We start from the raw sequence: 40924 nt of genomic DNA, 5'->3' as shown, positions 1-40924 counted from the left end.
CCGCCCCCACCGCCCACCACCGCCACCCCCACCCCCCCCCCCCCCCCCCCCCCCCCCCCCCCCCCCCCCCCCCCCCCCCCCCCCCCCCCCCCCCCCCCCCCCACGACCAGCGCGCTGACGCTCTGGTGCAGCAGCGCGCCGGTGCGCCGCAGGCTGCCGGCGACGTCGTCGAGCAGCTGCTCGGGGACGCCGGTGTGCCGGGCCTCGATGTGCAGCGTCGAGCGCATCGTGAACGCGGTGACCGCGCTGTCCTCGGGGGCCAGGCCGCAGTCGACGGACAGCGGCGCCCAGGGCGACTGCTCCTCGTTCTCCCCGATGCAGCAGGTGTACTTGGCCGGCGTCCCCTGGGTGGCCTGGTCGAGCTCGTGCGGCCGCAGGCCCAGGGCGTTGATCGCGGCCAGCCGGACCGCCCGGCCGATGGTCGCGTTGGCCCGGAAGCCCGGGCCGAACAGGTTCCCGGCGCTGTTGACGCCGAGCTCCTGCCGGATCGGGCCGTTGACCAGCAGCAGGGTGCCCGTGCCGGTGGTGCTCTGCCAGATGCCCTTGCGCGGGTAGCCCTCCTCGCGCAGCGAGTCCCAGGCGGCGACGACCACCGGGAAGTACTCGGGCAGGCAGCCGGCCATCACCGCGTTGATGGCGGCCAGCCGCACGGTGACCGCGCGGTTGAGCTGCGGCATCTCGAGCAGCACCTCGCCCGGGTCGCGGTCGACCCGGGCGAGGAGCGCGTCGAGCGCCTCGGCGTCGCAGGGGACGACCGGGAGCCCGTCGGTCCAGCCCTGCACGTAGACGTGCTCGACGGCCTGCTGGGTCGCGTTCACGCGCCGCCCCCGGTCACTCCTCGACCCCGAGGATCTCCAGGACGCGGGGCAGCATCTCCGCCACGCGGCGGCGGATGCCCTCGGCGTCCAGGCTGGCCACCGGGTGCGGGATGGAGACGTAGTCGAAGCCCGGGAACCCGTAGGTGCGGGCCATCGCCTGCGCGGTGATCGCGAAGGGGTCGGTGCAGATGGAGACGGCCGGCACGCCCTGCCGCTCCAGGAGGATCCCGTCGGCCAAACTGGCCGCGCTGCAGGAGCCCTAGTCGCCGATCGCGGTGATCGCGAAGTCGCACTCCTCGAAGATCCGCTGCGTCTGCGTCGGCTCCACCGGCGTCCCGAAGTACGGCTTGCTGTACATCAGGACCTCCTTCACGCCGTACCGCGCCGTGAGCACCGACCCGAGCTCGGAGAGCAGGGCGGCGCCGTTGGGCTTGGTGTTGTCCAGCAGGCCCAGCGTCCGGCCGCGCAGCGTGGTCAGCCGCGGGGCCAGCGAGGTGTCAGCGGTGGTGTCGGACGCGCCGGTGGGGTCGAGTATCGACTCCAGCTCCATGGGGCTCCTCGTCGTCGATTGTGCGGGATCCGCACACTGGTTCCCTTGCCGCACGGCGACCCTAGCCAGCCCGGGGGAGGGGGTCAACGTCGGACCGGCGGCGCGCCCGGCCCCCGAGCCGAGGGGTGCCTACCGTCCGGGGACGTTCCGGGCGCCCCGGGCCCCTGTGACGCCGCGAGGAGTGCCCGTGTCCCCCACCGCCGTCCCGGACGCCGCCGAGGAGGCGCCGGCCTGGTTCACCCGCGCGGTCGCCGTCGCGCCCGAGCACCGGGACGTGACGGTCGACGGCGCGCGTGTGCACTACCGGGCCTGGGGCGAGCCGGGCCGCCCGGGGCTGGTGCTGGTCCACGGCGGGGCGGCGCACTCGGGCTGGTGGGACCACGTCGCGCCGCTGCTCGACACCCACCGGGTGGTCGCCCCCGACCTGAGCGGGCACGGGGACAGCGACCGCCGCGACGCCTACGGCATGGCGCGGTGGGCGCGTGAGGTGCTCGCCGTCGCGGCCGCCGAGCAGCTGACCCGCCCGGTCGTGCTCGGGCACAGCATGGGCGGCTGGGTGGCGCTGACCACCGGCGTCGAGCACGGGGACGCCGTCGCCGGGGTCGCGGTCATCGACTCGCCGCTGGACCGCCAGCCGCCGGAGGAGCAGACGCTGCGCGAGCAGCCCCGGCGGCACAGGGTCCACCCCGACCTCGCCGCCGCCGTCGCCCGCTTCCGCACGCTGCCGCCCCAGGAGGCCTGCCTGCCGTCGGTCCGGGAGCACGTGGCCCGCGGCTCGCTGCGGCCGGTCGAGGGCGGGTGGACGTGGAAGTTCGACCCCGCGTTCTTCGGCACCCGGCCCCTCGTGCGCCAGCTCCTCCCGCGGCTGGCCGCGCCCGCGGCGCTGTTCCGCTGCCAGTACGGCCTGGTGTCGCCGGAGATGGCCGCCGAGATGGTCGCGCTGGTGCCCGGCGGCCTGCCGGTGGTCGACCTGCCCGAGGCCGGGCACCACCCGATGCTCGACCAGCCGCTGGCGCTGGTGACCGCCGTCCGCACCCTGCTCGCCGTCTGGCCGCCGGTTCGGGCTGCGTGACCGCGGGAGCCGCGTAGCCTCGGGCTCATGGCGCAGTCGGGCCGCATCCGGCACGCGGGCCTGGCCCGCAAGGTCGTCCCGGCGGAGGTCGCCGCCACCCACGTCCGGCACGGTGACACCGTCGGGATGAGCGGCTTCACCGGAGCCGGCTACCCGAAGGCCGTCCCCCAGGCGCTGGCGCGGGAGATCCACGACGCGCACGCCGCGGGCGACCCCTTCCGGGTCAACGTCTGGACCGGCGCCTCCACCGCCCCGGAACTCGACGGTGCGCTGGCCGCCGCCGACGGCATCGAGCTGCGGCTGCCCTACCAGTCCGACCCGGTCAGCCGCGAGAAGATCAACGCCGGGCTCATGGAGTACATCGACGTGCACCTGTCGCACGTCGCGCAGATGGCGTGGGAGGGCTTCCTCGGCCCGCTCGACGTCGCCGTCGTCGAGGTCAGCGGCATCACCGCCGACGGCGACCTGGTGCCCTCGTCGTCGGTGGGCAACAACAAGACCTGGCTGGACCGGGCCGACCGCGTCGTCCTCGAGGTCAACTCCTGGCAGAGCGCGGCGCTCGACGGGATGCACGACGTCTACTACGGCACCGCGCTCCCGCCGGCCCGCCGGCCCATCCAGCTGGTGCGCCCGGACGACCGGATCGGCGTCCCGTACCTGCGCTGCCCGGAGGACAAGGTCGTCGCCGTCGTCGAGACCGACGCCCCCGACCGCAACAGCCCCTTCTCCCCGCCGGACGCCGCCTCGCGGGCCATCGCCGGGCACATCGTCGATTTCCTCGAGCACGAGGTGGCCCGCGGCCGGGTCCCGCGCGAGCTGCTGCCGCTGCAGTCGGGCGTGGGCAACGTCGCCAACGCGGTGATGGCGGGCCTCGGGACATCGTCGTTCGAGGGCCTGTCCGCCTACACCGAGGTGATCCAGGACGGCATGCTCGAGCTGCTGTGCTCGGGCCGCATGGTGTCGGCGTCGGCCACGGCGTTCTCGCTGAGCCCGGAGGGGACGGCGCGGTTCGACGCCGAGGCGGCGACGCTGCGCGAGCGGATCGTGCTGCGGCCGCAGGAGATCAGCAACCACCCGGAGATCGTCCGGCGGCTCGGCGTCCTGGCCATGAACGGGCTGATCGAGGCCGACATCTACGGCAACGTCAACTCCACCCACGTGATGGGCAGCCGCATCCAGAACGGCATCGGGGGCTCGGGCGACTTCGCCCGCAACGCCTACATCTCGTTCTTCATGACCCCCTCGACGGCCAAGGCCGGCGCGATCTCGGCGATCGTGCCGATGGTCAGCCACATCGACCACACCGAGCACGACGTGCACGTGATCGTCACCGAGCAGGGGCTGGCCGACCTGCGCGGCCTGGCCCCGCGGCGGCGCGCCGAGCTGGTCATCGAGCGGTGCGCCCACCCGGACTACCGGCCGCTGCTGCGCGACTACTTCGAGCGCGCGGTGCGCGACGCCCCGGGCCGGCACACCCCGCACCTGCTCGCCGAGGCGCTGAGCTGGCACACCCGGTTCCTCACCGAGGGCACGATGGCGCCGCCCCGCTGAGGCAGCTCCATCGCCCGAGTTCCACCCGACTGTGTGCGCAGACGGGCAGGTCGGCCCGGAGTACCTGCCGGTCAGCGCACACGGTCGGCCGAGGACTCAGCCGGCGCAGGGCGTCAGGCGCTGCGGACGGCGGAGACGTCGAACTCGATCTGGATGCGGTCGCTGACCAGCACGCCCCCGGTGTCGAGCGGGGTGTTCCAGGTCAGGCCCCAGTCGCTGCGCTTGATGGCCAGCGCGCCCTCGAAGCCGACGCGGGTGTTGCCGAACGGGTCCTTGGCCGAGCCGGTCAGCGTGAAGTCGACCGTCACCGGGCGGGTCACGTCGCGGATGGTGAGGTCGCCGGTGACCGAGTAGGTCTCCTCGTCGACCTGCTCGACGTCGGTGGAGACGAACACGATCTCGGGGAACCGCTCGACGTCGAGGAAGTCCGCCGACCGCAGGTGGCCGTCGCGGTCGGCCTGGCCGGTGTCGACGCTGGCGGTCCGGATGCGCAGCGTCACCGAACTGGCCGGCGGGTTGGCCACGTCCAGGTGCGCGGTCCCCGAGAAGTCGGTGAACGAGCCGCGCACCGTCGTCACCATGGCGTGGCGGGCGCGGATGCCGATGCGCGTGTGTGCCGCGTCGACCTGGTAGTCGCCGCTGACGTCGACGAGGGCGCTGGTCGCCGCGTCGAAGTCGGTGGGGTCCGCGTCAGGTGCCCGGTGCTTGCCCACGGCCGACCTCTCCTTCCCCCGAGTGCATCCGCTCCATCCTGACTGATGCTCGGAGCGGGGACACGCCAGGGGTCGCTCCCGGTCAGTAGCGGGTCTCCCGATCCACCTCGGACTGCTCACGATCGGCCTCGGCCGCGGCCCGGTCGCGCGCGGCGGCCTCGCGGTCGTTGCGGGCGGCGTCGCGGTCGAGACGGGCGGCGTCGCGGTCCCAGGCCGCCCGGAGCCGCTCCCGCTGGGCGCTGCCGGGGCCGGCGTCGTCGCCCGTGCGATCGTCCGCTCTCCGCCGTGCCGCGGCCTCGGCGCGCTCCGCGGCCCGGTGGTCGCGCTCCACCGCGGCCTCGTCCCGCCGCCGGGCGGCCTCGTCGCGGCGGAGGGCGGCCTCGTCGCGGCGGAAGGCGGCCTCCTCCCGTCGCCGGGTCGCCTCGTCCAGGGCGCGGCGCACCGCGCGGGCGCGCTGCTCGGCACGGACCTGATCGGGCTCGCCGAAGGGCTGAGCGGGCGGCCCCTGCTGGGCGCGCCTGCGCTGCAGTTCGGCACCTGACAGGGCCTTGTCGGCCTCGGTCTCCAGCCGCCGCGCGTCCTCGAGGCGGCCCTTCCCGCGCGCCTGTTCGGCCATCCTCCGGAACGTGGCAGCGACGTGGCTCTCCGTCGCGGCCACCTCTCCGGCGATCTCGCGCAACCGCTCCTGGTGGTGCCGCACGTCCTCCCGGAGTCGTCGGGTGAGGCGCGTCGGCTCGGCCCGCGCGCGCTCGGGCCCGGCGCCCTGCACGTCCTCGTGGGCGGTCGGCCCATCGGACTCCATGCGTCGAGGGTCCCGCGGCGCGGTACCGCCGACAAGCGTCGCCGCGCCTCCGCCGGCGCCCGCCGCACGGCGCTCCGGTGGCGCACCGCCCTGCCGGGTGGGCGTGCGCGCGCCTACCCTCCAGGGGTGGCCAGCCCGGACGACGCCGACGAGGTGACGCTCCGGGCGCGGGAGACGCGGGCGCGGGTGCGACGCGAGGTCGCCGACAGCCATCGCCGCGTCGCGGAGGCGGAACACCGCACCGAGGAGCTCCTGCTCCACGTCGCCGACCGGCACCCCTCCGCGGCGCAGGTCCGCGAACACGCGCAGCGGATCTCGGAGAAGGCCGACCGGCACCTCGACCGAGCAGAGCAGGAGCACCCGGCGGACGACGGCGACTGAGCTGCTCCCGTCGGCGCCTCCCGGGGCTGCGAGCGGTTCAGGAGCCCGAGAGGCGGGGATCCGGCCGGCGGGAGCCGGTCGGCAGCCGTTCGGCGGCCCGGTTGCTCAGCTCCTGCAGCTCCTCGTTGAGCGCTCGCAGCTCACGCATGGTGGCGGCCAGCTCACGCTCGCTCTCGGCGAGGGCGCCCTGGAGCGACCGGACCTCCTGGGTGCGGATCTCCAGTTGCTCGAGCGCCCAGGCCAGGTCGTCCTCCAGCCCCGCCAGCGACCGGTCGGGGTCGGTCGGTCCGCTGTCGACCGCCCCGGACCCCGGCCGGGGCGGTGTCCTGGTGGCCAGCAGCTCCCGCAGCTGCTGGACCCTCTGGTCGGACAGCGCGATCTGCTGCCGAGCGGCCGCCAGCCGGGCGGAGGTGACCGCCTCACGCTCGTGCGGAGGGCGACGCCGCTCGACGTCGACCCGGAGGGGGTGAGGATCGACCACGACGCGATGGTAGGCGGCTCAGGCCGGGACGAGCCCCGAGTAGACGCCCAGCGCGTTGCCGCCCAGCACCAGCGGGACGACCTCCTCGGGCAGCCCCAGCGAGGCCACGGCGCGGGCGTTCGCCGCCGGGCCGGGGACGCCGGGCCAGTCGGTGCCGTAGATCCACCTCCTCGCCAGTCGGGCCAGGTCGAAGCGGGCGTAGTACTCCGGCAGCCGCTTGGGCGGCAGCCCCGACAGCTCGATCCAGACGTTGGGCCGGGACACCGCCAGGAACGCCGCGGCGTCGTACCACCAGCCCCGGCCGCCGTGGGCGAGCACGACCTGCAGGTCGGGGAAGTCGCGCAGGACGGCGTCGAGCAGCTGCGGGTCGGCGTAGGCGTTCGTCGAGCCCGGGAAGCTGCTGGTGCCGCAGTGCACGACCAGCGGGACCCCGCGCTCCACCAGGACCGCGTAGGCCGGGTACATCGCCGCGTCGTCGGCCCGGAACCCGCCGTGCACGGGGTGGATCTTCAGCGCGGCCGCGCCGAGGTCGAGCTGGCGGGTGAGCTCCCGGGCGATCGGGAAGTGCAGGTGCGGGTTGACGTTGGCCACCGGCCGGAACCGTCGCGGGTCGTGCTCGACCAGCGGCAGCAGGTCGTCGAAGAGCTGGTAGCCGGTCGCCTTGGGGCTGTACTCGCAGAACAGCAGCGCGATGTCGACCCCCTCCTCGGCGAACAGCCGGCCCAACGCGGCCGGGTCCGGGCTGCCGTCAGGCCGCCACACCTCCTCGAGGACCCCGGGCCGGCCGAACTGCCGGGCCCAGTCGATCCAGGCCGGCGCCAGCGTGGACAGGTGCGGGACGTGGACGTGCGCGTCCACGAGGAGGTGTCCGTCGAGCACGTCAGCGATCCTGCCCCGCCAGCTCGCGCCAGGCCGCCCGCGCGCGGGGGGCCCACACGGCGTGCCGCTCGCGGAACACCTCGGCCGCCCGGTTGCCGCTCCACCGCGGCGGCAGCAGCTCCCGCGGCAGCCCCGGGTCCAGCAGCGGGAACCGCCGCCACTCCTGGACCAGCCGGACCTGCGCGACCAGCGCCTGCCGGTCGGTGCGCGGCCGCCGGCGGCCCACCAGCTCCAGGAAGTCCTCGTAGCGGCGCTCGATGGCGTCGAGGTCCCAGGCGGTGCGCGCCAGTGAGCGCTCGTCGCCGACCTGCCCGGCGGCCGCCAGCCACGACCAGCTGCCCTCGAGCAGGCCGAGCTCGTCGAGGACGCCCCGCACCTCCGCCTCCCGGTCGACCCGCGGGGTCACCCAGGTGGTCGCGTTGACCGCGCCCAGGCCGGCCCACCCCAGCCGGGTGCGCAGCCGCTGCCGCAGGGGGCGGTTGTTCTCCGGGACGGCGACGCTGACCACCAGCCACCGCCCGTCCCAGGGCCGCTCCCCGGCCGCGAAGCCGTAGATCCGCTCGGTGCCCTCGCGCAGCAGCCGGACCCCGGCCTCGGTGAGGCTCCAGCGGGTCTCCCGGCCAACCCGGCCGGCCTCGATCCAGCCGCTGTCGGCGGTGCGCATGATCGCCTGCCGGGCCGCCTTCTCGGCGACGTCGAGGTCGGCGAGCAGGTCGATGAGGGTCGCCGTCCACACCGGAGCCGGGGCCGGCAGCAGGAACTCGCCCAGCACGGTGAGCAGCAGGCTGCGCGCGCTGGCCGCGCCCAGCTCCTGGCGCCGGGTGACGACCGGCCCCTCGACGACCTCCACGCCCTCATCGTGGCACCGGCGCAAGCTACAGCCCAGGTGCTCCTTGCCACGGATCGTGTAGCACGTCAGGATGAGTGACGCGCGCCACACCGACCCGATCCCTGGAGGACGCGTGACGACCCTCGACGAACGCCCGGCCACCGGCGCCGGCGGGGACCCCGAGCCCGCCGCGACGACCGAGGTCTCGTTCGACACCTCGCCCGAGCAGTACCGGCACTGGACGCTCGCGGTCGACGGCGAGGTCGCCACGCTCACCCTCGACGTCGCCGAGGACGGCGGGATCGTGCCGGGCTACGAGCTGAAGATGAACAGCTACGACCTCGGCGTGGACATCGAGCTGCACGACGCGGTGCAGCGGATCCGCTTCGAGCACCCCGAGGTCAGGGCGGTGGTGGTCACCAGCGCCAAGGAGCGGATGTTCTGCGCCGGGGCCAACATCCGGATGCTCGCGGCCTCGTCGCACGGCTGGAAGGTGAACTTCTGCAAGTTCACCAACGAGACCCGCAACGGCATCGAGGACGCCTCGGCCTCCTCCGGCCTGCCGTTCCTCGCCGCGGTCAACGGGGCCGCGGCCGGCGGCGGCTACGAGCTGGCGCTGGCCTGCGACCAGATCCTGCTGGTCGACGACAACTCCTCGGCGGTGTCCCTGCCCGAGGTCCCGCTGCTCGGCGTCCTGCCCGGCACCGGTGGGCTGACCCGGGTGGTCGACAAGCGGGGCGTGCGCCGCGACCTGGCCGACGTCTTCGCCACCACCGCCGAGGGGGTGCGCGGCGAGCGGGCGGTGCGGTGGCGCCTGGTCGACGCCGTCGCCAAGGCCCGCGACTTCCCCGCGGAGGTCGCCCGGCGCGCCGCGGAGCTCGCCGCCACCTCGACCCGCCCGGGCGCGGGGGCTGCCGGCGTCGCGCTGACCCCGCTGCGCCGGGAGGTCGACGGCGACACCACCCGTTACGGGCACGTCCGCGTGGTGCTCGACCGGGGTGCCGGCACCGCTGCGATCACCGTGCTCGGCCCGGACGCCGTCCCCGGCAGCGTCGAGGAGCTGCACGCGCAGGGCGACGCCGCCTGGCTGTTGGCGGTGTGCCGCGAGCTCGACGACGTCGTCCTGCGGCTGCGGACCAACGAGCCGGCGATCGGCACCTGGCTGCTGCGCACCGAGGGCGACCCGGCCGCGGTGGCCGACCACGACGCGTTCCTCCTCGCGCACCGCGACGACTGGCTGGTCAACGAGACGGTCGCCTTCGCCCGGCGGGTGCTCAAGCGGCTGGACACCACCTCGCGCAGCCTGTTCGCGCTGGTCGAGCCCGGCTCCTGCTTCGTCGGGGTGCTGGCGGAGGTCGCGCTGGCCGCCGACCGGCAGTACATGCTCGAGGGGCGGTTCGAGGACGACGAGGAGCCCGAGCCCCCCGCGGTGGTCCGGCTCGACGCGTTCAACACCGGGCTGCTGCCGATGGGCAACGGCCTGACCCGGCTGCAGGTGCGGTTCCTCGGGAGCGCCGACGAGCTGGCCGCCGCGGAGGCCGCCGCCGGCCGGGACCTGCTCGCCGCCGACGCCGCGGAGCTGGGCCTGGTCACCAGCACGCCCGACGACATCGACTGGGACGACGAGATCCGGCTGGCCGTCGAAGAGCGGGCCAGCTTCTCCCCCGACGCGCTCACCGGCATGGAGGCCAACCTGCGCTTCGCCGGCCGGGAGACCCCCGAGACGAAGGTCTTCGGCCGGCTCACCGCCTGGCAGAACTGGATCTTCCAGCGGCCCAACGCCGCTGGCCCCGAGGGAGCCCTGCGCCGCTACGGCACCGGCGAGCGGGCCGACTACGACAGGAAGCGGGTCTGACGATGACCGCCACCGAATCGACGCCGTCGACCGGCACCGTCACCGGCGACGCCCCCGCCCCCACCGGGCCGCTGTCGACGATCGACTACAGCGAGCGCATCCCCAACAACGTGGACCTGGCCGGTGACCGCAAGCTGCAGCGGGCGCTGGAGGGCTGGCAGCCCAAGTTCCTCGACTGGTGGAAGACCCTCGGGCCCTCCATCCCCACGCACGACGTCTACCTGCGGACGGCGATCGCGGTCGGCCGGGACGGCTGGGCGCACTTCGACCGGGTGCCCATGGAGCAGTACCGCTGGGGCATCTTCCTCGCCGAGCGCGACCCCGACCGGACGATCGGCTTCGGCCGGCACAAGGGCGAGCCGGCCTGGCAGGAGGTCCCCGGCGAGTACCGGGCGGACCTGCGCCGGCTCATCGTGATCCAGGGCGACACCGAGCCGGCGTCGGTCGAGCAGCAGCGCCACCTGGGCATGACCGCGCCGTCGCTGTACGACATGCGCAACCTGTTCCAGGTCAACGTCGAGGAGGGCCGCCACCTCTGGGCGATGGTCTACCTGCTGCACGCCTACTTCGGCCGGGACGGCCGCGAGGAGGCCGAGCAGCTGCTGCAGCGCAACTCCGGTGACTACGACTCGCCGCGGATCCTCAGCACGTTCAACGAGGAGACCACCGACTGGCTGTCGTTCTTCATGTTCACCTACTTCACCGACCGGGACGGGAAGTACCAGCTCGGCACGCTCAAGGAGAGCGGCTTCGACCCGCTGGCGCGCACCTGCACCTTCATGCTGAAGGAGGAGGCGCACCACATGTTCGTCGGGACGACGGGCGTGCAGCGCACCGTCCAGCAGACCGCCGAGCTGATGCGTGAGCACGGCACCGACGACGTGTGGGAGCACGGCGGCATCCCGCTGTCGGTCATCCAGAAGTACCTCAACCTGCACTACTCGCTGTCGCTGGACCTGTTCGGCTCGGAGGTCTCCTCCAACGCGGCGTCCTACTTCACCGCCGGGCTCAAGGGCCGGTGGATGGAGTCCCGCCGCAAGGACGACCACGTGCTGACCGACCTCACGATGGACGTCCCGATCATCGAGGACGGCGTCATGACGACGCGGACCGTCCCGATGCTCACCGCGCTCAACCTCGACCTGCGCAACGAGTACGCCGACGACTGCCGCGCGGGCGTCAAGCGATGGAACGGCGAGCTGGAGAAGGCGGGCCTGGAGCCCACGCTGTACCTGCCGCACCAGGGCTTCTCCCGCAAGGTGGGCGCCTTCGCCGGCCACTGGGTCACCCCGTCCGGCGAGATCGTGGACGAGGCCACCTGGACCGCGCAGGCCGACGAGTGGCTGCCGACGGCGGAGGACCGCGCGCGGGTCGCCGAGCTGATGGTGCCCTGCCACGAGGCCGGGGAGTTCGCGAGCTGGATCGCGCCGCCGTCGGTGGGCATCAACCAGCTGCCGGTCGAGTACGACTACGTGCGGTTCTAGAAGGACCCTCCTGCCCCCCACCGCTCGCACGCTCGCGGCGGGCCCCTGCAGGAGGGCCGCCCGAGCAGAGAGGGCCGATCCCGTGGCCGTCCTCGACACCCCGCCGCTGCCCGACCTCGCCCCGGCCGGGCCCGAGCCGTTCAACGCCGCCGAGTGGCTGGTCACCCGGCACGCGCGGGCCACCCCGCACAAGCGGGCGATCACCGCAATCGACCTCGACGGCAGCGTCCGCACGGTCACCTACGGCGAGCTCGACGAGGCGGTCACCGCGTTCGCCGCGGCGCTGATCGCCGCCGGCGTCCGCCCCGAGGAGCGGCTGCTGCTGTGCATGGCCGACACCCCCGAGCTGGTCACCGCGTTCCTCGCCGGGCTGCGGATCGGCGCGGTCCCGGTGCCGGTGAGCACCATGCTCACCGCCAAGGACATCGCCGTCCTCGTCCGGGACAGCCGAGCCCGGCTGGTCGCGCTCAGCGCGGAGTTCGCCGGGCTGGCCCCGGCCGTGGGTGGCGCGCGCGACCTCGCCGACGTCGTCGTCCTGACCGGGGACCCGCTCCCGGAGGTGGCCGGCGCCCGGGTGCGCACCTGGGCGGAGTTCCTCGCCGCGGGCGCGCAGGCCCGGGAGCAGGCCGTCGAGCCCTATCCCACGGTCGCCGACTCCCCCGCGTTCTGGCTGTACACCTCTGGCACCACCGGCACGCCGAAGGGCGCGATGCACCGGCACGGCTCGCTCCGGGACACCGCCGAGACCTACGCCCGCGACGTGCTGGCCATCGGCCCGGACGACGTCACCTTCTCGGCGGCCAAGATCTTCTTCGCCTACGGCCTGGGCAACAGCCTGACCTTCCCGTTCGCGGTGGGGGCGAGCACCGTCCTGGACCGCGGGCGGCCCAACCCGGCCAGCACGCTGCGGGTGCTGCGGGAGCACCGGCCGACGTTGTTCTTCGGCGGGCCGACCTACTACGCCGCGCTGCTGGCCGCGGGCCTGCCCGCCGACGCCTTCGCGTCGGTCCGGGCCTGTGTCTCGGCCGGGGAGGCGTTCCCGGCCGCGCTGTTCGAGCGGTTCACCGGCACGTTCGGCGTGGAGATGCTCGACGGCATCGGCTCGACGGAGATGCTGCACATCTTCATCAGCGGCCGGCCCGGCCGGACCCGCGCCGGCGCGACCGGTGAGATCGTCGCCGGCTACGAGGCGAAGATCGTCGACGACGACGGCGTCCCGGTCGCCGACGGCACCCCGGGCCACCTCTACGTCCGGGGCAGCTCGGCGGCCACCGGCTACTGGCAACGCACCGAGGTGACCCGGCGCGTGTTCCAGGGCCCGTGGGTGCGCACCGGGGACACCTACGTGCGCAGCGCCGACGGCTACTACTCCTCGCTCGGCCGCACCGACGACATCATCAAGGCCGGCGGGATCTGGGTCTCCCCCACCGAGGTCGAGGAACGGCTGCGCCAGCACCCCGACGTCAACCAGGCCGTGGTCGTGTCCATCCCGGACGCCGACGGGCTGGACAAGCCGGTCGCCTGCGTCGTGCTGCTCCCCGGCACGGCGACGACCGCCGACGACCTGGTCGCCTTCTGCCGGGAGGGGCTGGCGGCGTTCAAGCGCCCGCGGCACGTGCTGGTCTTCGACGAGCTGCCGACGACGGCGACGGGCAAGCTGCAGCGCTTCCGCATCCGCGAGCTCGCCCTCGGCGTGCTCAGCGGGGCCGCCCGCTCGGACGACGTCACCTCCAGCGGCCAGGCCTGAGCCGTGCGCGTCGTCCTGTCCCTGAGCAGTGACCAGACCGCCGTCGCCACCGAGGCCCGGGCCGCCGAGGACGCCGGGTACGACGGCGTGGCCAGCGGGGAGCACCTGTTCTTCCACAGCACGCACCCGAACGGCTTCGTCGCCCTGGCCGCCGCGGCCGGCGCCACCAGCCGCATCCGGCTGCTCAGCGCACTGACCGTCGTGCCGCTCTACCCGGCGGCGCTGGCGGCCAAGCTGGCCACCACCCTGGACCGGGTCAGCGGCGGCCGGTTCGACCTGGGCGTCGGCGTGGGCGGCGAGTACCCGCCGGAGTTCACCGCGGCCGGGGTGGACGTCGCGCAGCGCGGCGCGCGGGCGGACGAGGCGCTGGAGCTGTTCCGGGCGATGTGGGCCGGCGGCCCGGTCGACTTCGCCGGCCGGTTCACCCGCGTGCCCGGGCTGACCCTCGACCCCGGCCCGGTGCAGCCCGGCGGGCCCCCGATCTGGCTCGGCGGGCGGCGGCCCGCGGCGATCCGGCGGGCAGGCCGGTTCGGCGACGTGTGGATGCCGTACATGTACACGCCCGAGCAGCTCGCCCGCAGCCTCGCCGAGGTGCGCGAGGCCGCCGAGGCCGCGGGCCGGGACCCGGCGGCGGTCCGCGGGGCGGTCTTCTGCTGGGGCGGGGTGGGTGAGGACCAGGCCCGCTCCCGGCAGCAGGTGGTCGACACCGTCAGCGCCGTCTACCAGCAGGACTTCGACCCGCTCGCCGACCGCTACCTGCTGCACGGCGACCCGGACCGGGTGGCCGCCCGCGTCCGGGAGTACGCCGACGCGGGCGCCGAGACGCTGGTCTTCTCCCCCGTCAGCCGGGGCGCCGAGCGGGCCGCCCTGGTCGACCTGTTCACCGCCGCGGTCCTGCCGGTACTGCGCGGCGACCCGGTCCCGTGACCGCGCCGGACCTGTGCGACGAGGGGTGGCGGGAGGACAATCGAGCGATGGCAGAGGACACCCCCGGCCGCCAGGCGGCGTCGCGGGCCGCGGAGGCGGGACTCCGTGCCCGGGAGGTCGGCCAGCGGCTGGCCCGCATCGGGTCCGAGCGCGCGTCTTCGCCGGAGGACGTCGCGTCGGCGCAGCAGCGCGCCGAGCAGGCCGCGGAGCGCGCGCACGAGGCCCACGACCGGGCCGTGTCCGGCCACGAGCGGGCCGCGCGGAGCCACGACGCCGCGGCCGACGCGCACGAGAAGGCCGCCCGGCGCGGGATCGGGGACAGGGACGAGCACCTGCGCCGGGTGGCGGAGCACCGGCGCGAGGCGGCCGCCGACCGCGCCGCCGCGCAGGTCGAGGCCCTCCGCTCCGCCGCCGGGGGCCCGGACGGCCCGGCACCTGAGCCCGCCGGTGCCGGGCCGGACGGCGCCGGCACCAGCTGACCGAGGAGAACGACATGGGAACCCACTCCGATCCCGCCGCGCGGTCACACCCTGCGCTGCCCGCGGCGGAGGCGCTGCAGACCCTCGCCGACCTCGAGGTCGCCCACGAGGAGCTGCGGGTCGCCGAGGAGGAGGTCCGTGTCCAGCAGGAGCAGATCGAGCACCTCCTCCGCCGCTACGAGTCCGAGCGCCGGTGGAGGAGCCACCTGTCGGGGCTGGCCCCCGTGGCCCTGGGCAGCACCGACGGGGCCGGCCGGCTCCTGGACGCCAACACCGCGCTGGCCACCCTCGTCGAGGTGCCGCTGGTCCGCCTGAGGGGCAAGCCGCTGAGCGTCTACCTCTCCCCCGGCGACGTCCCCGGGTTCCGGTCGGCCGTGGGCGACCTCTCGACGGGCCGGGCCACCGAACGACGGCTGCACGCCACCGTCCACGGCCGCCGGCGCGGCGAGACCCCCGTCGACCTGTTCGGCTTCGTCGACGTCCCCGACGGTCGGGGCCCTGGTACCCGGCTGCAGTGGGTGCTGCTCCCCGTCGTGCCGGCCGAGGAGGCCCCGACCGGTGTGGACCGGCCGGCCGCGCGGGCGGACCTCTCCCCCTCCGAGTCCCTGGGGCTCGCCGCGGCGCTGGCGGAGCTCTCGACCCTGCCGATCGGCGAGGACGACCGCCAGCGGCTGCTCACCCGGATGGCGGTCCTCGTGCGCAGCGCCGTGCCCGCCGCTGCCTCGGTCAGCATCACCCTCGGCTCGCCCCTGGAGCCACAGGTCCTGGGCAGCGACTCGATCGACGCGCAGTCCTTCGACGGGCTGCAGATGCAGGCCGGCGAGGGACCGTGCTGGGACGCCCACGTCACCGGGACGGCCGTGCTGTCGCCGGACGTCACCGTCGACGAGCGCTGGCCGACCCTGGGCCGCATGGCGGCGGGGGACGTCCGCGCCGTCCTGGCGCTCCCCCTGCGCGAGGGGGAACAGCCGGTCGGTGTCGTCAACGTCTACGCCTCGACGGTCGACGCCTTCGGCCCCGACAGCTTCCGCATCGCCGAAGCGGTGGCCGCGGCCGTGGGCGGCGTCCTGCAGAGCGTGGCCGAGCGGGAGTCGCTGCGGGAGCTGGCCGCCAACCTGGAGAAGGCGCTGACGTCTCGCGCGGTCATCGACCAGGCCAAGGGGGTCCTCATGGCCCGCCTCGGGATCGGGGCCGACGAGGCGTTCGCCCGGCTGGTCGCGCTGAGCAACCGGCTCAACGTCAAGCTCCGCGACCTGGCTCAGCTGGTGGTCGAGGGCCACGCCTCGGAGGTGATCGCCGCCGCGGAGCGGTGACGGCCCCTCCTCAGGCGTCGATCGGGTCCATCAGGACGACGGCCCCGCGGCGCTCGTCCGGCGCCTCGGTGAACGCTGTGACGGTCAGCCGGACGCGCACCGGCCGGCCCCGCCGGTTGACCGCGTCCACCTCCACCGTGTCGTGCCCGTCGCCGTGGTCGGAGACCTGCCGGCGCAGCAGCGGGTGCAGCGGGCCCATCGGCAGACCCGTGTCCAGGTTGAGCAGGTGCCGCCCCTGGACCTCGTCCTGCCGCAGACCCCACAGGTCCTCGGCCGCCGCGTTCCACACCAGCACCCGCAGGTCGGTGTCGACGACGGCCACCCCGGCGCGGAAGCTGCTGAGCACGCCGTTCATGAACCGGTTGACCGCACCGACCTCGTCGGTGGTCTCGCGCAGCTCCTCGTTGGTGGAGTGGAGCTCGTCGTTCATCGACTGGAGCTCCTCGTTCATCGTCTCCAGTTCCTCGTTGGTCGACTGGAGCTCCTCGTTGGTGGTCTCCAGCTCCTCGACCGTCGACTGGAGCTCCTCGTTGGTGGTCTCCAGCTCCTCGTTGGCCGACTGGAGCTCCTCGTAGGCGGTCTCCAGCTGCCGGTTGGTGAACTCCAGCTCGCGCTGCAGTCGCTGGAAGCGCGTGACGTCGTCGAAGACGACCGTCGTCCCCAGCAGCTCGCCGTCCTCGCGGTACATCGGGACGATCTGGACGTCGAACAGCGTCGGCTCCTGCCCGGGCCGCCTCCGCTCCACCCCCCGCAGCCACAGCGGACGGCGGGTCTTTACCGCCTCGGCGATCGACGAGCGCAGCTCCACCGGCCGGTAGGAGATCTCCAGGTCCTGGAAGGGCCGGCCGATGTCCCGTTGGTCCACGTCGAACACCCGCTCGGCCTGGTGGTTGACCACGGCCAGCCGGCCGTCGGGGTCGATGGCCAGCTGGGCGGCCGGCCCGGAGAGCAGGGCCTCGCGCCGGAGCCGGGAGAGGTGCTCGCTGGCGGGGTCGGCCACGGCGCGCACCGGGACGACCGCCGTCCGCCGCTCCGGCGTGGCGACGCCGTCGCGCTTCCGGAAGAACCGGCGGGTGAGGTCCACCGGCGAGAACAGCTCGTTGTGCGACAGCAGCATCTCCGCCTTGCCGAGGAACAGCACGCCGCTGGGGTTGAGCGCGTAGTGCAGCCGGCCCAGGATCCGCGCCTGCGTCTCGGCCGTGAAGTACATGAGCGTGTTGCGGCACAGCAGCAGGTCGATGTGCGAGATCGGCGCGTCCTGCACCAGGTCGTTGCGGCCGAAGATCACCGAGCGCCGCAGGTCCTTGCGGAACGCGTACCGGCCGCCCTCGACGGTGAAGTACTCCCGGGCCTGCTCGGGGGTCAGGCCGGCCATCTCCCGCTCGGTGAACAGGCCCTGCCGCGCGGAGGTGAGCGCGTCCTCGTCGACGTCGGTCGCGTAGACCTTCACCCGCTTGCGGAACTCGTCGGCTCCGAGGACGTCGGCCAGCAGGATCGCCAGGCTGTAGGCCTCCTGTCCGGAGGCGCACCCCGCGCTCCAGACCCGGATCGCCGGACCGCTCGTGGCCAGCAGGTCCGGCAGCAGGTCCTGGCGCAGGTGGTCCCAGGCCGCACGGTCGCGGAAGAAGCTGGTGACGTTGATCAGGATGGTGTTGAACAGCGGGGTGAACTCGTCGGGGTGGACCTCCAGGTGGTCCAGGTAGTCACCGAACGAGTCGACGCCCACCTCGGCCATGCGCCGCCGGACCCGCCGCATGAGGCTCGGGCGCTTGTACCCGGTGAAGTCGAAGCCCCGGCGCTCGCGCAGGAACACCAGGAGCGCCTCGAAGTCCGGGTCCGGTCCCGCGGCGGCGTCCGCCGCCCCGGCCTCGACGGCCTCGCTCTCCTCAGCCTCGTTCTCGTCGACCGCGTCGTCCTCCGCGTCGTCGACCGCGTCGAGCCCGGGGTCCGGGCCGTCGAGGGAGGGGGCGTCGACCTCCTCGGCCCCCGGGTGGTCCGCCCGGCGGGTGTCACTGCGGTGGTCCATCGTCTCAGGCCTCGTTCATCTCATCGGGCAGGCTGCTCCCGCTCAGCTCTCCGCGGTGCAGGAGCCGGCGCAGCAGGGCGGCCGCGTCCTGTGCCTCGTCGTGCCGCTGCTGGAAGCGCAGCGCGCTGTGCTGGTGGCCCCGCTCCTGGGCGCGCCGGCCCATCTGCAGGCTGAGCGCGGCCCGCTCCTCGAGCCCGCGCAGCGCCATCCACAGGGCACCCTCGAGCGCCTGCGACTGCTCCTCGGCCAGCGCCTCCGGGGACCACGCGTGCCCGACGCGGCAGCGGTAGCGCTCCATCGCCCCCTCGTTGATGGTGAACAGCGCTCCGTGGCAGGTCGGGCAGCCGAACCCGGAGGGCACCCCCGGCCGGTCCTCGTCGTCGAACGTGTCGCCGTCCAGCTCGGCCATGGCGGTCTCCGTCTCCATCAGGTCGGTCGGCGGCGGGACGTCCTCCACCTCGACCTTCTCCGCGAGCAGCCGGACGAGCAGCGCCCCCATCTCGGCGACGGGCACGGCGTGCTCCGCGCCGCCTACCTCCAGCGCGTGCAGCGGCATGCTGGCGTACATCGCGTCCTCGGGGTCCTGCACCACCCCCACCCCACCCCGGCTCCGGACGGCGACCATGCCCGCGGTGCCGTCGTCGAGGGCGCCGGAGAGCACGACCGCCACGACCCGGGGACCGGCCGCCCGCGCCGCCGAGCGGAACAGGACGTCGATGGCCGGCCGGTGGCCGTTCTCGCGGGGGCCCCGGGTCAGCGAGACCGCGGAGTCCATGACCATCAGGTGCTGGTCGGGCAGGCAGACGGTGACCGTCCCGGCCTCCAGCGGGGCACCGTCCGCGGCCACGCGGACGGGGAGTGCCGAGATCCGCGCGAGGATGCGCGGCAGCGAGCTGCGCCCGCTCGACGGCATGTGGAGGACCACGAGGACCGCCGCCGGCAGGTCGGCCGGCAGGCTGGCCAGCAGCTCACGCAGCGCCTCGACCCCGCCCGCGGAAGCGCCGATCACCACGAGATCGCGTTGTGCCGTCACCACCTGGCCCACCATCCCGTCGTCCCCGTCGACCCCCACTGGTCCGTCTGCAGTCGACGGTGTGTGCTGAGAACGGTAGTGCCCCGGCCGCCGCAGGGGCGGGTGACGTTCACGGCCCGCCGGGCCCGGGAGGGTCTCCCCCGTCGGGGTGCTCCCGGCGCCGCGGACGAGGGCGCGCCGCCCCGGCCGCCGATATCGTCGCCTGCGTCCAGCGACGACGCGGAGGGGGAGCCGATGGCCGGGCGCGGTACCGGGCCGGACTTCGTGGAGGCCCTCGCACGCGGGCTCGACGTCATCGCCGCGTTCAGCGCCGACCGCCCCACCATGACGTTGACCGAGGTGGCCACCGCCACGGGGCTGGCCCGCCCGACCGCGCGCCGGTTGCTGCTGACCCTCGAGGAGATGGGCTTCGTCCGCACGTCCGGCGGCGCGTTCCAGCTGACGACCCGCGTGCTGAGCCTGGGCATGGCCTACGTCAGCTCGCTGGGTCTGTGGGACATCGCCCGTCCGCACCTCCAGGCGCTGGTCAGCAGGACCGGGGAGTCGTCGTCCATGGCGCAGCTCGACGGGTCCGACATCGTCTACGTGGCCCGCGTGTCAGTGCCCAAGATCATCACGCTGCGGGTCGAGATCGGCACCCGCTTCCCCGCCGTCCGCACCTCGCAGGGCAAGGTGCTGCTCGCCGCCCTCTCCCCCGACGAGCTCGACGCCGTGCTCGCCGAGCCCAGCCGCGCCGGGCTCCCCGCGGCGGCCGGCCCCTCCCCCGAGCAGCTCCGCGACGAGCTGGTGCGGGTCCGGGCCCGCGGCTGGGCGCTGGCCGACGAGGAGCTCGCCCCCGGCATCCGCTCGGTCGCCGTCCCGGTCCGGGACCGCACCGGCGCCGTGCGGGCGGCCATGAACGTCACCGTCCACGCCGCCGAGACCTCCACCGAGCGACTCGTGCAGGAGCACCTGCCCCTGCTGCTGCGCACCGCCGGCGACGTGAGCGCCGAGTGGGCGCTGTGGCAGAGCCGCCCCCACGTGGAGGTCGCCCGCTCCGAGGAGGGCCCGGCGACCGCCTGAGGGCACCGGTCAGCCCAGGCCGGTGGCCGCCGGGCCGAGGGTGTGCCCCATCCGGTCGCGCTTGGTGCGCAGGTACCGGACGTTGTGCGGGGTGACCACCGTCGGCAGCGCGACCCGGCCGACGACCGTCAGCCCGTACCCGTCGAGGCCGCCGTACTTGGCCGGGTTGTTGGTGATCAGCCGCAGCCGGTTGACCCCCAGGTCGCCGAGCACCTGCGCGCCGACGCCGTAGCTGCGCGAGTCCGCCGGCAGGCCCTGGGCGGTGTTGGCGTCGACGGTGTCCAGGCCCTGCTCCTGGAGGGCGTAGGCGCGGATCTTGTGCCCCAGCCCGATGCCCCGCCCCTCGTGCCCGCGCAGGTAGACGACCGCGCCGCAGCCCTCCTCGGCGATCGCCCGCAGCGCCTGCTCCAGCTGCGCACCGCAGTCGCAGCGCAGGGATCCGAGGATGTCGCCGGTCAGGCACTCCGAGTGGACCCGCACCAGCGCGCCGGCCTCGCTGCGCCCGGCGGCGGCGACGTCGCCCATGACCAGGGCCAGGTGCTCGGTGCCGTCCAGGGTGCTGCGGTAGGCCAGCGCCCGGAAGTCGCCGAACTCGGTGGGCATCTGCGCGCTCGCGACCAGCTCCACCAGCTGCTCGGTCGCCCGCCGGTAGCGGACCAGGTCCGCGATCGCCAGCACCGGCAGCCCGTGCTCGGCGGCGAACCGGGCCAGCGAGGCGCCCCGGCGCATCGAGCCGTCCTCGTCGACGATCTCGCCGATGACCCCGACGCCGGAGAGGCCGGCCATCGTGGTCAGGTCGACGGCGGCCTCGGTGTGCCCGGCCCGGACCAGGACGCCGCCGTCCCGCGCCCGCAGCGGGAAGACGTGCCCCGGCCGGCGCAGCCCGCCGGGGGTGGTGGCGGGGTCGGCCAGCGCCCGCAGCGTGGCGGCGCGGTCGGCCGCGGACACCCCGGTGCCGGTGCCGACGGCGTCCACGGTGACGGTGAAGGCGGTGCCGTGCGCGTCGGTGTTGTCCACGACCATCTGCGGGAGCTGCAGCGCGTCGGCCCGCTCCGCCGTCATGGGCGCGCAGACGATGCCGGTGGTGTGCCGGACCAGGAACGCCACCTGCTCCGCCGTCACCAGCTCCGCGGCGACGACGAGGTCGCCCTCGTCCTCCCGGTCGGCGTCGTCGGTGACCACGACCATGCCGCCGGCGGCCAGTGCGGCGACCGCGCGCTGCACCGCCTCCGCGGCCGGCCGCCGGGCGCTCACTCGGTCTCCAGCGCCGCGTGGGTGCCGAACACCCGGCCGTGGTAGGTCAGCGGCCGGCCCTCGGTGGTCTCGGCGGCCACGACCGTGCCCAGGGCCACGACGTGGTCCCCGCCGTCCACCAGGGTGGCGACGTCGCAGGCCAGCCACCCGGGCGCCCCGGGCAGCCGCGGCAGGTCGTCGGCGAACTCCCACCGGACGCCGTTGAACTTCCCGGTGCCGCCCTTCTTCGCGAACGCCAGCGCGAGGTGCGACTGGTGCGCGCCGAGGACGTTCACCCCGAAGCGGCCGGACTCCCGGACGACGGCCAGCAGGTCCGACCCGCGGTCGAGGGAGACCAGGACCATCGGCGGGTCCATCGACAGGGACGCGAACGCGCTCACGGTCGTGCCGTGCGGCAGCCCTCCGGCGGTGCTGGTGATGACCGACACCGGGGTGGGGACGCCGGCCATCACCTCCCGGAAGCGGGCCTGCAGCTCGGGGTCGACCGGCGGCTCGGCCGGCGCGTGCACCGTCTCGACCTGCGGGGTGGTGGGGTGGGTCATCAGGGGGTCCTCCCGGTGTCGTCGTCGGCGGGGGCGGCGAAGGGGCGGACCGGCTCGCTGCCGTCCCAGTCCCGCGACGCCTGCCAGAAGGCGGTGAAGGCGGCGTCCATCCCGGGGCCGTACTCGATCAGCTCGACCATGCCCGGCCGGGTCGGCCCGCCGTCGAGGTAGGCCACCTCCCCGCCGGTGGGGACCCCGGCGCGGAAGGCCAGGGTGTAGCCCTTGGCCTCCAGGTCGGCGATGCCGGCGGCGACGTCGTCGGTGACCACGCCGAAGTGGTGGAAGCCGTGGCCGCGCTGCTCGATCGTCTCCCGGTACACCGAGGGGTGGTCGTCCTTGGGCGCGATCAGCTCGATCTGCACGTGGCCGGCGAAGGCCATCGCGATCGCGACGTCGGCGCGGCTGGGCTCGCCGCGGTAGACGGCGTCCACGCCGGTGAACGAGTCGAGCAGGAACCACGGCCCCACGCCGAGCTCCGTCGTCCACTGCGCGATGGCCTCGTGGATGTCGGGCACGACGTAGGCCATCTGGATGATGCCGTCGCGCGGCTGGCCGAAGCCCAGTTCGAGCACGTCCCCCTCCGGTGTCAGCTCGGAGCGGGGCCGCCGGCCGGCGGCCCCGCTCGGTGGTCAGTTGCGGCGCAGGTAGCGGGAGATGGCGACCGCCGCGACCAGCGCGCCGCCGTAGAACAGCTGCTGGGCGAAGTCCTGGGCGCCGAGCAGCTGCAGGCCCGCGGTGCCGGTCGCCAGGAACAGCACGGCGACGCCGGTGCCCAGGGCGTTGAACCGGCCCGGCTGGATCGTGGTGGCGCCGAGGAAGACCGCGGCGTAGGCGGGCAGCAGGAAGGTCTCCACGGAGGTGGGGCCGGCCGAGCCGGTGGTGCCGACGTAGAGGATCCCGGCCAGCGCGGCGATGACCCCGGCGAGGGTGAAGGCGCCGAAGCGGATGCGGTCGGCGTTGATGCCGCTGAGGACGGCGACCTCGCGGGACTGGCCCACGAACAGGTTCCGCACGCCCAGCGGGGTGTGGTTCATGACGTACCAGGTGACCAGCATGACCAGCAGGCAGTAGTAGAACTGCACCGGCACCTGGCCGATCTGGCGCAGGTAGGTCCACATCGACAGGTCGCGGTCGACGCCGACGATGGTCGTGGAGTTCGCGATCCAGAACACCAGTCCGCCGAAGAGCGTTCCGGTGCCGAGCGTCATGATGAACGGCTCGGTCTTGAACTTGACGACGAACAGGCCGTTGAACGCCCCGCAGAGCGCGCCGCTGGCGACGGCGATCAGGCAGGCCAGCGGCAGGGACACGCCGTGCTGGACGTTGAGGACCGCGACGAGGATCGCCGACAGGCCGCCGATGCTGCCCAGCGAGAGGTCGAGGTCGCCGGAGCGGGTCGGCAGCAGCGCGGCCAACGCCAGCATGAACAGGATCGACGTCGACCCGAGGATGTTGGCGATGTTCCCCATCGAGAGGAACGTGTCCGGCGCCAGGATCGCGAAGACGGCGAAGAGCACCACCCACGCGACCGGCAGCGCCGCCTTCTCGCCCCAGCGGCCGCGGACCGACCCGCTGCCCTGGGCGACGCTCGGCGCCGGCTGGCTGTCCTTGGTCTCGACGGCGTCGGTCGTGCTCATCGTGTCACCTGTTCAACGGTCGGGAGGATGGAGGACTCGCTGGTGCTGGCCCCGTAGACGGCCGAGGTGATCGCCTCCGGGGAGATGTCCGCGAGCGGGATCTCGCGGGCGGCGACCCCGCCGCTGACCACGACCACCCGGTCGCAGACGGCGGCCAGCTCGTCGAAGTCGCTGGAGACCCAGACGACGGCCATGCCGGTCTCGGTGGCGCGCTGGATGACCCGGTAGATCTCCGCGCGGGCGGCGATGTCGACGCCCTGGGTGGGCTCGTGCAACAGCAGCACCTGCGGGCCGATCTCCAGCCACTTGCCGACGACGACCTTCTGGGCGTTGCCGCCGCTGAGCGTGCCCACCGGCAGGTCGGTGCGGCGCGGCCGGACGTCGAGCGCCTCGGCCCGCTGGTCGGCGGTGTCCCGCAGCTGCCCGTTGCGCAGTCGGCCGCCCTTCCGGAAGCGGCGGACCACCAGCAGCATCATGTTCTCCGCGACCGACACCGCCGGGGCGATCGCGTCGCGGCGGCGGTCGGCCGGGATCAGCGCGAGGCCCATGCCGACGGCCTGCCCCGGGTGCTGCTTGGCGACGGGGACCGTCCGGCCGCCGAGGGTGAGCTCGCCGCCGGTCGCCTGCCTGGCGCCGAACAGCAGGTAGGGCACGTCCTCGGCGCCCGAGCCGAGCAGGCCGGCCAGGCCGACGACCTCGCCGGGCGCGACGTGCAGGTCCAGCCCGCGGGTCTGGCCGCCGCGCAGCCCCTCGACGTGCAGCCCCACGCCGGGCGAGCGGTCGAAGGTCCGCGGCGGCTCGGCCGGCGCCTCGTGGGTGCCGTGGACGTGGCCGTGCCCGAAGGCGTCGAGCTTCGCGATCGCCGGGCCGACGATGAGCTCGACGACCTCGTCGTCGGTCACCTCGCTCATCCGGACGACGGCGGCCAGCTTGCCGTCGCGCAGCACGGTGGCCCGGTCGGAGATCTCCCGGACGGCGGGCAGGTCGTGGGAGATGAACACGACGCTGGCGCCGGAGGCGACGATGGTCCGGACCAGGTCGAAGAGGAACTGCACCTCCTCCTCCGGCAGGAAGACCGTCGGCTCGTCCAGCACCAGCACCGAGGACGTGGCGCCGGTGCGCTCGCGGTACTGCTTGAGCTCCTCGGCCGCGCGGGCGATGGCGACCAGGGCCTGCTGGACCGGCGGGAGGTCGTTGACGACGGCGAGCGGGTCGACGTCCACGCCGTAGCTGCGCAGCATGGCCCGGGCCTTGCGCGCCTCGGCCCGCCACCTGATGCGGAGCCGGGAGCCGCTGCGCTCGGCCACCCCGCCGAGCAGGTTCTCCAGCACGGTCAGCGGCCGGGCGAGGCCCAGGTCCTGGTGCACGAAGCTCAGCCCCAGGTCGCGGGAGGCGCCGGCCACCAGCGGCAGCGGGACCTCCCGGCCGTCGACCAGCATCCGGGCGCCGGGCTCGGGGTCGTACACGCCGGCCATGACCTTGACCAGCGTCGACTTGCCGCAGCCGTTCTCGCCGAGCAGCGCGAGCACCTCGCCCCGCTCGATGGTGATGCTGACGTCCTGCAGCGCCCGGGTGGCGCCGAAGGTCTTGGAGACGTGGTGCAGCTCGAGGGCGGTGGTCATCCGGGGCTCCCCTGGGTGGCGGACGGCGGCGGGGCGGGGAGGTCCCGGGCCACGGCGGGCCCGGGACCTCCCGGCACGGGGCTCAGGCGGCGGGCGCGTCCTGCCACAGGCCGCGGTAGCCCGCGACGAACGAGTCGCCGAAGCCCTCACCCGGGTCGTTGATCTCCTGGGCGTTCTCCGGCGTCCACAGCCGGTACGGCGAGAAGGCCTCGTCCGCCGGGATCGGCTGCTGGCCGGCGAGGACTCGGAAGAGCTGGTCGGCACCGGTGTAGGACATCCAGTCGAAGCTCGGCCCCATGTCGGTGCCCATCGGGTTGGCCTCGTCGGTCATCAGCTGGATGAAGGTGCGGTCCGCGCCGAAGGCGTAGGTCTTGGCCGGCACGTTGGACGACTGGATGGCCGGCAGCACGAACGGCGTCTGGGCGTCGAAGACGGTGAAGACCGCCCGGATGTCGGGGTTGGCCACCAGCGCCGAGGAGACCGCGCCGGTCAGCTCGGTGGCGTAGTCGGGGATCGGGATGTTGATCGACTCGACGCCGCAGTCGTCGCCGCACAGCTCGGCGAAGGAGTCCTTGACCGTCTGCTCCATGCCGATCGACGGCGGGTTCTCGTTCGACGTGATGACCAGCGCGTCGATCGGGCGGCCCTCGGCCTCGACCAGCGCCTGCGCCACGCCGAGCTCCATGGCCCGGTTGAACTGGCCGTTGGTCTGCGCGGCGATCAGGTCCGACGGCTCCTCCGAGACGTCGGCCAGGTGCATGTCGACCACCGCGATCCCGGCGGCCTTGGCCGCCTCCATCTGCGGGGCGAGCGCGGCGGGGTCGATGCCGCACACCAGTGCGACGCCGTCGTAGCCCTGGTTGATGGCCAGGTTCATGCCCTGGACCCACGCCTGCGGGCCGCCGTCGTTCTGGAAGTAGGTGCTGTCGGTCATGCCGACGCTCTTGGCGATGTCGACGACCGTGCGGGCCATGCGGTCGCAGCCCTCGAGCTGGCTGCTCACCGGCATCGAGAGGATCTTCTTGCCCGCCAGGGGCGCGACGGAGAAGGGCTCGCCCTGCGCCTCGAACTGCGGCTGCGCCATGGCCTCCTCGACCTGCGCCTGCAGGTCGGCGAGGACGTCCTCCGAGACGACGGCCTCTGCGCCGCTGTCGGAGCCGCCGCCGCTGTCCGTGGCCGTGGGCGCGCAGCCCACGGTGGCCAGGGCCAGGGCCGCCGCAGCGGCCGGCAGGGCGAGCCGCCGCCGGGCGCGCGGCGAACGGATCACGCGATGAGCCATGGTGTCGTCCTCTTCGTCGGGGGGTCGCACAGCTTCGAGGGGGATCGGCCGCGCACGGGGCGCCGGAGGGCCGTCGGAGCGGCCGGGCGTCGTGGTGGTGGCGGAACAGTGACAGCGACCACAGTCGGTGTCAACCGTCAGGCGTACACCTGTCCGTTGTGGCGCGGGAACGGCCGTTGCCGTCCCGCGACACCTGCCACACGCCGGGGAACCGGTCTCCGCGGGACGGACGGGCCGTTGACATCGGGACGTGTCATGCGTCACGGTCGCGGGCGAGACGGACGACTGTCCGTTCCCCTCACACGGCAGGAGTTGAGCGTGACCGTTCCCGCGGCTGGACCCACCCCCACCAGGCTCCGGATGGGGTCCGGCGAGATCAGCCTGTTCCGCCAGGGCTCCGGGCGCCCCGTCCTGTTCCTGCACGCCGCGGGTGGCGCGGGCAACTGGGAGCCCTTCCACGAGCGGATGGCGCAGTCGGTGGACCTCATCGCCCCCGACCACCCCGGGTTCGGCCGCAGCGACGAGCTCCCCGAGGTGGCCACCATGGCCGACCTCGTCCAGCACTACCTCCGGTTCCTCGACGAGCTCGGCATCGACCGCTTCGATCTCGTCGGGGCCTCCTTCGGCGGCTGGACGGCCGCCGAGCTGGCCAGCACCATCCCCGACCGGGTCGAGCACCTGGTGCTCATGGCGCCGGCCGGCCTGGACGTGCCCGAGGCGCCCCCGGCCGACCTGTTCAACATGGCGCCGCCGGACCTCGTGCGCGCCCTCTTCTACGACGACGCGCTGGTCGAGGCCGCCCTCTCCGCGCCGCCCACCCCCGAGCAGATCGCGCAGACCGAGAAGGACATGGCCGCCTTCTCCCGGTTCGCCCGCGATCCGTACCTGCACGACCCCGAGCTGCCGGCCCGGCTGCCGAAGATCACCTGCCCGACGCTGGTGATCGCCGCGGAGATCGACGTCATCATCCCCCGCGAGCACAGCGAGGCCTACGCCCGGCTGATCCCCGGCGCCGAGCTGCGCGACCTGCCGCGCACCCGGCACGGCCTGCACCACGAGCGGCCCGACGAGGTCGCCGCCGAGGTCCTCGGCTTCCTCGGCGAGGACGCCGCCGGCCGATGAGAGCCGCGGTCACGGAGGGCCCGAACTCCATCCGGCTGTCCGACCGGCCGGAACCGGGCCCTCCGGGGCCGGGCCAGACACTGCTGCGGGTCGAGACCGTGGGCATCTGCGGCTCGGACCTGCACCTGTACCGGGCCGACCTCGGCCCCTCCCACGACGGCCTGCTCCCCCGCGTGCAGGGCCACGAGTTCTCCGCCGTCGTCGCCACCGCCGACCCCGCCGGCGGGCCGGCCGTCGGGGAGCGCGTGGCCGTGTGGCCGGTGCTGCCCTGCGGCGAGTGCCGCCCGTGCCGGGACGGCCGGGTCAACGTGTGCAGCCGGCTGCAGCTCATCGGCGTCCACCGGGACGGCGCCCTGCAGGAGCACCTGCTCGCCGACACCGCCTCCCTGGTCGTCACGACCGGCCTGCCGGCCGAGCTGACCGCGCTGGTCGAGCCGGTCTCGATCGCCGTGCACGCCGTCGCCCGCGGCCGGGTCCTCGCCGAGGAGTCCGTCGTCGTCCTCGGGGCGGGGCCGATCGGCGCCGCCTGCGCCCTGGCCGCCCGCGACCGCGGCGCACGGGTGCTCGCCGTCGATCCCGCACCCGCCCGCCGCGAGCTGCTGGCCGGTCTCGGCTTCCCCACCGCCGCCCCCGACTCCACCGACCTCGGCGAGCTGGTGCTGGCCACGGCCGGTCCCGAGGGGCCGCACGTCGTCGTCGACACCACCGGGGTGCCCGCCGTCCTGGCGACGGCGGTCGACCTCGTCGGCCACGGCGGCCGGGTGGTCGTCGTCGGCATGACCGCGGCGACGGCGCCGTTCGGGCCCGGGCCGCTGCCGATCAAGGAGCTGGACGTGCTCGGCGTCAGCTGCTGCACCTACGAGGAGTTCGCCGCCGCGGCCGACCTGGTGCGGCGCTGCGCCGACGACGCCGGGGCGCTGGTCAGCCACGTGCTGCCGCTGGCCGAGACCGCCGACGCGCTGCAGCTGCTCGAGGACGGCACCGGCTCGGCCGTCAAGGTCCTCGTCGACCTGCGCACCCCGACCGACCACCCCCGAGCAGAGGTCCCCGCATGAGCGCCACGACCCCCGACCCGCGCCCGCTGCCCGACCGGCTGCGACTGGACGGCCGGCACGCCCTGGTGACCGGCGCCGCCAGCGGGCTCGGCCTGGCCATCGCCGAGGGGCTGCTGCAGTGCGGCGCCGCGGTCACCCTGCTCGACGTCGACGGCGAGGAGCTCGAGCGCAGCGCGGCCGCCCTCGCCGAGGCCGGGGGCCCGGTGTCCACCCGGCGCTGCGACGTCTCCGAGCCCGCGGCGGTGGAGGCCGCCGTCGCCGAGGCAGCCGCGGAGCGCGGCGGGCTGCACGCGGTCTTCGCCAACGCCGGCATCGCCGGCGGGCCGTCGGTCCAGGCGCCCGAGGGCCGGCTCTACGACATGGACTGGAAGACCTTCGACGGGGCGCTGGCGGTGAACCTGGTCGGCACGCTGGCCACGATCCGCGCGGCGGCGAAGGTCATGCGCCCGGCCGGCGGAGGCTCGATCGTCGTCACCGTCTCGACGGCGGGGCTGCGGGCCGACGCGATGGTCGGCTACGGCTACAGCGCGTCCAAGGGCGCCCTGGCCAACCTGGTGCGCCAGGCCGCGGTCGACCTCGCTCCGGACGGCATCCGGGTCAACGGCATCGCCCCCGGCCCCTTCTACACCAACATCGGCGGCCGCGGCCCCAAGGACCCGGCCATTGACCAGGCGTGGGCCGACACCGTGCTGCTCCGGCGCATGGGGTCGCCGTCGGAGGTCCAGGGCCTCGCCCTGCTGCTGGCCTCCGACGCGGCCTCGTTCATGACCGGCGCTGTGTACCCCGTCGACGGCGGGACGCTGACCGGCGTCTTCTGACCGGCGCTCCCCGCAGACACGAGGGCGGGGCGGGACCCAGGTCCCGCCCCGCCCTCGCCGCGTCCGCGTCCGTGCCCGCGCAGACGACGGCGGCCGGCCCGGGAGGACTCCCGGACCGGCCGCCGTGGATCGGGACCGCTCAGCCCTTGGGCACGAGGTTCATGTAGAGCCAGGTGTGCTCGGGCGCCAGGCCGGCCAGGTACTTGCCGCAGCCCTCGAGGACGTGCGGCGCCGACGTCACGTGCTGCGTGCCGGCGTGCATGTCCCGGAAGTACTGCTGCAGGGCCCCGGTGCGCAGCGCCGCGGTGCCGGCCGCCTTGTAGACCTCGACGCTGATCGCCTCGGCCGTCCAGGTGGCGTTGTAGAGCGCCAGCCGCAGCCGGGTGCGCTGGTCGACGTCGAGCTCCCCGCCGTTCTGCAGCGTCTCGGTGGCCTCCCGCCACACCTCGTACACGAAGGCACGGGCGGCGTGGTAGCGGGCCTCGAGCTCGCCGTAGGTGGAGTGGAACCGCGGGTTCTCGGCCATGGAGCCGGCGCGGCCGGCCTTGGCGCGGACGGACTCGGCGAGCTCGTCGAGCATGCGGCGGGCGACACCCAGCGCCCAGCCGGAGTGGCCGATGAGCGCGAAGTGCATGATGCCGAGCTTGAAGATCCAGCCGCCGCGCCGGCCCTCCTCGACCGGGCCGAGGTGGGTGAAGGAGTCCCGGACGAAGACGTCGCGGGTCTTGTAGTCGATGCTCCCGGTCGCCTTGAGACCCATGACGTCCCAGGTCTCGATGAGCTCGGCCTGCTCCTTGGGGAGGACGAAGATCCGCGGCTCGCCGGTCTCCTCGATGATGCCGAGGGTGTGGATCCACTGGGCGTGCTTGATGCCCGAGGCGAAGCTCCAGTCGCCACTGAGCCGGTAGCCGTCGCCGTCGGTCACGGCCTTGCCGGGCCGGGTGCCCTGGCCGGCCACGACCGGCAGGCGCTCCCCGGAGAACATCTCCTTGACGGCCTCGTCGGAGAGGTACGCGCCGCCGGTGCCGGTGGCCAGGGAGGCGGCCATGTGCACCCACGCGGTCGACGGGTCGGCCGCGGCGAGGGTCTGGACGATCTCCAGCGAGGAGATCGGGTCGCACTCGGCGCCACCGAGCTCGCGCGGCGTCCACATCCCGTAGAGGCCGGCCTCGTGCAGGGCGTCGTCGACGGCGTCGACCAGCTTCCCGGCGGCCTCGTTGGCCGGGGCGTTGTCCCGGACCAGCGACTGCAGCGCGCGGGCCGCCGCCACGAGGTCGGCGGGCTCCCGGCCGGCCGTGTCGGGTGCGGTCGTCGTCATGGGGGCTCCTGTTCTGCCGAGTCGGGCTCGGTCGGGTCGGGAGAGAGCGGTGCCAGGGTGTGGTCGCCCGCCCGAGCGGGCACGTGTCCGTCTACCGGACAACCATCCGGGGGCAAGTGTTGGCTGGAACGCGGGCCTGTGTCAAGGGACACATTGCCGAGGCGGAAGACGGGACCCGCCGGGCACACTGAGGCCGGAACACTCGGGGCCGCGGCCGGGAACGTACAGGCCGACGGCATACGGACCCCAGGACGGACGGTTACGCGATGACCCTCACCTCGCCGGCCGGCACGGTGTCCCTGGCCTACGGGCGCGGCACGGTCGAGGTGCCCCTCGCCGAGGGCGCCCTGGTCATCACGCCGCGGGACGATCCCGCCCTGCCCGACCCCGACGCGGCGCTGCGGGCGGCCCTGCGCGCTCCCCGCGGCGCCCCCCCGCTGGCCGCCCTGGTCCGCGACGGCATGTCCATCGCCGTGTCGGTCTGCGACGGCACCCGCGCCCAGCCGCGCGAGCCCGTGCTGCGCGCCCTGCTGGAGGAGATCGACGGCGCGGCCCGGGGCTGCCAGGTCACCGTCCTCGTCGCCACCGGCACGCACCGGGGCAACACCCCCGAGGAGCTCCGGGACATGCTGGGCGACGAGGTCGTCGCCCGCTGCGAGGTCGTCAACCACGACGCGCGCGACCGCGACTCGCTCACCTTCGTGGGCACCGTCGGGGACGGCGTCCCGCTCTGGCTGAACTCGCGGTGGCTCGAGGCCGACCTGCGGATCACCACCGGGTTCGTCGAGCCGCACTTCTTCGCCGGCTTCAGCGGCGGCCCCAAGATGGTCGCGCCGGGCCTGGCCGGCCTGGACACGGTGATGGTCCTGCACGACGCCGCCCGCATCGGTAGCCCCCTGGCGACCTGGGGCGTGGTCGAGGACAACCCGGTGCACCGCGACATCCGGGCGTGCGCGGCCGCCGCGCCGCCGGACCTGGCCCTCGACGTGCTGCTCGACCGCGCCAAGCGGATCACCCACGTGGTCTGCGGCGAGCTGTCCACCATGCACGCGCACGCCTGCGAGCTGGCCCGCGCCGCCGCGATGCGCGCGGTCCCCGAGCCGATGGACGTCGTCGTGACGACCAACTCCGGCTTCCCGCTCGACCAGAACCTCTACCAGGCGGTGAAGGGGATGGCCGCCGCCGAGCGGGTGGTCCGTCCCGGCGGGACCGTGGTGGTGGCCGCCGAGTGCGCCGACGGGCTGCCCGCGCACGGCTCCTTCGCCGACGTCCTGGGGTCCGCGCCGGACCCCGCCGGGCTGCTGGAGCTGATCGGCTCCCCCGGCTTCAGCGTGCCCGACCAGTGGCAGGTGCAGGTGCTGGCCCGGATCCTCGCCAAGGCCGACGTGCGGCTGTACTGCTCGGGCCTGCCCGCCGACGAGGTCCGGGCCGCGCACCTGGTCCCGGTGGCCGACCTGGCCGCGGGGATCACCGACGCGGTGGAGCGGCACGGGCGGTCCGCGCGGGTCTGCTACCTCCCCGAGGGGCCGCAGACGATCCCCTACCTCGCCGGCTGAGCGCCCCGTGGCCGTCCGGATCGTCCTGGCCCCCGACAAGTTCAAGGGCTCGCTGACCGCTCCCGAGGTCGCCGCGGCGCTCACCCGTGGCCTGCGGCGGACCCTGCCCGACGCCGAGGTCGTCGAGCAGCCGATCGCCGACGGCGGGGAGGGCACCGTCGAGATGGTGCTCTCCGCCGGGTTCGCCGCGCGCACCTGCGTCGTCCCCGGTCCGCTCGGCGACCCGGTGACCGCGCGGTACGCCGTCCGCGGGGAGACCGCCGTGGTGGAGATGTCCGCCGCCGCGGGGCTGGCGCTGCTGCCGCCGCCGGGCCCCACCGAGCAGACGGCGCTGTCGGCCACCACCCTCGGCGCCGGCCGGATGGTCGCCGACGCCCTCGACGCGGGCGTCCGGCGGGTCGTCATCGGCGTCGGCGGCAGCGCCACCACCGACGGCGGCGCCGGCGCGCTGGTCGGCCTCGGGGCCCGGGTGCTCACCGCGGAGGGGGACGACGTCCCGCCCGGGGGCGCCGGGCTCGCGAGAGCGGCGCTCCTCGACCTCTCCGGCCTGGACCCGCGGCTGGCCGACACCGAGGTCGTGGTGGCCTGCGACGTCGACAACCCGCTCACCGGCCCCTCCGGCGCCGCGGCCGTCTACGGCCCGCAGAAGGGCGCGACGCCCGCCGCGGTGGCCCGGCTGGACGCCGCCCTGGGCCGCTGGGCCGACGTGGTCGCCGCCGCCACCGGCGCCGACCTGCGGGACGGTCCGGGCGCGGGCGCCGCGGGCGGCATCGCGTTCGGGCTGTCGAGCATGCTGGGGGCGCGGCTGACCCCCGGCGTCGGGCTGCTCATGGAGCTCACCGGGTTCGCCGAGTGCGTCCGCGGCGCCGCGCTGGTCGTCGTCGGCGAGGGGTCGCTGGACGCGCAGAGCCTGCGCGGCAAGGGCCCGATCGGGCTGGCCGCGCTGGCCCGCGAGGCCGGGACGCCGGTGGTCGCGGTGGTGGGCCGCAGCCTGATCAGCCCCGACGAGGCGCGGGCCGCGGGGCTGGGCGCCGTCCACGCGCTCACCGACCTCGAGCCGGACCCGGCGCGTTCGATGACCGACGCCGCCGTCCTGCTGGAGACGGTGGGTCGGCGCATCGGCGAGGAGCTGCGGGCGTCCTCCTGACGGCGGTGCCCCCGGTCGCCGGGGAGCGCGCTCAGGCGGGGTCGACGGTGACGTCGACCCGGCCGAAGGCGCGGATGAGGTTGTTCAGCGCCCGCTCGGTGCCCTGCAGGTTGAAGCGGGCCACCCGCGGGGCCAGCGCCCGCAGCAGCGACTCGGTCTCCATCCGGGCCAGGCCCGCGCCCGCGCAGCCGTGCTCGCCCATGCCGAAGCCGAGCTGGTGGACGGCGTTGGCGCGGGTGACGTCGAACTCGTCGGGCCGCTCGAACTTGCGCTCGTCGCGGTTGGCCGAGGCGTAGATGACCAGCACCCGGGAGCCCTCGGGGACGTCGACGTCGCCGATCCGGGTGTCCGTGCTGGTGATCCGGCCGAAGGCGCGGATCGGCGACTCGATGCGGACGACCTCGTTCACCGCGTTGGGGATGAGCTTCGGGTCGTTGCGCACGAGGTCCCACTGGTCGGGGTTCTGCGCGAACAGCCAGACGGCGCTGCCGACGGCGCTGATCGTGGTGTCGAGGGAGGGCGCGAGGTAGTCGAGCATGAGCATCATCGCCTGCTCGGTGGAGATGGTCCCCTCGTCGACGGCCTCCAGCACGCCGTGCCCCAGGCTGCCGGGCGAGACGTTGCGGGTGCGCACGATCTCCGCGCCGAAGGCGGCCATCTCCCCGCACTGGGGCAGCGCCCGCTGGGCCCGGTCGTTGAGCGGGCCGAAGGAGTCGAAGTTGGCGCCGGCCCAGCGCAGCAGGTGCTCGCGGCCCTCCTGCGGCCAGCCGATGAAGTCCGGGACGATCGACAGCGGCAGCGCCCGGGCCAGGTCGGCGACCGCGTCGAAGGAGCCCTTCTCGACCAGGCCCGCGACCAGCTCCTCGGCCTTGTCGGTGACGAGGTCCTTCATGGGGCGCAGCGCGCGCGGGGTGAGCCGGTGGGCCACGACCTGGCGCAGGTGGGCGTGCAGCTCGCCGTCGCTGGCCAGCGTGCAGCCGAGGATCGCCTGGTTGGCCGGCTCGTTGAGCGCGATGCCGTTGGCCGAGCGGAACGTCTCGCCGTCCATGAGGACCGCCTTGGCCTCGTCGTACCGGGCGACGGCGTAGGCCCCGTGCTGCGACAGCCAGACCGCCGGGCCGAGCTCGCGCAGGGCGCGGTAGTCCTCGTACGGCTCGAGCAGCGCCTCGTCGGTGTAGATGTCCCCGTCGTACGTGGGTGCCGAGGTCGGGGCGGTCGTGGTCATGTGCGAGGGGTCCTTCCAACGCGCGGGACCGCAGAGCTGCGGGTGTGGACACTTGTCCGCGTCGCGGACACGGCGACGATGCCCGAGCCCCTGCGGTGTGTCAAGGCGCACATCCGCCCGCCGGAGACCCGTCAGGCAGCCGGTTTCCCGGGTACCAGGACGACCCGTCGGCCGAGGCCCTCGGCGGACAGCGCCCAGCCGCGCTCGACCTGTTCGAGCGGCAGCACCTCGTGGTCGAGCCGCAGCGCGCCGCGCTCGGCGTGGCCGAGGACGGCGGTCAGCGCCTGCGCCCGCTGCTGCACGGTGAGCGCGTTGTTCGTGTAGCCGAGCACCTCCGCGCTGCGGCTGCGCAGCACCGAGGAGGAGAAGCTCGCGGTGTCCCCGGAGGCGCCGCCGAGGTTGACCAGCCGCCCGGACGGCGCGAGCACCCGCGAGGCCGCGGTCGCGGCGACGCCGAACACCGGGTCGACGACGACGTCGACGTGCCCGCCGCAGGCCTCGGCCAGCCGCGCGGTGAGCTCGTCGACGTCCCCGGACAGCGGGACCACCGCGTCGGCGCCGGCCCGGCGCGCCCGCTCCTGGGCCGCGGCCGACCGACAGACCGCGACCACCCGCTCGGCGCCCAGCAGCCGCGCGGCACCGACGGCCACCTGGCCGACCGCGCCGCCGGCGCCGAGCACCAGCACCCGCTCCCCCGGCTGCATGCGGCCGCGCCAGGTCAGCGCCATCCACGCGGCGACCGCGGACAGCCCCAGCGCGGCCACCACCGTGTCGGGGACCGCCGCGGTGACCGGGACGACGTCGGCGTCGGGCACCGCGCACCGCTCGGCGAGGCTGCCGTCGCCGGGGGCCATGCCGGCCGAGGTCGCGAACCACACCCGCGTCCCGGGCGCGTGTGCGCCGGACTCCTCGACGACGCCCACGCCCTGGACGCCGGGGACGTACGGCGTCGCGGGGACGCCGAAGTAGGAGGTGCCCGAGGCGCACAGCTGGTCGAGCGGGACCACCGGCGCGGCGGTCACCCGCACCAGCGTCCGCCCCTCCCCCGCCTCCGGGTCGGGGTGCGGGCCGAACGCCGGCGGCGCACCGGGGGTGTGCAGGACGGCGGCGCGCATCGGGCTCCTCCTCGACAGGCGGGACCGCCCCCGCCCCGGTGACCGGGGCGGGGGCGGATGAGGGCCAGGCGGCCCCCTCCAGGGCACCGTCCCGAGCCTGCGAGGGACGGGGAGGAGGGGGTCCTCCTCGCTAGGTGGCGATGTCTGGGTACGGCCTGGTGATGTGCGCCATCGCCTTGCCGTAGGCCTTCTGGTACTCCAGCGGGCCGTGGTCGCGCTCGAACATCGCGATGAACAGCGTGAGGGTCAGGAACGGGTGGGCGCCCATCTCGAACAGCCGCACGTGGTCGTGCTCGCGCAGCGCCGTGCGCTCCTCGTCGGTGAACGCCAGCCAGGTCGACTTCTCGGCGTCGATGGAGTTGAGCAGCTTGTTGGCCATCTCGGCCTCCCACCACTCGACCGTGCCGGCCGGGTCCTCGCGGTAGCGCTCGACCAGGTCGGGGTCGCGGTCGACGGTGTAGAGGAACTTGTCGAGCAGGTACTTGCTCATGCAGGGATCTCCGTTCCGGTCGTCGTCCGCGGGCTCAGGCCGGGGCCCCGTTGGGGTACCAGGTGAAGTAGGCCTCCATCGTGTGGAACAGGTCGAGGCTGTCCACGTGGGCGGCCTTCTGGCCCTCGCCGGCGACGCCCATCATCAGCATGAAGTCCATGAACCCGTGGGTGGCGTTGCCCGGGGCGTGCAGGCTGTCCAGGCTGACCTCGGCCAGGCAGCCCTCGATGTCGCCGCTGGCGATCCACTCGATGGCCTTGCGGTCGAACTCGGGGTCGGGGCCGTGCTCGCCGAACTGGCGCGGGCCGCCGAGCTCCAGCGACAGGTGTCCGGTGCCGATGATCGCGACCCGCTTGTCGCTCTCCCAGGACTCGACCATCTCACGCAGCGCCTTGCCCAGCTGCACGAAGCGCCGCGGCTGCGGCAGGGGCGGGGCGAAGATGTTCGTGTACACCGGCACGATCGGCAGGTCGGCCTCCGGCCGCAGCGCGATGATCGGGCAGGTGATGCTGTGGTCGATCCGCAGCTCGTTGGAGAACGCCAGGTCGAAGTCCCGGTCGAGGCCGTCGCGCAGGATGTGCGCCGCGAGGTCCTCCTCGCCGCGCAGCTTCAGCCGCGGCAGGCCGAACTCGCGCTCCTCGTTGTACCAGTTGGCGTCGAACCAGGGCGCCTTGCCGACGAGGAACTGCGGCATGTTGTCCAGCCACAGCTGGTGGAAGTGGTCGCTGCCGACCATCACCAGCACGTCGGGCTCGGCACGATTGAGCGTCTCGGCGAAGGCCTCCTGCTTGGCGACCCACTCGTCGGCGAACGGCGGCCGGTCCGCGCCGGTCGACGTCTTGGCCCGGTAGTAGAAGGGGTGGTGCGTGGACGCGATGACCGCGGCTACTTCAGCCACGACGACCTCCGTTGGTGTCGGTGTCCGAGGTGTGGCCCGGGAGGGGATCCGGGACGTAGGGGTCGGGCGCGACGGACCGGTTGTTGAGGTCCACCGACAGGAAGACCTCGTTGCCGACCGGGTGTCGCAGCTCCTCGGCCAGCTGGCCGATCAGCCCGGCGGTGCGCGCCAGCAGCGCGAAGCCGCGCAGCAGCTCCAGCGGCAGGCCGAGGTCGGCCAGCGCGGCGCCGCAGACGCCGGCGCCGTTGAGCGGCAGCGTCTTGCCGAGGACCTGGGGGTGCACGCGGCCGATCGCGGCGAACAGCGACAGGTGCGGGCCGTAGAGGCCCTCCTCCGCGGCGATGGCGAACAGCCGCGGCGTGCGCGGGTCGCCCTTCTTGTGCACGTGGTGGCCCAGGCCGGGGACGAAGCGGCGCGCGGCCCGCTGGGCGGTCACCGTCTCCAGCGCCAGGGCGTCCCAGCCGGCGTCGTCGGTCGGCAGGGCGCCGTCCACACCGGTGAGGACGTCGTGCAGGAAGCGGCCGCAGTCCTCGGTCACCCCGAGGAAGCGGGAGCCGCCGCCGAGCAGGCCCGCGGCCAGCGCACCCTGCACCGAGTCCGGCGCCGACAGGTAGGTCAGCCGGGTGACGATCGCGGTCGGGGTGAAGCCGTGGTCGGCCAGCGCCGCCAGCACCGCCTCGAAGACCCGCGCCTCGCCCTTCGACGGGCGCCGCTGCGTGGCCAGCCAGAAGGCCAGCTCGCCGAAGCCGACCTCGCCCATCACGTCGCGAGCCAGGTCCTGCCCGAGCAGCGTGATGCTCTCCAGGCTCGAGGCACCCAGCGCCGTCGGGTAGACCGGTCGGCCGTCCTCGTTCACGCCCTGCCCTCCTCCGCGTCGGTGCCGCGGGCGGCCGGCGCGGCCAGCCACTCGCGGATCTCCGCACCGTGCTGGTCGAGGCGGGGTGGTGGCAAGCGGTAGTCGGCCGGGGTGGAAGAGAACCTGATCGGGTTGCGCACCGACGGCACCGCGTCGTCGCCGTCCCCCACCGTGACGACGGGGTCGAGACCGACCTCCTCGGCGAAGGCGACGCCCTGGTCGACGGTGTTGATCGGACCGCAGGGCACGCCGGCGGCGATGATGTCGCGGAACCACTCCTGCTTGGTCCGGGTGCGCAGCCGCTCCACCAGCAGCGGCCGCAACTCGTCGCGGTTGGCGGTGCGGTCCTCGTTGCGCAGGAACCGCGGGTCGTCGGCCAGCTCGGGCACGCCGAGGACCTCGACCAGCTTGCGGAACTGCCCGCTGTTGCCGGCGGTGACGATCAGGTCGCCGTCCGCGCAGGGCAGGGGCTCGTACGGGAACAGGCTCGGGTGGCTGTTGCCCATCCGGAACGGGACGACGCCGCCGGCGACGTACGCGCTGGAGTGGTTGACCAGCCCGGACAGCGCCGAGGACAGCAGGTTGACCTCGACGTGCTGCCCCGTGCCGGTCTCGTGCCGGGCGTTGAGCGCGCTGAGGACGCCGATGGTGGCGTGCAGCCCGGCCATCACGTCGAACACCGAGATGCCGGCGCGGTACGGCTCGCCGTCCGGGGCGCCGGTGAGGCTCATCAGGCCGGAGATGGCCTGCACGATGAGGTCGTAGCCGGGCAGCGACCGGCCCCCGGGGCCGCTGCCGAACCCGCTGATCGAGGCGTAGACGATCCCCGGGTTGCCCTCGGCCACGGTCTCGTAGTCCAGGCCGAAGCGGGCCAGGCCACCGGGCTTGAAGTTCTCGACGAACACGTCCGCGCGGCGGGCCAGCTCCCGGGCCGCGGCCGCGTCGTCGGGGTCCTTGAGGTCGAGCGCGATCGACCGCTTGTTCCGGTTGACGCCGAGGTAGTAGGTCGAGACGCCGTCGCGGACCGGCGGGGCCCAGCTGCGGGTGTCGTCACCGCCCGGGCTCTCCACCTTGACCACCTCGGCGCCGAGGTCGGCGAGCAGCATGGTCGCGTAGGGCCCGGCGAGGACCCGGGAGAAGTCGGCGACCAGCACGCCGGCGAGGGGCCCCCGACCCGGCGTCGCGCCCGGGACGAGCTGCTGTGCGGTCATGGATCAGTGCACCTCTCCTCGTTGCCGACCGGCATGCGGACGTTGGTCCGCTCGCCGTGCGACGGAGTCTTCGCGCGGTACCCAGAGGTGTCAAGCAACACTCTTTCCACCTCCGTAACAGCGCGCTACGCGCGGGCGCGTCTTGACACCCTCCTCGCGCCGCGACCAAGGTGACCGGGTCCGATGCACTGACCGTTCTACGGACGTAGGTCCGCTGAGTCGCGAGTCTCGAGGAGGAGACCATGACCAGTTCCGACGGCGGCACCACCCCCCAGCCCGGCCGGCCCGTGCTGCTGCGCGGCGGCACGGTGCTGACCATGGACGACGCCTGCACCGTCCTCCGCGACGCCGACGTCCTCGTCGTCGACGACCGGATCGCCGCCGTGGGCCAGGGGCTGGAGGCCCCCGAGGGCGCCCAGGTGATCGACGCCAGTGACGGCATCGTCATGCCCGGCATGATCGACACGCACCGGCACATGTGGCAGACCGCGATGCGCGGCTACGGCGCCGACTGGACGCTCACCCAGTACTTCGTCTGGTACTACCTCGAGCACGGCAAGAAGTTCCGCCCCGAGGACATCGCCGCCGGCAACCGGCTGGCCGCCATCGAGTCCCTCGACGCCGGCGTCACCACGACCGTCGACTGGTCGCACGGTCTCCAGTCGGTGGAGCACGCCGAGGCCGCCCTCGAGGCGATGCGCTCGGTCCCCGGCCGGTTCGTGCTGGCCTACGGCAACATCCAGCAGGGCCCCTGGGAGTGGACCGCCGACCCCGCCGTCCGGTCGTTCCTCGAGCGGCTGCGCGACGCGCGCGACGACATGATGGGCGTGCAGATCGCCTTCGACGTCACCGGTGACCCGGCGTTCCCCGAGAAGGCCGCCTTCGAGGCCGCCCGCGACCTGGGCATCCCGGTCACCACGCACGCGGGCGTGTGGGGGGCCACCAGCGACACCGGCATCCAGCAGATGTACGACCACGGCTTCATGACGCCGGAGACGACGTACGTGCACGCGTCCACGCTGACCCGGGACAGCTACCAGCGGATCGCCGCCACCGGTGGCTCCATCTCGGTCGCGACGGAGTCCGAGTGCAGCGCCGGCCAGGGCCACGCCCCCACGGCGCAGGTGCTCCAGTACGGCATCCCGGTGTCGCTGTCCATGGACACCAGCGTGTGGTGGAACTGCGACATGTTCTCCGCGATGCGGGCGACGCTCAACGCCGACCGGATGGCCGAGCACATGGACGCCCACCTCAAGGGCGAGACCATCACCCACCTGCGGCTGCGCGCCCAGACCGTGGTCGAGTGGTGCACGAAGGGCGGCGCGCACACCATCGGCCGCGACGCCGACCTGGGCAGCCTCGAGGCGGGCAAGAAGGCCGACCTCGTCCTGCTCAAGAACGACCGGTCCCCCGTGTCGTTCCCCCTGCTCAACCCGCTCGGCCACGTCGCCTTCCAGGCCGGGCGGGCCGACGTGCACACGGTCATCGTCGACGGCCGCGTCGTGAAGTACGCCCACGAGCTGGTCGACGTCGACCTCGCGGCGGTGCGGCGGGAGGTCGAGAACACCATCGACCACCTGCGCCAGGAGTGCGGCGAGGAGGTCTGGCAGGCCGGGATGTTCCCCGAGATGCCCGAGGCCGAGGCCGCGATCCTGGACAACCCGTACCAGTACAGCGACTTCAAGGACGAGTCCAAGCGCTCCGGCTCCGAGGACCGGGTGCTGGGTCGCTGAGGTCCTGGGGCGGGACCGTGCGAGATCGCCGATCTCGCACGGTC

36 protein-coding genes and 2 pseudogenes are annotated in these 40924 nt (G+C 74.3%); 16 read left to right on the top strand and 22 right to left on the bottom strand.

The window, feature by feature from the left end:
• A pseudogene (locus ACI789_RS23065) lies at positions 1–818 on the bottom strand (hypothetical protein); the annotation flags it as partial.
• 13 nt (positions 819–831) lie between these two features.
• Positions 832–1368, bottom strand: a pseudogene (locus tag ACI789_RS23060) (UGSC family (seleno)protein).
• Between the two features lie 187 nt (positions 1369–1555).
• Between ACI789_RS23060 and ACI789_RS23055 the strand changes: the two are divergent.
• Positions 1556–2440, top strand: coding sequence for an alpha/beta fold hydrolase (locus tag ACI789_RS23055; protein ID WP_457011848.1), 885 nt, complete (start codon positions 1556–1558; stop codon positions 2438–2440).
• 27 nt (positions 2441–2467) lie between these two features.
• Positions 2468–3991 (top strand): acetyl-CoA hydrolase/transferase family protein, encoded by a 1524-nt coding sequence (locus ACI789_RS23050; RefSeq protein ID WP_457011846.1) that lies wholly within the window; start codon positions 2468–2470, stop codon positions 3989–3991.
• A gap of 113 nt (positions 3992–4104) precedes the next feature.
• On the opposite strand, the gene ACI789_RS23045 is transcribed toward ACI789_RS23050, so the two are convergent.
• Entirely contained in the window at positions 4105–4704 is a 600-nt protein-coding gene (locus ACI789_RS23045) for a YceI family protein (RefSeq protein ID WP_457011845.1), read from the bottom strand.
• 82 nt (positions 4705–4786) lie between these two features.
• Positions 4787–5506: a hypothetical protein gene (locus tag ACI789_RS23040; protein ID WP_457011844.1), complete on the bottom strand. Its 720-nt coding sequence runs from the start codon at positions 5504–5506 to the stop codon at positions 4787–4789.
• Positions 5507–5632: 126 nt separating this feature from the next.
• Here ACI789_RS23040 and ACI789_RS23035 point away from each other — a divergent pair, with 126 nt between their 5' ends.
• A complete protein-coding gene (locus ACI789_RS23035) occupies positions 5633–5887 on the top strand; it encodes a hypothetical protein (protein ID WP_457011842.1) in 255 nt (84 codons plus the stop codon).
• A gap of 37 nt (positions 5888–5924) precedes the next feature.
• Here ACI789_RS23035 and ACI789_RS23030 read toward each other — a convergent pair whose 3' ends face one another.
• Genes ACI789_RS23030 through ACI789_RS23020 form a run of 3 tightly spaced genes read right to left on the bottom strand, consistent with a single transcriptional unit; the run spans position 5925 to position 8097 of the window.
• The gene (locus ACI789_RS23030) at positions 5925–6368 is read right to left on the bottom strand and encodes a hypothetical protein (RefSeq protein WP_457011841.1); all 444 of its coding nucleotides are present in this window, start codon (positions 6366–6368) and stop codon (positions 5925–5927) included.
• Between the two features lie 18 nt (positions 6369–6386).
• A complete protein-coding gene (locus tag ACI789_RS23025; RefSeq protein WP_457011839.1) occupies positions 6387–7247 on the bottom strand; it encodes an amidohydrolase family protein in 861 nt (286 codons plus the stop codon).
• A gap of 1 nt (position 7248) precedes the next feature.
• Positions 7249–8097 carry a PaaX family transcriptional regulator gene (locus ACI789_RS23020; protein WP_457011838.1) on the bottom strand — a complete coding sequence of 283 codons (849 nt, stop codon included), beginning with the start codon at positions 8095–8097 and terminating at the stop codon, positions 7249–7251.
• 112 nt (positions 8098–8209) lie between these two features.
• On the opposite strand from ACI789_RS23020, the gene boxC reads away from it, so the two are divergent.
• From boxC to ACI789_RS22990, 6 genes are all read left to right on the top strand, one after another.
• On the top strand, positions 8210–9931 hold the full coding sequence (gene boxC, locus ACI789_RS23015) for a 2,3-epoxybenzoyl-CoA dihydrolase (protein WP_457011836.1): 1722 nt from the start codon (positions 8210–8212) through the stop codon (positions 9929–9931).
• Positions 9932–9933: 2 nt separating this feature from the next.
• The gene (boxB, locus tag ACI789_RS23010) at positions 9934–11415 is read left to right on the top strand and encodes a benzoyl-CoA 2,3-epoxidase subunit BoxB (RefSeq protein ID WP_457011834.1); all 1482 of its coding nucleotides are present in this window, start codon (positions 9934–9936) and stop codon (positions 11413–11415) included.
• Positions 11416–11497: 82 nt separating this feature from the next.
• On the top strand, positions 11498–13162 hold the full coding sequence (locus ACI789_RS23005) for a benzoate-CoA ligase family protein (protein WP_457011832.1): 1665 nt from the start codon (positions 11498–11500) through the stop codon (positions 13160–13162).
• A gap of 3 nt (positions 13163–13165) precedes the next feature.
• Positions 13166–14089, top strand: a complete 924-nt coding sequence (locus ACI789_RS23000; RefSeq protein ID WP_457011830.1) for an LLM class flavin-dependent oxidoreductase — start codon at positions 13166–13168, stop codon at positions 14087–14089.
• Between the two features lie 47 nt (positions 14090–14136).
• Positions 14137–14568, top strand: coding sequence for a hypothetical protein (locus ACI789_RS22995; protein ID WP_457011829.1), 432 nt, complete (start codon positions 14137–14139; stop codon positions 14566–14568).
• 14 nt (positions 14569–14582) lie between these two features.
• Positions 14583–15881 carry an ANTAR domain-containing protein gene (locus tag ACI789_RS22990; protein ID WP_457011827.1) on the top strand — a complete coding sequence of 433 codons (1299 nt, stop codon included), beginning with the start codon at positions 14583–14585 and terminating at the stop codon, positions 15879–15881.
• A gap of 10 nt (positions 15882–15891) precedes the next feature.
• On the opposite strand, the gene ACI789_RS22985 is transcribed toward ACI789_RS22990, so the two are convergent.
• Positions 15892–17907: a CheR family methyltransferase gene (locus tag ACI789_RS22985; RefSeq protein WP_457011826.1), complete on the bottom strand. Its 2016-nt coding sequence runs from the start codon at positions 17905–17907 to the stop codon at positions 15892–15894.
• Between the two features lie 4 nt (positions 17908–17911).
• Positions 17912–18916, bottom strand: coding sequence for a chemotaxis protein CheB (locus ACI789_RS22980; protein ID WP_457011824.1), 1005 nt, complete (start codon positions 18914–18916; stop codon positions 17912–17914).
• Positions 18917–19174: 258 nt separating this feature from the next.
• On the opposite strand from ACI789_RS22980, the gene ACI789_RS22975 reads away from it, so the two are divergent.
• Positions 19175–20002: an IclR family transcriptional regulator domain-containing protein gene (locus ACI789_RS22975; RefSeq protein ID WP_457011823.1), complete on the top strand. Its 828-nt coding sequence runs from the start codon at positions 19175–19177 to the stop codon at positions 20000–20002.
• Positions 20003–20011: 9 nt separating this feature from the next.
• Here ACI789_RS22975 and ACI789_RS22970 read toward each other — a convergent pair whose 3' ends face one another.
• The 6 genes from ACI789_RS22970 to ACI789_RS22945 all read right to left on the bottom strand — a co-directional run bounded on the left by ACI789_RS22970 (position 20012) and on the right by ACI789_RS22945 (position 26336).
• Positions 20012–21256 carry a bifunctional 3,4-dihydroxy-2-butanone-4-phosphate synthase/GTP cyclohydrolase II gene (locus ACI789_RS22970; RefSeq protein WP_457011822.1) on the bottom strand — a complete coding sequence of 415 codons (1245 nt, stop codon included), beginning with the start codon at positions 21254–21256 and terminating at the stop codon, positions 20012–20014.
• A complete protein-coding gene (locus ACI789_RS22965; protein WP_456918150.1) occupies positions 21253–21798 on the bottom strand; it encodes a flavin reductase family protein in 546 nt (181 codons plus the stop codon). The genes ACI789_RS22970 and ACI789_RS22965 overlap by 4 nt, the downstream gene beginning before the upstream one ends.
• Positions 21798–22370 (bottom strand): VOC family protein, encoded by a 573-nt coding sequence (locus ACI789_RS22960; protein WP_457011821.1) that lies wholly within the window; start codon positions 22368–22370, stop codon positions 21798–21800. The genes ACI789_RS22965 and ACI789_RS22960 overlap by 1 nt, the downstream gene beginning before the upstream one ends.
• A 57-nt stretch (positions 22371–22427) precedes the next feature.
• The gene (locus ACI789_RS22955; protein ID WP_457011819.1) at positions 22428–23435 is read right to left on the bottom strand and encodes an ABC transporter permease; all 1008 of its coding nucleotides are present in this window, start codon (positions 23433–23435) and stop codon (positions 22428–22430) included.
• Positions 23432–25057 carry a sugar ABC transporter ATP-binding protein gene (locus ACI789_RS22950; RefSeq protein WP_457011817.1) on the bottom strand — a complete coding sequence of 542 codons (1626 nt, stop codon included), beginning with the start codon at positions 25055–25057 and terminating at the stop codon, positions 23432–23434. The genes ACI789_RS22955 and ACI789_RS22950 overlap by 4 nt, the downstream gene beginning before the upstream one ends.
• 82 nt (positions 25058–25139) lie before the next feature.
• Positions 25140–26336, bottom strand: a complete 1197-nt coding sequence (locus tag ACI789_RS22945; protein WP_457011815.1) for a sugar ABC transporter substrate-binding protein — start codon at positions 26334–26336, stop codon at positions 25140–25142.
• A 318-nt stretch (positions 26337–26654) separates the two neighbouring features.
• On the opposite strand from ACI789_RS22945, the gene ACI789_RS22940 reads away from it, so the two are divergent.
• From ACI789_RS22940 to ACI789_RS22930, 3 genes are read left to right on the top strand one after another with little or no spacing between them, the layout of a single operon-like run.
• Entirely contained in the window at positions 26655–27458 is an 804-nt protein-coding gene (locus ACI789_RS22940) for an alpha/beta fold hydrolase (RefSeq protein WP_456918155.1), read from the top strand.
• On the top strand, positions 27455–28513 hold the full coding sequence (locus ACI789_RS22935; RefSeq protein ID WP_457011812.1) for a zinc-binding dehydrogenase: 1059 nt from the start codon (positions 27455–27457) through the stop codon (positions 28511–28513). Before ACI789_RS22940 ends, ACI789_RS22935 begins: the two co-directional genes overlap by 4 nt.
• On the top strand, positions 28510–29331 hold the full coding sequence (locus ACI789_RS22930; protein WP_456918157.1) for an SDR family NAD(P)-dependent oxidoreductase: 822 nt from the start codon (positions 28510–28512) through the stop codon (positions 29329–29331). Before ACI789_RS22935 ends, ACI789_RS22930 begins: the two co-directional genes overlap by 4 nt.
• 139 nt (positions 29332–29470) lie before the next feature.
• Here ACI789_RS22930 and ACI789_RS22925 read toward each other — a convergent pair whose 3' ends face one another.
• Positions 29471–30649: an acyl-CoA dehydrogenase family protein gene (locus ACI789_RS22925; protein WP_457011810.1), complete on the bottom strand. Its 1179-nt coding sequence runs from the start codon at positions 30647–30649 to the stop codon at positions 29471–29473.
• A gap of 266 nt (positions 30650–30915) precedes the next feature.
• On the opposite strand from ACI789_RS22925, the gene larA reads away from it, so the two are divergent.
• Positions 30916–32205 (top strand): nickel-dependent lactate racemase, encoded by a 1290-nt coding sequence (gene larA / locus ACI789_RS22920; RefSeq protein WP_457011809.1) that lies wholly within the window; start codon positions 30916–30918, stop codon positions 32203–32205.
• 7 nt (positions 32206–32212) lie between these two features.
• Positions 32213–33352 carry a glycerate kinase gene (locus ACI789_RS22915; RefSeq protein WP_457011807.1) on the top strand — a complete coding sequence of 380 codons (1140 nt, stop codon included), beginning with the start codon at positions 32213–32215 and terminating at the stop codon, positions 33350–33352.
• Positions 33353–33383: 31 nt separating this feature from the next.
• Here ACI789_RS22915 and ACI789_RS22910 read toward each other — a convergent pair whose 3' ends face one another.
• The 6 genes from ACI789_RS22910 to ACI789_RS22885 all read right to left on the bottom strand — a co-directional run bounded on the left by ACI789_RS22910 (position 33384) and on the right by ACI789_RS22885 (position 39147).
• A complete protein-coding gene (locus tag ACI789_RS22910) occupies positions 33384–34577 on the bottom strand; it encodes a cytochrome P450 (protein WP_456921195.1) in 1194 nt (397 codons plus the stop codon).
• Between the two features lie 131 nt (positions 34578–34708).
• Positions 34709–35692 (bottom strand): quinone oxidoreductase family protein, encoded by a 984-nt coding sequence (locus tag ACI789_RS22905; RefSeq protein ID WP_457011806.1) that lies wholly within the window; start codon positions 35690–35692, stop codon positions 34709–34711.
• 130 nt (positions 35693–35822) lie between these two features.
• Complete coding sequence (locus tag ACI789_RS22900) at positions 35823–36182, bottom strand: hypothetical protein (protein ID WP_456921193.1); 360 nt, start codon at positions 36180–36182, stop codon at positions 35823–35825.
• Between the two features lie 34 nt (positions 36183–36216).
• The gene (locus ACI789_RS22895; RefSeq protein ID WP_456921192.1) at positions 36217–37080 is read right to left on the bottom strand and encodes a DODA-type extradiol aromatic ring-opening family dioxygenase; all 864 of its coding nucleotides are present in this window, start codon (positions 37078–37080) and stop codon (positions 36217–36219) included.
• Positions 37073–37936: a citryl-CoA lyase gene (locus ACI789_RS22890; RefSeq protein WP_457011804.1), complete on the bottom strand. Its 864-nt coding sequence runs from the start codon at positions 37934–37936 to the stop codon at positions 37073–37075. The genes ACI789_RS22895 and ACI789_RS22890 overlap by 8 nt, the downstream gene beginning before the upstream one ends.
• A complete protein-coding gene (locus ACI789_RS22885; protein WP_457011802.1) occupies positions 37933–39147 on the bottom strand; it encodes a CaiB/BaiF CoA transferase family protein in 1215 nt (404 codons plus the stop codon). Before ACI789_RS22885 ends, ACI789_RS22890 begins: the two co-directional genes overlap by 4 nt.
• Positions 39148–39389: 242 nt before the next feature.
• Between ACI789_RS22885 and ACI789_RS22880 the strand changes: the two genes are divergently transcribed.
• Positions 39390–40880: an amidohydrolase family protein gene (locus ACI789_RS22880; RefSeq protein ID WP_457011801.1), complete on the top strand. Its 1491-nt coding sequence runs from the start codon at positions 39390–39392 to the stop codon at positions 40878–40880.
• Positions 40881–40924: the final 44 nt, after the last annotated feature.

The sequence above is a fragment of the Geodermatophilus sp. SYSU D00965 genome, from assembly GCF_054050075.1.
This window is presented reverse-complemented; position numbering and strand designations above follow the sequence as displayed.

Bases quoted from the DNA above. Each gene is read 5' to 3' on its own strand.
- ACI789_RS22945 (WP_457011815.1), bottom strand. From the start codon at position 26,336: ATGGCTCATCGCGTGATCCGTTCGCCGCGCGCCCGGCGGCGGCTCGCC.
- ACI789_RS22925 (WP_457011810.1), bottom strand. From the start codon at position 30,649: ATGACGACGACCGCACCCGACACGGCCGGCCGGGAGCCCGCCGACCTC.
- ACI789_RS22955 (WP_457011819.1), bottom strand. From the start codon at position 23,435: ATGAGCACGACCGACGCCGTCGAGACCAAGGACAGCCAGCCGGCGCCG.
- ACI789_RS22990 (WP_457011827.1), top strand. From the start codon at position 14,583: ATGGGAACCCACTCCGATCCCGCCGCGCGGTCACACCCTGCGCTGCCC.
- ACI789_RS22965 (WP_456918150.1), bottom strand. From the start codon at position 21,798: ATGACCCACCCCACCACCCCGCAGGTCGAGACGGTGCACGCGCCGGCC.
- ACI789_RS22930 (WP_456918157.1), top strand. From the start codon at position 28,510: ATGAGCGCCACGACCCCCGACCCGCGCCCGCTGCCCGACCGGCTGCGA.
- boxB (WP_457011834.1), top strand. From the start codon at position 9,934: ATGACCGCCACCGAATCGACGCCGTCGACCGGCACCGTCACCGGCGAC.
- ACI789_RS23040 (WP_457011844.1), bottom strand. From the start codon at position 5,506: ATGGAGTCCGATGGGCCGACCGCCCACGAGGACGTGCAGGGCGCCGGG.
- ACI789_RS22935 (WP_457011812.1), top strand. From the start codon at position 27,455: ATGAGAGCCGCGGTCACGGAGGGCCCGAACTCCATCCGGCTGTCCGAC.
- ACI789_RS22985 (WP_457011826.1), bottom strand. From the start codon at position 17,907: ATGGACCACCGCAGTGACACCCGCCGGGCGGACCACCCGGGGGCCGAG.
- ACI789_RS23050 (WP_457011846.1), top strand. From the start codon at position 2,468: ATGGCGCAGTCGGGCCGCATCCGGCACGCGGGCCTGGCCCGCAAGGTC.
- ACI789_RS22905 (WP_457011806.1), bottom strand. From the start codon at position 35,692: ATGCGCGCCGCCGTCCTGCACACCCCCGGTGCGCCGCCGGCGTTCGGC.
- ACI789_RS22885 (WP_457011802.1), bottom strand. From the start codon at position 39,147: ATGACCGCACAGCAGCTCGTCCCGGGCGCGACGCCGGGTCGGGGGCCC.
- ACI789_RS22995 (WP_457011829.1), top strand. From the start codon at position 14,137: ATGGCAGAGGACACCCCCGGCCGCCAGGCGGCGTCGCGGGCCGCGGAG.
- ACI789_RS22975 (WP_457011823.1), top strand. From the start codon at position 19,175: ATGGCCGGGCGCGGTACCGGGCCGGACTTCGTGGAGGCCCTCGCACGC.
- ACI789_RS22950 (WP_457011817.1), bottom strand. From the start codon at position 25,057: ATGACCACCGCCCTCGAGCTGCACCACGTCTCCAAGACCTTCGGCGCC.
- ACI789_RS22880 (WP_457011801.1), top strand. From the start codon at position 39,390: ATGACCAGTTCCGACGGCGGCACCACCCCCCAGCCCGGCCGGCCCGTG.
- ACI789_RS22900 (WP_456921193.1), bottom strand. From the start codon at position 36,182: ATGAGCAAGTACCTGCTCGACAAGTTCCTCTACACCGTCGACCGCGAC.
- larA (WP_457011809.1), top strand. From the start codon at position 30,916: ATGACCCTCACCTCGCCGGCCGGCACGGTGTCCCTGGCCTACGGGCGC.
- ACI789_RS22910 (WP_456921195.1), bottom strand. From the start codon at position 34,577: ATGACCACGACCGCCCCGACCTCGGCACCCACGTACGACGGGGACATC.